Consider the following 43,328-nt stretch of genomic DNA (forward strand, 5'->3'; position numbering starts at 1 on the left):
TCCAGCGAGGCACCGCCGATCAGGCCGCCGTCGATGTCGGGCTTGGCCATCAGGCCGGCCGCGCTCGACGACTTGACCGAACCGCCGTACAACACGCGGACCTTGCCGGCCAGCTCGGCGTCGTACAGCTCGGCGATCCGCTTGCGGATGGCGGCGCAGACCTCCTGCGCGTCCTCCGGGGTGGCCACCTCGCCGGTGCCGATCGCCCAGACCGGCTCGTACGCGACCACGACGGTCTCGGCCTGGTGGGCCGGGACGTCCGCCAGGCCGCCGTCCAGCTGGGCCAGGGTGTACTCGACGTGGGTACCGGCCTTGCGGATGTCCAGGGGCTCGCCGATGCACAGGATCGGGGTGATCCCGGCGCGGTAGGCGGCCTTCACCTTGGCGTTGACGATCTCCTCGTTCTCGCCGTGGTACTGGCGGCGCTCCGAGTGGCCGATCACCGCGTAGGTGCACTGGAGCTTGGCCAGCATCGGCCCGGAGACCTCGCCGGTGTAGGCGCCGCCGTCGTGCTGCGAGATGTCCTGCGAGCCGTACTTGATCTTCAGCTTGTCGCCGAAGACCAGGGTCTGCACCGAGCGCAGGTCGGTGAACGGCACCAGGACGGCGACCTCGACGGCCTCGTAGTCCTTGTCGGCCAGCGCGAACGCCAGCTTCTGGGTGTGCTGGATGGCCTCAAGGTGGTTGAGGTTCATCTTCCAGTTGCCCGCCATGAGCGGGAGACGGTCGGTCATGTGCTTTCAGTCCTCCAGAGCGGCGAGGCCGGGGAGGGTCTTGCCCTCCAGGTATTCGAGGCTGGCGCCGCCGCCGGTCGAGATGTGTCCGAAGGCGTTCTCGTCGAAGCCCAGGATGCGGACGGCCGCGGCGGAGTCGCCGCCGCCGACGACGGTGAACGCGTCGCTGTCCAGCAGGCCCTGCGCGACGGCCTTGGTGCCGTTCGCGTAGTCCGGGTGCTCGAAGACGCCCATCGGGCCGTTCCAGAACACCGTGCCGGCGTCGGCCAGCTTGGCCGCGTACAGCTCGCGGGTCTTCGGGCCGATGTCCAGGCCCTCCTTGTCGGCCGGGATCGCGTCCGCGGCGACGAGGTCCGGGTTCGCCGGGGTCTTGCCCTTGAGGTCCGGGAACTCGGCGGAGACCAGGACGTCGACCGGCAGGACGAACTCGACGCCCCGCTTCTCGGCCTCGGCCAGGTACTCCAGGCAGACCGGGATCTGGTCCGCCTGCAGCAGCGAGATGCCGACCTCGTGGCCCTTGGCCTTGAGGAAGGTGTACGCCATGCCGCCGCCGATCAGGATCCGGTCGGCCTTCTTCAGCAGGTTGTCGATCACGCCGAGCTTGTCGGAGACCTTGGCGCCGCCGAGCACCACCACGTACGGGCGCCGCACCTCGTCGGTGAGCTTCTTCAGCACGCCGACCTCGGTGGCGATCAGGTCGCCGGCGGCGTGCGGCAGGAGCTTCGGCAGGTCGAACACCGAGGCGTGCTTGCGGTGCACGGCGCCGAAGCCGTCACCGACGTACAGGTCGGCCAGGGCGGCCAGCTGCTCGGCGAAGGCGCCGCGCTCGGCGTCGTCCTTGCTGGTCTCGCCGGCGTTGAAGCGCAGGTTCTCCAGCAGCGCGACCTCGCCGTCCGCCAGCGCGGCGACGGTGGCCGCGGCGCTGTCGCCGACGGTGTCGGTGGCGAAGGCGACGTCCTTGCCGAGGATCTCGCCGAGCCGCTTGGCCGCGGGCGCGAGCGAGAACTTCGGGTCCGGCTCGCCCTTGGGACGGCCGAGGTGCGAGGCCACGACGACCTTCGCGCCGGCGGCGGCCAGCTTGGCGATGGTCGGGGCGACGGCGCGGATCCGGCCGTCGTCGGTGATCGTCTCGCCGTCCAGCGGGACGTTCAGGTCGGCGCGCACGAACACGCGCTTTCCTGCGACACCGGCTTCGATGAGCTCTTCGATGGTCTTCACGGGGATTCGGTTGCTCCTGGGGAGATGGTCGATGCGCAGAGGCGGCACGGCGCAGGGGCCGCCTGAGAAGTCCTTGAGCGCGGAGCGAGGGCCCGGTCGGCACGGTGCGCCGTCCGGGCCCTCGCCCCTACATCACGTCAGCTCCCACGCGTCAGAGCCGGCCACCGACGAGGGTGACCAGGTCGACGACGCGGTTCGAGTAGCCCCACTCGTTGTCGTACCAGCCGAGCACCTTGACCTGGTTGCCCTGGACCATGGTGAGCTGGCTGTCGAAGATGCAGGAGGCCGGGTCGTTGACGATGTCCGAGGAGACGATCGGGTCCTCGGTGTAGGCCAGGATGCCCTTGAGCGGGCCCTCCTGCGCGGCCTTCTGGAAGGCCGCGTTGACCTCGTCCTTGGTGACCTCGCGCTCCAGGGTGACGACCAGGTCCGTGATGGAACCGGTCGGGACCGGGACGCGCAGCGAGGTGCCGTCCAGCTTGCCCTTCAGCTCCGGCAGGACCAGGGCGGTCGCCTTGGCGGCACCGGTCGAGGTCGGGATGATGTTCTGGCTCGCCGCACGAGCACGGCGCAGGTCCTTGTGCGGGAAGTCCAGGGTGACCTGGTCGTTGGTGAACGCGTGGACGGTGGTCATCAGACCCTTGACGATGCCGAAGGCCTCGTTCAGCACCTTGGCCATCGGCGCCACGCAGTTGGTGGTGCAGGAGGCGTTGGAGATGACGTGGTGGTTGGCCGCGTCGTACTTGTCGTCGTTGACGCCCAGGACGATGGTGACGTCCTCGTCGGTCGCGGGCGCCGAGATGATGACCTTCTTCGCGCCGGCGGCGAGGTGCTTCTTCGCAGCCTCGGCCTTGGTGAAGATGCCGGTGGACTCGACGACGATGTCGGCGCCCAGGGCGGCCCACGGCAGGTTGGCCGGGTCACGCTCGGCGGTCACCTTGAAGGTGTGGCCGTCGACGGTGATGCTGTCCTCGGTGTGCGAGACCTCGGCCTGGAGGGTCCCCAGGGTGGTGTCGTACTTGAGCAGGTGAGCCAGGGTCTTCGTGTCGGTGAGGTCGTTGACACCGACGATCTCGATGTCCGCGCCCTGGGCCTTGACCGCACGGAAGAAGTTGCGGCCGATGCGGCCGAAGCCGTTGATGCCTACCCGGATCGTCACGAACCGATCTCCTCGTTAGGTACGCCGGGCCGGAGCCCGACGGGGGTGAGATTTGGGAAGTCCCCGACCGCCTATGACCCTACCCCTCCGGGGCCTTTTGGGGCACATCGCGCCACCTCGTGAGACGTGGCGTGGCGTGCCCCGAAGGCGGTTCCGGGCCGTCCGGCCTTGGTCCGGCGGGCAGTTGGTCCCGGGGCCAGTGGTCTCTACCAATTCGGGGGTTCGGCGGGCACCCGGAAACGACCCGGAAACGACGAAGGCCGGCACCCGGGGAGCCGGGCGCCGGCCGTGTCGTGATCACGGACCGCGGGCGTCAGTTCATCGCCATCTCGTCGGTCAGGCTGGCCTCGGTGCTCGGCAGGCCGAGCTCGGAGGCGCGCTTGTCCGCCATCGCCAGCAGGCGGCGGATCCGGCCGGCCACCGCGTCCTTGGTCAGCGGCGGGTCGGCGAGCGCGCCCAGCTCCTCCAGCGAGGCCTGCTTGTGCTGCATCCTCAGCTGGCCGGCCGCGGCCAGGTGCTCGGGCACCTCCTCGCCGAGGATCTCCAGCGCGCGGGCGACCCGCGCGCCGGCCGCCACCGCGGCGCGGGCCGAGCGGCGCAGGTTGGCGTCGTCGAAGTTGGCGAGCCGGTTCGCGGTGGCCCGCACCTCGCGCCGCATCCGCCGCTCCTCCCAGGCGAGCACCGACTCGTGCGCGCCGAGGCGGGTCAGCAGCGCGCCGATCGCGTCGCCGTCGCGGATCACCACCCGGTCCACGCCGCGGACCTCGCGGGCCTTGGCCGGGATGCCGAGCCGGCGGGCGGCGCCGACCAGCGCCAGCGCCGCCTCGGAGCCGGGGCAGGTGATCTCCAGCGAGGAGGAGCGGCCTGGCTCGGTGAGCGAGCCGTGCGCCAGGAAGGCCCCGCGCCAGGCCGCCTCGGCGTCGCAGGTGGCACCGGAGACGACCGCCGGCGGCAGGCCGCGGATCGGACGCCCGCGCCCGTCGACCAGCCCGGTCTGGCGCGCGAGCAGCTCGCCGTCCTTGACCACGCGGACCACGAAGCGGCTGCCGCGGCGCAGCCCGCCGGGGGCCATCACGACGAGGTCGGAGGAGTGCCCGAAGATCTCCAGGAGGTCCTTGCGCAGCCGCCGTGCCGCCGCCCCGGTGTCCAGCTCCGCCTCGATCACGATGCGGCCGCTCACGATGTGCAGCCCGCCCGCGAACCGCAGGATCGCCGACACCTCCGCCTTGCGACAGCAGGCCCGGGTGACCGGGAGCCGGCTGATCTCGTCCTTCACCGCTGGAGTCATCGCCATGGCCCGATCCTTCCATGTGTCCGGAAAATCCGGTCGTACGCTGCCGCCAACAGCTCGGGGTCGTGTCGCGGCGTGCCGTCGGTGCGGGCCACCGAACCGAGCACCAGGGCGGCGCCCATCCGCTCGGCCGCCTTCTCCAGTCCGTCGAGGTCCGCCTGGCCGAAGGCGCCGCCGGTGACGGCGCGCTCGTCCACCAGGATCGCATCCACCGCGAGCTCCGGGGCGTGGTCGGCGATGACCTCCAGGTGGCGCTGCGGGGTGAAGCCCTCGGTCTCGCCGGGCTGGGGAGCGAGGTTCAGGGTGAGCAGGCGGCGGGCGCGGGTCTCGGTGAGCGCCTTCGCCAGCTCGGGCACCAGCAGGTGCGGCAGCACGCTGGTGAACCAGGAGCCGGGGCCGAGCACCACCCAGTCCGCCTCGCGGACGGCGGTGACCGCCTCCGGGACGGCGGGCGGCCCGTCCGGGAGCAGCCGGATCGACTGCACGGTGCCCGGGGTGACCGCGACGTTCGCCTGGCCCCGGACCGCCGACACCTTGCCGGGCAGCGCCGGGTCGTGGCCGCGCACGGTCGCCTCGATGTCCAGCGGCACCGCCGACATCGGCAGCACCCGGCCCTGGACGTTGAGCAGCCGGCCGACCCAGTCCAGGGCCTCCACCGGGTCGCCCAGCTTCTCCCAGAGCGCGACGATCAGCAGGTTGCCGACGGCGTGGCCGCCGAGCTCGCCGTTGCCGGTGAAGCGCTGCTGGATCACCTCGGACCAGGTGCGGCCCCAGTCGTCGTCCCCGCACAGCGCGGCCAGTGCCTTGCGCAGGTCGCCCGGGGGCAGCACGCCCAGCTCGCTGCGCAGCCGTCCGCTGGAGCCGCCGTCGTCGGCGACGGTGACCACGGCGGTGAGGTCGCTGGTCAGGCGGCGCAGCGCGGACAGCGAGGCGGACAGGCCCTGGCCGCCGCCCAGCGCGGTGATCCGGGGGGCCGGATTGGCCCTGGCGGGACTGCTGCGCGGACGGCTCGGCGCCGGGGGCCGGGCCGGGCTGCCCGCCCGGTCACCGGTCCTGCTCTGCGTCTGTCGCCCGGGCACGTATCCCGCCACACATCACCTCGCGTTCCTCGGCCCCGCCACCGGCTCCGCCGGGGGCCCGGCAGGGAAGGCGGCGGTTACTCCCGTCCCATGTCACGGTGGACGAGCACCGTCTCGACTCCGTCGGCGATGAGACGCTTGGTCAGACGCTCGGACATGGCGACGCTGCGGTGCTTGCCACCGGTGCAGCCTACGGCAAGCGTCATGTAGCGCTTCCCCTCGCGTCGGTAGCCCTCGGTCACGATCCGCAACAGCTCGGTGTAGCCGTCCAGGAACTCGTTGGCTCCGGGCTGCCGGAACACGTAGTCGGCGACGTCCGTATCGGTGCCGGTGCGGGCCCGCAGCTCGGGCACCCAGTGCGGGTTCGGCAGGAAGCGGCAGTCCACCACGAGGTCGGCGTCGACCGGCAGGCCGTACTTGAAGCCGAAGGACATCACGGTGGCGCGCAGCTCGGGTTCGTCGTGGTCGGCGAACTGGGCGTCCAGCTTGGCGCGCAGCTGGTGCACGTTGAGGTTGGAGGTGTCGATCACCAGGTCGGCCTCGCCGCGCAGGTCGCGCAGCAGGTCGCGCTCCTGGGCGATGCCGTCCACGATCCGGCCGTCGCCCTGCAGCGGGTGCGGGCGGCGGACGTTCTCGAAGCGGCGCACCAGCGCGTCGTCGGAGGAGTCCAGGAAGACGACCCGCAGCCGGACGCCGCGCTTCTCCAGCTCGTCCAGCGAGGTGAGCAGGTCGTCGAAGAACTGGCGGCCGCGGACGTCCACGACGACGCCGATCCGGGCGACGTTGCCCTGGGACCGGGCGCCCAGGTCGACCATGGTCGGGATCAGGGCCGGCGGCAGGTTGTCCACCACGAACCAGCCGAGGTCCTCCAGGCACTTGGCGGCGGTGGAGCGGCCGGCTCCGGACATGCCGGAGATGATCACCAGCTCCGGCGCGTTCTCGGCCACGTCTGACACGGTCACTTCGGTTCCCCGCTCTCGGTCTTTCTGCTGGGGAGAACGCGCACGGCACGGCCGCCCTTCCCCGGCCCGGGCAGGCGGGCGGGGTCGGGGCACACCGGCTGACGGGCGGCGTCGGCCGTCATGGCGTCTCCTGGGATGGTGCGGTCTGGGGTGCTGCTGCCGCCGGCTCGGCGGCCTGATCGGCCCCGTCCTCGATGATCTCGCCGGTCGCGGTGTTGACCGCGGGTGCGGCGGGTGTACGGGACGACAACGCCGCCGCAACAGTCTCCGCGGTGCGGCGTCCGATGCCGGGTACCGCGCAGAGTTCGTCCACGGTGGCGGCCCGGAGCTTCTTCAGCGAGCCGAAGTGCTTGAGCAGCGCCTGGCGGCGAGTCTCGCCGAGGCCCGGGACGGAGTCCAGCTCCCCGGCGGTGAGTCGCTTGGAACGCTTGTTGCGCTGGTAGCCGATCGCGAAGCGGTGGGCCTCGTCGCGGACTCGCTGGAGCAGGTAGAGGCCCTCGCTGGAGCGGGGCAGCACCACCGGGTCGTCCTCGCCGGGCAGCCACACCTCCTCCAGGCGCTTGGCCAGGCCGCACAGCGCGACGTCGTCGATGCCGAGTTCGTCCAGGGCGCGCTTGGCGGCGGCGACCTGCGGCTGGCCGCCGTCGACCACCAGCAGCTGGGGCGGGTAGGCGAAGCGCCTGGGGCGGCCCTCCTCGGTGCGCGGGCCGTCCTCGGGCTGCTCGTCCTCCTCGGGGACGGCCCACTCGCCGGTCTGCTCGCGCTCCTGGAGGTAGCGGCGGAAGCGGCGGCCGATCACCTCGTGCATGGAGCGGACGTCGTCCTGGCCCTCGAAGCCCTTGATCTGGAAGCGCCGGTACTCGCTCTTGCGGGCCAGGCCGTCCTCGAAGACGACCATGGAGGCGACCACGTCCTCGCCTTGGAGGTGGGAGATGTCGTAGCACTCGATGCGCAGCGGGACGGAGTCCAGCTCCAGCGCGTCGGCGATCTCCTGCAGGGCACGGCTGCGGGTGGTGAGGTCGGAGGCGCGCTTGGTCTTGTGCAGCGCGAGCGCCTGCTGGGCGTTGCGCTGCACGGTGGCCATCAGGTCCTTCTTGTCGCCGCGCTGCGGGATGCGCAGGTCGACCTGGCTGCCGCGCAGGCCGGCCAGCCACTCCCGCACCGGTTCGACCGGCTCGGGCAGGGCGGGGACGAGCACCTCGCGCGGGACGGACTCGCCGCCGCCGTAGAGCTGCTGGAGGGCGTGCTCGACCAGGCCGGCGGTGTCGACGTCCTCGACCTTGTCGGTGACCCAGCCGCGCTGGCCGCGCACCCGGCCGCCGCGGACGTGGAAGATCTGCACGGCGGCTTCGAGTTCGTCCTCGGCGAGGGCCAGCAGGTCGGCGTCGGTGGCGTCGGCGAGCACGATGGCGTTCTTCTCCATCGCGCGCTTGAGGGCGCCGATGTCGTCGCGCAGCCGGGCCGCCTTCTCGTACTCCAGCTCGGCCGCGGCCTCCTGCATCTGCTCTTCCAGCCGGTGCAGGTAGTTGCCGGTGCGCCCGGCCATGAAGTCGCAGAAGTCCTCGGCCAGCTCCCGGTGTTCGTCCGCCGAGACCTTGCCGACGCAGGGCGCGGCGCACTTGCCGATGTAGCCGAGCAGGCAGGGCCGGCCGACCTGGCGGGCGCGCTTGAAGACGCCGTTGGAGCAGGTGCGGACGGGGAAGACGCGCAGCAGCAGGTCGACCGTCTCGCGGATGGCCCAGGCGTGCCCGTAGGGGCCGAAGTAGCGCACGCCCTTCTTGTGCGCCCCACGCATCACCTGGACCCGCGGGTACTCCTCGTTGAGGGTGACGGCGAGTTCCGGATAGCTCTTGTCGTCGCGGTACTTGACGTTGAACCGCGGGTCGAACTCCTTGATCCAGGAGTACTCCAGCTGGAGCGCCTCGACCTCGGTGCCGACCACGGTCCACTCCACCGAGGCGGCGGTGGTGACCATGGTCGCGGTGCGCGGGTGCAGGCCGGCCAGGTCCTGGAAGTAGGACGACAGGCGCGGCCGCAGGCTCTTGGCCTTGCCGACGTAGATGACCCGGCCGTGGGCGTCACGGAACTTGTAGACGCCCGGGGAGGTCGGGATCGCGCCGGGCGCCGGGCGGTAGGTGCTCGGGTCAGCCATGGGTCCACCGTACCGAGTGGGGACGGGGCCGCGGGGAGGAGATCAACTCGACGGGGGTCAACTGCTTCAGCTCGGGGTCACCTTGAGGTTCCCGCCCTCGACCGTGACGGTGTAGGCGGGCAGCGGGGAAGGGGCCGGGCCGTCCTGCACGGCGCCGTCGGCGATGCCGAAGCGGCTGCCGTGGCAGGGGCACTGGATCTGCTGGTTCTTCACCTGGTCCACGATGCAGCCGGCGTGGGTGCACTTGGCGCTGAAGGCCTTGTACTGGCCGGCGGTCGGCTGGGTCACCACGATCTTCTGCTCGCGGTACACCTTGCCGCCGCCCTCCGGTACGGCCGAGGCCGCGCCGAGGTCCACCGGGCCCTTGGCGGTGCCGCCGGAGCCGGAGGAGCCCGAGGAGGACGAGCTGCAGCCGGTGACGGCCACGGTGCCGCCGGCCGCCAGGACGGCCGCGGCCCCGCAGAGCAGGGTGCGGCGGGAGGCGGTGGGGCTGGTCTCGGGGGCCTCGGACATCGGTGCGCTCCTACGGTTGCTGCTGCTGCGAGGGACCACGGAAGTCTATGCCGCACGCGCCCCGCCGCTCCCGGGCCTCCCGCTGTTCGGGCGGTCCGGGAGCGGCGGTGCGGGCGCGGTTACTTCTTCGCCGCTGCGCGCTTGCGCGGTGCCGCCTTCTTCGCCGCCGCGGCGACCGGGGCGTCCGCGAAGTCGCTCGGCAGGATGTCCCGCAGGAACTTGCCGGTGTGGCTCTCCGGGACGGCGGCGATCTGCTCGGGAGTGCCCTCGGCGACGACCGTGCCGCCGCCGGAGCCGCCCTCGGGACCCATGTCGACGACCCAGTCGGCGGTCTTGATCACATCGAGGTTGTGCTCGATGACGATCACCGTGTTGCCCTTGTCGACCAGCCCGCTGAGCACCTTGATCAGCTTGCTGATGTCCTCGAAGTGCAGACCGGTGGTCGGCTCGTCCAGCACGTACACCGTCCGCCCGGTGGAGCGCTTCTGCAGCTCCGAGGCGAGCTTGACGCGCTGCGCCTCGCCGCCGGACAGGGTGGGCGCGGACTGGCCGAGCCGGACGTAGCCGAGGCCGACGTCGTTGAGCGTCCTGAGGTGCCGGGCGATCGCCGGGACGGCCTCGAAGAAGGCCAGCGCCTCCTCGATCGGCATGTCCAGCACCTCGGCGATGGACTTGCCCTTGTAGTGCACCTCCAGCGTCTCCCGGTTGTACCGGGCGCCGTGGCAGACCTCGCACGGGACGTAGACGTCCGGCAGGAAGTTCATCTCGATCTTGATCGTGCCGTCGCCCGAGCAGTTCTCGCAGCGACCGCCCTTGACGTTGAACGAGAACCGGCCCGGCAGGTAGCCGCGGACCTTGGCCTCCTGGGTCTCCGCGAAGAGCCGGCGGACGTGGTCGAACACCCCGGTGTAGGTGGCCGGGTTGGAGCGCGGCGTGCGGCCGATCGGCGACTGGTCGACGTGCACCACCTTGTCCACCTGGTCGGTGCCGGTGATCCGGGTGTGCCGGCCGGGCACGCTGCGGGCGCCGTTCAGCTCCCGGGCGAGGTGGGTGTAGAGGATGTCGTTGACCAGCGTCGACTTGCCGGAGCCGGAGACCCCGGTGATCGCGGTGAAGGTGCCGAGCGGGAAGCCGACCGTGACGTCCTTGAGGTTGTGCTCGCGCGCACCGTGGACGGTCAACTGCCGCTTCTTGTCCCGCTCGCGGCGGGAGGCCGGGATCGGGATGGACCGCTTGCCCGAGAGGTACTGGCCGGTCAGCGACTCCTTGTTGCCGAGCAGCTGCTTCAGCGAACCGGAGTGCACCACCTTGCCGCCGTGCTCGCCCGCGCCCGGGCCGATGTCGACCACCCAGTCCGCGGTCTTGATGGTGTCCTCGTCGTGCTCGACCACGATCAGGGTGTTGCCGATGTCGCGCAGCCGCACCAGCGTCTCGATCAGCCGGTGGTTGTCCCGCTGGTGCAGGCCGATGGACGGCTCGTCCAGCACGTAGAGCACGCCGACCAGGCCGGAACCGATCTGGGTGGCCAGCCGGATGCGCTGGGCCTCGCCGCCGGACAGGGTGCCGGCCGCGCGGTCGAGCGAGAGGTAGTCCAGGCCGACGTCGACCAGGAAGCGCAGCCGCTCGTTGACCTCCTTGAGGACCCGCTCGGCGATCTGCTTGTCCCGGGCGTTGAGCTTCATCGCGCCCAGGAACTCGGCGCAGTCGCTGATCGACATCGAGGAGACGTCGGCGATCGACCTGTCCTCGACGGTGACCGCGAGCACCACCGGCTTGAGCCGGGTGCCCCGGCACGTCGGGCAGGGCACCTCGCGCATGTAGCCCTCGAAGCGCTCGCGGCTGCTGTCGCTCTCCGCCTCGGTGTGCCGGCGCTGGATGAACGGGACGGCGCCCTCGAAGCCGGTGCTGTACGAGCGCTCGCGGCCGAAGCGGTTGCGGTAGCGGACCTGCACCTGGTGCTTGTGCCCGTGCAGCAGCGCCTTCTTGGCGCGGGCGGGCAGCCCGGCCCACGGGATGTCGGTGCGGAAGCCGAGCTCCTCGGCGAGCGCGTCGATCAGGCGCTGGAAGTACTCCTTGGCGTGCCCGGCCGACCACGGGTGGATCGCGCCCTCGTCCAGCGAGCGCTCCGGGTCCGGTACGACCAGCTCCGGGTCGACCTCCATCCGGTTGCCCAGGCCCGAGCAGTCCGGGCAGGCGCCGAACGGCGAGTTGAAGGAGAACGAGCGCGGCTCCAGCTCCTCGAACGACACGTCGTCGTACGGGCAGTAGAGGTGCTCGGAGTACATCCGCTCGCGCTCCGGGTCGTCCTCGGGGAGGTCGACGAAGTCGAGCACGACCATGCCGCCGGACAGCCGCAGGGCCGTCTCCACCGAGTCGGTGAGCCGCCGCTTGGCGCTCTCCTTGACGGTGAGGCGGTCGATGACCACCTCGACGGTGTGCTTCTCCTGCTTCTTCAGCTTCGGCGGCTCGGCGAGCTGGATCGTCTCGCCGTCGACGCGGGCGCGGGAGTAGCCCTTGGACTGGAGGTCGGCGAAGAGGTCGACGAACTCGCCCTTGCGCTCGCGCACCACGGGGCTGAGCACCTGGAACCGGGTGCCCTCGGCGAGCTCCAGCACCTTGTCCACGATCGCCTGCGGCGACTGCTTGGCGATCGGGCGGCCGCAGTGCGGACAGTGGGGCTTGCCGATCCGGGCGAACAGCAGGCGCAGGTAGTCGTAGACCTCGGTGATGGTGCCGACGGTCGAACGGGGGTTGCGGTTGGTGGACTTCTGGTCGATCGAGACGGCCGGGGAGAGGCCTTCGATGAAGTCCACGTCGGGCTTGTCCATCTGCCCGAGGAACTGACGGGCGTAGGACGACAGCGACTCGACGTACCGGCGCTGGCCCTCGGCGAAGATCGTGTCGAAGGCGAGCGAGGACTTGCCGGAGCCGGAGAGGCCCGTGAAGACGATGAGGGAGTCGCGGGGCAGGTCGAGCGAGACGTTCTTGAGGTTGTGCTCGCGAGCACCGCGGACGATGAGGCGGTCGGCCACTGCTTCTGGCGCCTTTCTCCGGGGCGAGACGGCTTGCGGTGAGATTCGGTACTTCTTCCAGGATGCGGCAGCCAGCCTATAGCTCAGACGTTCGAATCTCGACTCTGTCCAGTGGAGACCACCCGAACGAGTGAGGGCGGGGCCGGGACGGTCCGTACCCACACCGTGCGCGTACCGAAAAACTCCCTGCTCAGGGCCCGGATCCGGCGGTAGCGTCGACTGGTCAACGAGCGAAGCCCCCTGCGGGCAACGCGCAGTCTCCCGACAGAAGGCAGATTCGATGACCGACCCGCAGTCCGCCGCCGCCTCCGCCGCCGCCTGGCTCGGCCAGGTCGAGGAGAGCACCCAGCGCCTGCTGCAGACCGTCTCCGGGCTGGAGCCCGGCGCCGTCGCCGAACCCTCCGCGCTTCCCGGCTGGACCCGTGGCCACGTGCTGGCCCACCTCGCCCGCAACGCCGACTCCCTGGTCAACCTGCTGACCGGCGCCCGCACCGGCGCCGACATCCCGCAGTACCTCAGCAACGAGGCCCGCGACGCGGACATCGAGCGCGACGCGCCCCGCCCGCTGGAGGTCCACCTCGCCGACCTGCGCGAGTCGCACGCCCGCTTCACCGAGGCCGCCGCGCTGCTGACCCCGCAGGCCTGGACGGCGGAGGTGAAGCACCGCTCCGGCTACGTCTTCCCGGCCTCCGACATCCCGCACAAGCGCCTGCTGGAGGTCGAGTACCACCACGTCGACCTGGCCGCCGGCCACGGCCCGGGAGACTGGCCGGAGGCGTTCGCCGTCGAGGAGTTCCACCGGCTCGTGGAGAAGCTCCACGGCCCCGGCCTGCCGCTCGTCGAGGTGCACGCCGAGGACACCGGGAGGTTCGGCCTGATCGGCACCGGCACCCCCGCGCTGACCGTCGAGGGCCCGCAGCGCGCTCTGACCGCCTGGCTCTCCGGCCGCTCCGACGGCGCCGGCCTGCGCCGCACCCCCGACACCGCCCTCCCCCCGCTTCCCCCGATGGGCTGACAGCGCGAGGATGGCCTCCTCCCCTCTCCTAGCCGAGAGGGGAGTCCCCTCAGCCTCTCAGCTGAGCCGCCGCGCGTGCGCGCGGCGATGGGACGACTTCCTGCTTCACTGACGGCCGCCCGCTCGGAGTGCTCCGTTGAGGTCTTACACCGTCTCCACAGGCTGCAACCGCCAGCCCGGCGGCCAGGATGTTCTTCGCCGCGTTCACGTCCCGGTCGTGGACCGCTCCGCAGTCACACGCCCACTCGCGGACGTTCAACGGCATCGTGGCGGCGATGGCGCCGCAGGCCGAGCACAGCCTGGAGCTGGGGAACCACCGGTCGATGGCCACCAGGTTCCGGCCGTACCAGGCGCACTTGTACTCCAGCATGGCCCGCAGCGCGCTCCAGCTCGCGTCGCTGATCGCGCGCGCGAGCTTCTTGTTCTTGAGCATGTTGCGGACCGCGAGGTCCTCGATCACGACCGTTTGGTTTTCGCGGACGAGTCGAGTCGTGAGCTTGTGCAGGAGATCCCTGCGCCGGTCGGCGATCCTCGCGTGGATCTTCGCGACCTTTCTGCGGGCCTTCTCCCAATTGGCGGAGCCCTTGTCCTTACGGCACAGGTCCCGCTGGGCCCTGGCCAAGCGCTCCCGGTCCCGGCGCTCATGCCGGGGGTTGGCAATCTTCTCCCCGGTGGAGAGTGCCACCAGCGACGTGACGCCCGCGTCGATCCCGATCGCCGTGTCCAGGGCGGGTAGAGGCCTGGTACCAGGGTCCTCGCACACCACGGTGACGAACCAGCGGTCGGCCGCGTCGCGGCTGACGGTCACCGTGGACGGCGAAGCACCCTCGGGAAGGGGACGGGACCAGACGATGTCCAGCGGCTCCGCCATCTTGGCCAGCGTCAGCTTCCCGTCGCGGAAGCGGAACGCCGAGGCGGTGTACTCCGCCGAGTCGCGGGACTTCTTCTTTGACTTGAACCGCGGGTGCTTCGCCCGCTTCGCGAAGAAGTTCGTGAAGGCCCCCTGCAGATGCCTCAGCGCCTGCTGCAACGGCACGCAGGAGACCTCGGACAGATAGGCCAGATCCTCGGTCTTCTTCCACCCCGTCAGCATTGCCGACGTGGCGTTGTAGTTGACCCGCTCCCCCCGAAGCAGCCACGCCTCGGTTCGGGCAGCCAGCGCCAGGTTGTAGACCTTCCGCACGCAACCGAACGTGCGCGACAGCTCGGCCGCCTGCACAGCGGTCGGATAGAAGCGGAACTTGAACGCCCGCTTCACCGGAGAGTCCTGCACAACTCGCACGATATACCGTCGGATTGTGACCACACGCGGGTCATCACCCGCTCAGACGCCGAACCGCCTTGACGGCGGTCCGGCTCTCCCTGTCCCGCCACGCGGGAGTTCGTTTCTCTCCGGCTGAAGCCGGGAGTATCCACCAAGGAGTCCTGATGACGTACCACGGAGCGGTCAAGGTCGGCGGGCCGCCGGACGTACGGGAACTGGCCCACCTGATCATCACCAAGGTGGCCGTCGGCCCGTACGACAACAACGCCTACCTGCTGCGCTGCCGGGCCACCGACGAGCAGCTGCTGATCGACGCCGCCGCGGACGCCCCGGTGCTCCTGGAGACCGTCGGCGACGAGCTGGAGACCGTGGTCACCACCCACCGGCACCACGACCACTGGGGCGCGCTGGCCGAGGTGGTCGCCACCACCGGCGCCCGCACCGCCGCCGGCGAGCACGACGCCGAGGGCATCGACGTCCCCACCGAGCTGCGGCTCGCGGACGGCGACAAGCTCCGGGTCGGGGACGTCGAGCTCACCGTCCGGCACCTGGTCGGGCACACCCCCGGCGCGATCGTGCTGATCTACGACGACCCGCAGGGCCACCCGCACGTCTTCACCGGCGACTGCCTCTTCCCCGGCGGCGTCGGCAACACCTGGGGCGACCCGGAGGCCTTCAAGACCCTGTTCCGGGACGTCAACGAGAAGATCTTCGACGCCCTGCCCGACGAGGCCTGGGTCTACCCCGGCCACGGCAACGACACCACCCTCGGCGCCGAGCGCCCGCACCTGGAGGAGTGGCGCGAGCGCGGCTGGTAGCGGCTCCGGGCCGGTCGGCTCCACCCGGAGCCGACCGGCCCGGCTCAGCGCTCGCTTCCCGAGAGGTGCCGGGCGCACGCACACGACGGTTCCATGCAGAGACACACCAGGGCGACGGCCCTGGACACCTCCCGGATACCGCCGGGACAGGCCCAATGCGCATCGAGCTGGCACTCGGCGCTGACGTAGCGCCCGGCCTTGCGCACATCGAAACGGATCACGATGCCGGTCGGCGAGGCCGAGCGGCGGGCGGCAGCGGTCATGACCAGGCCCTCATGTCGATCATGTTGAAGTCCTCCAGCTCCACCCAGACGATGACTTCGCCCGTGGCATCGGTGGAGCCCCAGGCACAGCCCGACCGAAGGATGTCGAGCACCTCGGTCCACTGCGTGGACGAGGTGTCGCCCGGTGCGGTAGTGGAGAGCCGGACGCGACCGGCCTTCCCTTTGGTGATTCGCACGGGAGCCCCGGCCGCCTGACCGAGCGAGGCCTTGAGCAGACTCGTGCGCATGCTGATCTGCACCGACGTTCCCCTTATCGGCACGGTGGAATCGTATCGATAGAGTAGCCGCCTGAGCGTTACGGTGTCAGCCGCAACGCACCATTCGGAGCGAGGAGGCCGAGGCGTGAGCGACACACCCTCTTACCTGCACGTCGCGGACACCTTGCGCGGCCACATCACCGCCCGGCGGCTTCAGCCGGGCGATCGGATGCCGTCCATCAGTGCGCTTCAGCGCGAGCACAACGTCTCGACCGGCGTGGTCCAGCGGGCGTACGCCGTACTGATCGACGAAGGACTCGTTCTCGCGCGGCCAGGTGCCGGTTACTACGTGAAGTCCCAGGAACCACCGGCCGTCCTGGTGCGTCGCCAGCGCGTCGCACCCGGCGACGGATCTCCGACGGAGGCCGCTCTCGCCCGACAAGGCGTGGTCGGAACCTGGCGACACGAGTCACAGCCTCGTGCCGCCGACACCCGAATCGCCGCCCGATTGGAGATCCAGCCCGGCGATCCGGTGATGCACACCAGCTACGTCTACCTGGCGGACGGCGATCCGGCTCAACTGGCCGAGAGCTGGGAGTCCATGGCGATCACCGGCGGCAGCCTGATCGTCCTGCCGGAGGCCGGTCCGCACGCCGGCATCGGCGTCGCCGACCGCATGGCCTTCATCGGCATCGAGGTCGGCGTCCCGGTCGAACGGGTCAGCGCCCGCCAGGCCACCCGCTCCGAGGCCCAGACCCTCGGCGTCGCGCCCGCCGTCCCCGTGATGGCGATCGAGCGCACCTACTACGACCAGGCCACCGGCCGCCCAGTCGAGACCGCCGACATCGTGCTGCTCGGCTCGCGCTGGGTGGCCGAGTACGGCCGACGCCCATAGGACGGGGCCCCGCCGCCGGATGACGCATCCGGCGGCGGGGCCCCGACTCATTCGCTGTCGGTCAGGCGTCGAGCTTCGCGGGCTCGGCCTGCTCGGCGCGCTCGGCCGGTTCGGCCTTCTTCGAGGCCCGCAGGCTGGTGAAGGTGGTGACGGCCAGCACCACCACGATGAAGCCCAGCGAGAACGGGATGCCGATCTCCGGGGCCCACGTCGCGCCCGCCTCGTGCGCGGCGTGAAGCACCAGCTTCACGCCGATGAAGCCCAGGATCACCGACAGGCCGTAGCTCAGGTGCACCAGCTTCTTCAGCAGGCCGCCGATCAGGAAGTACAGCTGGCGCAGACCCATCAGGGCGAAGGCGTTGGCGGTGAAGACGATGTACGGGTCCTGGGTGAGGCCGAAGATGGCCGGGATCGAGTCCAGCGCGAACAGGACGTCCGTCGTGCCGATCGCCAGCATGACGATCAGCATCGGGGTGATCAGGCGGCGGCCGTGCTCCCGGACCAGGAGCTTGGTGCCGCGGTAGCCGTCGGTCGACGGGAAGCGCCGGGTGATCGACTTGAGCAGGCGGTTCTCCTCGAACTCCTCGTCCTCCTCCTCGGCCCGCGCCTCCTTGATCAGCTTCCAGGCGGTCCAGATCAGGAAGGCACCGAAGACGAAGAACACCCAGGAGAACTGGGCGACCAGTGCGGCGCCGCCGGCGATGAATGCCGCGCGGAGCACCAGCGCGATGATCACACCGAACATCAGCACGCGCTGCTGGTAGATCCTCGGCACCGCGAACTTGCCCATGATCAGGATGAACACGAAGAGGTTGTCGACGCTGAGCGACTTCTCGGTGATGTAACCGGCGAAGAACTCACCCGCCGGCTGCCCGCCGGAGTGCCACCACAGGAACCCGCCGAACAGCAGCGCCAGCACGACCCAGACGGCCGTCCAGATCCCGGCCTCCTTGATCGAGACCTCGTGCGGCTTGCGGCCGCCGATGAAGAAATCGGCCACGACGAGTGCGATCAGCACACCGATCGTGGTGGCCCACATGGTTACGGAAACGTCCATTACTGCTCCTCCGGCAGCTAGGCGAGACAGGTCGTCACTGCCGGAGGTCTCTTCCGCCCATCGGGCCAGCGCCCCGGGATGCCGCGACGGGCACCCGTGATGACGGGGTCGGCTGTCGAGGAATACTCCCCTCCGCTGCCATCGAGAGTAACAGGACGGGCAAAGAAAGGTAAAGAAGGTAAAGATCCGTCAGGGGAGCGGCGTCAGAGGAACGGCTCGATCGCCGGCAGCAGGTCCTGGAACGTGCGCCCCTTCGCCGGGGCGCCGATCGCCTGCATCTCCCAGCCGCCGTTGCCGTCCCGGACCACCTTGGCCATGATCTGCCCGGTGTGCGGCCCGCCGCCCGCCAGCTCGTACCGGGCCAGCTCCAGCCCGGTGGTCTCGTCCACCAGCCGGCAGTGCGCCCGCTGCACCTCGGCGAAGGTCTGCCCGGTGTACGAGCTCACCGTGAACACCACCTGGGTGATGTGCGCGGGCACGTGCATCAGGTCGACCAGGATCGCTTCGTCGTCCTCGTGGCCCGAGCCGCCCTGCAGGTTGTCCCCGGTGTGCCGGACGGAGCCGTCGTTGCTCTCCAGGTGCTGGAAGAACACCACGTCGGACGGGGTCCGCTCGGCGTACAGCAGCGCCGAGGCGTCCAGGTCGATCGTCCTGGTACGGCTGCCGAACAACCCCCGCTTGGGGGCGGCCTGCCAGCCGAGGCCCATCCGGACCACGGTCAGGGCGCCGCCCTGCCCCTTCTGGAGGCTGACCCGCTGCCCCTTGGCAAGGTTCACCGACACGACGTTGTCCTCTCTGCCGGCCACGCGGTCGCTGCCGCCCGGCTCCCCTGGAACACCCCGTCGCCGTCCCCCGGCTGAGGCCCCCTCTGCATACGGCCCGCGCCCGTCCGATGAGCGCGATGCCGCAGGCCAGCCTAGGCCCTGCGACACCCCCGCCTCCTCAGGGTTTCCCCGTTTGTGGCAAGGCTGAGACACCGCCGGGCTTGACCGGTGCCATTCCGGCCAAGCCCGGGCGCCCCGGTCGGGCGGCTACGCCACGCCGGCCTCGCGCATCTGCCGCAGCTCCTTCTTCAGCTCCTTGACCTCGTCGCGCAGCCGGGCCGCGACCTCGAACTGCAGGTCGGCGGCGGCCCTGTGCATCCGGTCGGTCATCTCCTGGATGAGGTCCGCCAGCTCGGCGGCCGGCAGGGACTTGGCGGGCTTGCGCTCCGCGCCCAGCGCCGGCACCGGGGCCTTGCCCTTCCCCGGGCTGCGGTAGCCGGTGGACAGCAGCTCGTCGGTGTCCACGTCCTCCCGGGCGAGGGTGTCCAGGATGTCGCCGATCTTCTTCCGCAGCGGCTGCGGATCGATGCCGTGCTTCTTGTTGTAGGCCTGCTGCACGGCCCGGCGGCGGTTGGTCTCGTCGATGGCCTTCTCCATCGCCGCGGTGATCCTGTCCGCGTACATGTGGACCTGGCCGGAGACGTTGCGGGCCGCGCGGCCGATCGTCTGGATCAGGGAGGTGCCGGAGCGCAGGAAGCCCTCCTTGTCCGCGTCCAGGATCGCCACCAGCGAGACCTCGGGCAGGTCCAGGCCCTCGCGCAGCAGGTTGATGCCGACCAGCACGTCGAAGCGGCCCGCCCGCAGCTCGCGCAGCAGCTCCACCCGGCGCAGGGTGTCCACGTCGCTGTGCAGGTACCGGACCCGGATGTCCAGGCCGAGCATGTAGTCGGTGAGGTCCTCGGCCATCTTCTTGGTCAGCGTGGTGACCAGCACGCGCTCGTCCCGCTCGACCCGCGTGCGGACCTCGTGCACCAGGTCATCGATCTGGCCCTCGGTCGGCTTGACGATCACCTCGGGGTCGATCAGGCCGGTCGGGCGGATGATCTGCTCGACCTGGCCGTCGCCCCGCGACAGCTCGTACTGGCCGGGCGTCGCCGACAGGTAGACCGTCTGGCCGACCCGCCCCAGGAACTCCTCCCACTTCAGCGGGCGGTTGTCCATCGCGGACGGCAGCCGGAAGCCGTGCTCGACCAGCGTGCGCTTGCGCGAGGCGTCGCCCTCGTACATCGCGCCGATCTGCGGGACGGTCACGTGCGACTCGTCGATGACCAGGAGGAAGTCCTCCGGGAAGTAGTCGAGCAGGGTGTTCGGCGGGGAGCCGGGCTCGCGGCCGTCGAAGTGCATCGAGTAGTTCTCGACGCCCGAGCAGGTGCCGATCTGGCGCAGCATCTCGATGTCGTAGGTGGTGCGCATCCGCAGCCGCTGGGCCTCCAGCAGCTTGCCCTGCTTCTCCATCCGGGCGAGCGTCTGCTCCAGCTCCTGCTCGATGCCGGTGATCGCGCGCTCCATGCGCTCGGGGCCGGCCACGTAGTGCGAGGCGGGGAAGACGTAGACCGAGTCGTCCTGGCTGATGATCTCGCCGGTGAGCGGGTGCAGCGTGTAGAGCGCCTCGATCTCGTCGCCGAACATCTCGATCCGGACGGCGAGCTCCTCGTAGACCGGGAAGATCTCGATGGTGTCGCCGCGCACCCGGAAGGTGCCACGGGTGAAGGCGACGTCGTTGCGGGCGTACTGGATGTCCACGAAGCGGCGCAGCAGGTCGTCCCGGTCGATCTCCTGGCCGACCTTGAGCGGCACCATCCGGTCCACGTACTCCTGCGGGGTGCCGAGGCCGTAGATGCAGGAGACGGACGCGACCACGACCACGTCCCGGCGGGTGAGCAGCGAGTTGGTCGCCGAGTGGCGCAGCCGCTCGACCTCCTCGTTGATCGAGGAGTCCTTCTCGATGTAGGTGTCCGTCTGCGGGACGTACGCCTCGGGCTGGTAGTAGTCGTAGTACGAGACGAAGTACTCGACCGCGTTGTTCGGCAGCAGCTCGCGGAACTCGTTCGCCAGCTGCGCGGCCAGCGTCTTGTTCGGCGCCATCACCAGGGTGGGCCGCTGCAGCTTCTCGATCATCCAGGCCGTGGTGGCCGACTTGCCGGTGCCGGTGGCACCGAGCAGCACGACGTCCTTCTCCCCTCCCCTGATCCGCCGCTCCAGCTCGGCGATCGCCGCCGGCTGGTCACCGTTCGGTTGGAAGGGACTGACGACCTCGAAGGGCGCCACGGACCGCTCAATACTCGTGATGGGACGCACGACTCCACCGTACGACCCACCACTGACAGCCGGGGGTGCTTCGGTCAGGCCGCGTGCGCCTCGAACCTTATGGCGGGCTCGCGGGCGGGGTCGATGCGGACGACCGAGTCGAAGGCGGCGGCGAGGCGCTCGATCAGCGGCAGCGTCGGATCGATGCCGCTCTCCTCGATGCTCTCGACCGTCTCCTCGTCCAGCCCGGCCCGCTGGGCGAGCTGGGCCGGGCTCCAGCCCAGGGCGGACCGGCGGACGTACACGGCCTCGGCCAGCGCCATCCGCCGCCCGGCCGCCCGGTACTCCTCGCTCTCACGGTGCTCCGGGGGCACGACCCACCGCGTGTGATAGCCGCTGCTCACCGCTGCTCCTCCCGGTCGTACACCTCGTGGTCGGCTGCGGGCCGGTGCTCGGCCTCGCACACCTTCTGGGCTCGCCGTGCCCGCTCGACCTGGTCCGTTTCGCGGTTCCTAGTCTTGCGGAAGACCGTCAGCAGCACAGCCCTCCGCCCGGGTGCGAGCCAGTACGTGATCCGCACCGGGCCGACCCGCAGTTCCCGCAGACCACCGCCGAGGTGGCTGGAGAGCGGGAACGGCAGGAGCTCGCCGTCCTCCGCCAGTCGGTCCGCGGCGCGCTCGGCCGCACGGTATTCGGGGAGCGGGCACTGGCGCAGCCACTCGCGCGCCTCGGGCTCGATCTCGACCGAGTAGCCCGCTCCGGGCCCGCCACCGGTCATGCGCCCCCCTTCGCTCCGCAAGGAGCAACGCGTGACCGGGGCCGGGGTTACGGCCGGGGCCTACTTGGCGCTGTCGCGGGCCAGGGCGACGAGGCGGGAGATCGCGCGCAGGTACTTCTTGCGGTAGCCGCCGCGGAGCATGTCCTCGGGGAAGACCCGGTCGAAGGGCATCCCGGAGGCGGTGATGGGCAGTTCGCGGTCGTACATGCGGTCGGCCAGGACGACCAGGCGCAGGGCGGTCGACTGGTCGTCGACCTGGTGCACGCCGCGCAGGCAGACCGCGGTGACGTCGTCCAGCAGCGCGCCGTAGCGGCTGGGGTGGACGGCGGAGAGGTGGGCGAGCAGGGCGTCGAAGTCGTCCAGCGAGGCACCGGGGGTGCGGGCGGCGGCGGCCTCGACGGCCTCGTCGGAGTACGGCGGCGGGGCGTCGGGCAGGCCGCGGTGGCGGTAGTCCTGGCCGTCGATCCGCAGCGGGCGGAAGTGCGCGGACAGGCCCTGGATCTCGCGCAGGAAGTCGGCGGCGGCGAAGCGGCCCTCGCCCAGCTTCTCGGGCAGGGTGTTCGAGGTGGCGCACAGCTTGACGCCGTTGTCGACCAGGCGGCCGAGCAGGGTGGAGACCAGCACGGTGTCGCCCGGGTCGTCCAGCTCGAACTCGTCGATGCAGAGCAGCGTGTGCCGGGAGAGGGTCTGCACGGCCTGCTGGAAGCCGAGCGCGCCGACCAGGTTGGTCAGCTCGACGAAGGTGCCGAAGGCCTTCGGCCCCGGGGCGGAGTGCCACAGCGAGGCGAGCAGGTGGGTCTTGCCGACGCCGTAGCCGCCGTCGAGGTAGACGCCGGCCGGGCCGGTGGGCGCGGGGGCGGAGCGGCGGAACCAGCTGCGCTTGGGTGCGGAACCGTTTCCTCCCGCGAGGGTGGCCGCGAACTGCTCCAGGACCTGGACGGCCTCGTACTGGCTGGGCTGGCTCTGGTCCGGGATGTACGACCCGAAGCTCACCTCGGCGAACCGGGGCGGCGGGACCATCTCGGCGACCAGCCGCTCGGCGGGCACGACGGGACGGCGGTCGGTGAGCGCGATCGGGGAGCCGGCCGCGCTCGCGGTGGCTATGGACTCGGTCGCGGTGTCGGGGCGGGAGGCTGCGGGCACATCAGTAGAGGGTACGCCTGGTCCCGGTGGCCTCCGAACCGCCTCCGGACGACCTGCGGTGGAACACTGAGGGCATGCAACAGTTGATCAGCCCGCTGGGTGAGCCGGTCGCCGATCCGGCCGCACTGGAGTCGCTCGCCGCCGTGTACGCGTACCCCGAACAGGTGAATCGGGGCCGCCCCTGGCTGCGCGCCAACATGGTGGCCGGCCTGGACGGCGGGGCACGGCTCGACGGCCTGTCCGAGGGGCTCTCCGGCGACGCCGACAAGCGGATCTTCGGGGTGCTGCGGGCGCTGTCGGACGTGGTGCTGGTGGGCGCGGAGACGGTCCGCGCGGAGGGCTACCGGCCGGCCCGGGCCCGCAGGGAGTTCGCGGCGGCCCGGGCCGCGGCCGGACAGGCCCCGGCGCCGGTGATCGCGATCGTGTCGCGCTCGCTGGATTTGGACCTGACCGCGCCGCTGTTCACGGAACCGCTGGTCAGGACGGTGGTGATCACCACCGAGGACGCCCCCGAGGAGCGCCGCCGGGCGGCCGCCGAGGTGGCCGACGTGGTACTCGCCGGCACCGGCTCGGTGGACCTGCGGGCGGGCGTGGCCGCGCTGGCCGAGCGGGGCTGGACCCGGCTGCTCACCGAGGGCGGCCCGCGCCTGCTGGGGCAGCTCGCGGCGGCGGACCTGCTGGACGAGCTGTGCCTGTCGCTCGCCCCGCTGCTCACCGGCGGCGACGCGCCGCGCATCCTCCGCGATGCGGAAATGCCTGACGTGCAGCGGATGCGGCTGGTCTCATTGATCGAGCAGAAAGGATTCCTCTTCACCCGCTACCTGCGTCACCTGGGTTCGGAATGACCCCGTGACCCCCCGCTCGTGATCCCGTTATGCGATGCCGGGGCCCGGGGGCCGGCCACTGGAAGGGACTCACGTGTTCAAGACGGTACTGATGATCGAAAAGGCTCTCTCGGACGCGGACGTGGAACTCGTCACCACGCTCCACAGCGACGAGAAGGTCTCCTTCGTCGTCCTGATGCAGCCGCGCGGCAAGCAGGACGAACTGCTGCGGGCGCTCGACGACGTGGCCCTCGGCCACCTCGACAAGGTGAGGCACGAGCACGACGAGTCCGAGAGCGGGCCGACCGTGGCCACCGAGTCGCTGGAGCACAGCCTGCGCCACCTGCGCGCGGCCGGGGCCGAGGCGGTGGGCGAGCTGGTCGAGGACAAGCCCCTGGAACGGCTGCGCGCGGTCGTCGAGGAGCACCGGGCGGACGAGGTGGTGGTGCTCACCTCACCGCACTTCGTGGAGGAGTTCTTCCACCGCGACTGGGCCTCGCAGGCCCGGCACAAGGTGGGGGTCCCGGTGCTGAGGCTGTTCGCCAGCGACTCCTAGCTGCGGGCGCCGGTGGTGCAGAATCGTCCTTGCGGTCCGCCCGCGAGGACGGTTCCCACGTCGGCTCCCACGCCGACGGGCGCCGAGCCGTCCGCCCGACCTGTCTGCCCCCGCCCGTACGGAGCCACGCCTTGAACGACGCCGCGCACGACCTGCACGCCCCGCACTTCATCGGCATCGGCGGCGCCGGGATGTCCGGCCTGGCGAAGATCCTCGCAGTGCGCGGTGCCAGCGTCTCCGGCAGCGACTCCAAGGAGTCCGAGACCGTCCTCGCGCTGCGCGCCCTCGGCGCCACCGTGCACGTCGGCCACGCCGCCGAGCACGTGCCGGACGGCACCAGCAGCGTGGTCGTCTCCAGCGCGATCCGCGCCGACAACCCGGAGCTGGCCGCCGCCCGCGAGCGCGGCATCCCGGTGGTGCACCGCTCCGACGCGCTGGCCGCGCTGATGGGCGGCCGCCGCGCGCTCGCGGTGGCCGGCACCCACGGCAAGACCACCACCACCAGCATGCTCGCCGTCGCCCTCGGCGAACTGGGCCTCGACCCGTCCTACGCGATCGGCGGCGACCTCGACGCGCCCGGCTCCAACGCCCACCACGGCACCGGGGAGATCTTCGTCGCCGAGGCCGACGAGAGCGACCGCAGCTTCCACAAGTACGCGCCCGAGGTGGCGATCGTCCTCAACGTGGAACTGGACCACCACGCCAACTACGCCTCGATCGACGAGATCTACGAGTCCTTCGAGACCTTCGTCGGCCGGATCGTCCCCGGCGGCACCCTGGTGGTCTCCGCCGACCACGACGGCGCCCGCGAGCTGACCTCCCGGGTGGCCGGCCGCGAGGGCCTGAACGTGGTCACCGTCGGCTCCGCCGAGGACGCCGACGTCCGGGTGCTCTCGGTGGTCGCCCGCGGCATGACCAGCGAGGTCACCGTCCTGCTGGACGGCACCGAGCTGACCTTCACCGTGTCGGTGCCCGGCCGCCACTACGCCCACAACGCCGTCGCCGCGCTGGCCGCCGGCGTCGCGCTGGACGTCCCGGCCGCCGACCTGGCCAAGGCGCTCGGCGCCTACACCGGCGTGCGCCGCCGCCTGCAGCTCAAGGGCGAGGCCGCCGGCGTCCAGGTGATCGACTCCTACGCCCACCACCCGACCGAGATGACCGCCGACCTGGAGGCGATCCGCGAGGGCCTGGACGGCGAGGGCCGGGTGCTGGTGGTCTTCCAGCCGCACCTGTTCAGCCGCACCCAGCAGCTCGCCGAGGAGATGGGCCAGGCCCTGGCGCTGGCCGACGCCTCCGTGGTGCTGGACATCTACCCGGCCCGCGAGGACCCGATCCCCGGCGTGACCAGCGAGCTGATCATCGACGCCGCCCGCCGGGCCGGCGCCGAGGTCACCGCCGAGCGCTCCTTCGCGGCCGCCCCCGCCGTGCTGGCCGGCCTCGCCCGCCCGGGCGACCTGCTGCTCACCATGGGCGCGGGCGACGTCACCAACCTCGGGCCGGCCGTCCTCGACTATCTTGAGAGGGGCCTGGAGCACCTCGCGAACGTTGCTTCCAACGTCTGACGTACGTCCGTCCGACATCCACCGCGAACGGGAGCCGTGATGAGCTACGAGATCGAGAAGTCCGAGGCCGAGTGGCGTGCCGAGCTCAGCCCCGAGGAGTACCACGTGCTCCGCGAGGCGGGCACCGAGCGGCCGTTCACCGGTGAGTACACCGACACCAAGACGGTCGGCGTCTACGGCTGCCGGGCCTGCGGCGCGGAGCTGTTCAGCTCCGAGACCAAGTTCGACAGCCACTGCGGCTGGCCGTCGTACTACGCGCCGCTGGCCGAGGACCGGGTCCAGTACATCGAGGACACCACGCTCGGCATGCGCCGGGTCGAGGTGCGGTGCGCGCGCTGTGGCGGGCACCTCGGGCACGTCTTCGAGGGCGAGGGCTACGGCACGCCGACCGACCAGCGCTACTGCATCAACAGCGTCTCGCTGACGCTGCGGCCGGCCGAGTAGGCCGTGCGGCGAGGAGGCCCGGACACCGCTGTGCGCTGTCCGGGCCTCCGCGCTGTCCGCGGCCTCCGGGGCGTCCGGGGCCTCGTACCGTCGGGCCGTCGTACCCGGCGGGCCGCGCGGGCGTTACCCGGCGACCGGCTCGAAGCGGACCGGCAGGTGCACCAGGGCGCGGTGGAACGGGCCCGGACGCCAGAGCAACTCGTCGGCGGGGGTGGACAGTTCGAGGTCGCTGAGGCGGCTGCCCAGCTGCTCGATCGCGGTGATCGCGATCAGCAGGGCGGGGTCGCGGGCCGGGCAGGCGTGCGGGCCGGCCGCCCAGGCCAGGTGGGCGCTCTCGCCGCTGCGCAGCCCGCCGCCGTCGGTGGGCGGTGCGGCCTGGGAGTTGGCGGCCGCGTAGGAGACCAGCAGAAGGGTGCCGGCCTTGATCTCACGGCCGTGGAACACGATGTCGTAGCGCGGGTAGTGCGCGGAGAGGTTGGCCAGCGGCGGCTCGTGCCAGAGCACCTCGTCGATCGCCTGGTGGGCGGTCATCGCGCCGCCGAACAGCGAGCCGGCGTAGCGGGCGTCGGTGAGCAGGCGCAGCAGGGCGTTGCCGATCAGGTTGGTGGTCGGTTCGTGCCCGGCGATCATGGTCAGGCTGATCTGCCGGATCGCCTCGTCGTCGTCCAGCCCGCGCGGGTGGGTGACGAACCAGGAGGCGAGGTCGTGCCGGGGGCGCGCGCGGCGTTCGGCGACCATGGCGGTGACCACCGCGAGGAGCTTCCCGTACGCGGCGCCCGCCTGCGCGGTGCCCTCGATCAGCCCGGTGATCGCGGCGACCACCTCGGCGTGCTGCGCCTCCGGCACGCCGAACCAGGTGGTGAGCACGGAGGCGGGCACCTGGCGGGCGTACTCGGCGATCAGGTCGGCACGGCCGACCGCGGCGAAGCGGTCGATCAGCCGGTGGGCGGTCTCGGCGACCTGGCGCTGGAGCCGGTGCGGTTCGAACAGCGCGAGGGCGTCGGTGATCACCGCGCGGTAGCGCGCGTGCGTCTCGCCGTCGCTGAACAGGGCGGTCGGGCGGTAGCCGAGCACCGGCAGCAGCGGGGAGTCCGGCGGGACGGTCCGCTGCCAGGCCCGGGAGTCCTTGGAGAAGGTGTCGCTGTCGCGCAGCAGGTCCAGCGCGGCCTGGTAGTCGGTGACGAGCAGGGCCTCGACGCCGGGCGCGATCTCCACCGGGGCGACCGGGCCGTGCCGGCGCAGCCGCTCGTAGACGAGTTGCGGGTCGGCGGCGAAGACCGGGCCGTGGATCGGGATCGGGCGGGTCTCGACGGTCACGGGCACTCCTGGGTGACGGTGGAGGCGGTGGGCAGGGCGTCGAGGACGTGCTCGGCCAGCGCGATCAGCGCGTCCAGGCTGCCCTCGCGTTCGCGGGCGTCGCAGAGCAGGAGGGGGGTCGCGGGGTGCAGGTCCAGGTGGGCGCGGAGCACCTCGACCGGGTGGACCGGCGCGTCCGGGAAGCAGTTGACCGCGACGGCGTACGGCAGGCCCTGCTCCTCGACCATGTCCATGATCTCGAAGGAGTCGGCCAGCCGGCGGGTGTCGGCGAGCACCAGCGCGCCCAGGGCGCCGCGGGCGATGTCCTGCCAGAGCGGGAAGAAGCGGCGCTGGCCGGGGGTGCCGAACATGTAGAGCACGACGTTGCCGGGCAGGGTGAGCCGGCCGAAGTCCACGGCGACGGTGGTGGTGGTCTTCTCGGGCAGGCCGGCCAGGTCGTCCACCGGGCGTCCGGTCTCGGTCATCGCCTCCTCGGTGTGCAGGGTGGCGATCTCGGAGAGCGTGCGGATGAGCGTGGTCTTGCCGACGCCGAAGGGGCCGGCGACCACCAGCTTCATCAGCGTCTGGTCCCGGTCGGGCAGGTAGCCCACCCGTTCCGGCGGCCCCGGGGGGTGACCGTCGGGGTGGCCGTCGGGGTGGCCGTCGGGCGGGTCGACGGGTGGATCGACGGACCGGCCGACCGGGTCGGCGGCCCGGTCACCGGAGCGCACGGAGTCCAACGAGGAGCCTCTCGACGATGGAGCGGTCGGTCTGCTGGGCGCGCGGGATCGGTGCGCGGGCGTGCAGGCAGCCCGCCTCGACCAGATCGGCCGCGAGGAAGACGGTGGCGCTGACCGGCAGGCGCAGGTGCGCGGCGGCCTCCACCACGGTCAGCGCGCCGGGGCACAGCAGTTCCCAGAGCCGGCGGTGTTCGGGTTCGAGCCCGGTCGGCGGTTCGGCACGGTCGGCGAACAGGACGGTCAGTCGCTCGAAGCCCTCGGTGCCGGGGCGGCTGCGGCCGCCGGTGGCCAGGTAGGCGGGCACCATCCGCCTGCGGGGGACGGCGGTCATGACCGGCCGGTGTCGCCCTGCCGCCGGCACGGGCTCGCGAGCGCGCGGCCCAGGGCGGCGACCTGCACCTGCATCTGGTACGACACGTTGCCGAGCTGGGCGTCCGGGGTGGTGAACACGGCGAGCGAGGTGTTCTCCCCGGCGGGGACGACGATGGCGTAGCCGAGGTCGGACTCCACCACGGTCTGGGCCAGTCGCGGCCGTTCGGCGTCGGTGAACGCGCCGGTGAAGGCGCGGGCGGCGGCGTGCACGGTGGCGGTCATCGCGGCGACCCGCTCGGCGGAGGCCCGGCCCAGGCTCTCCGAGGCCCCTTCGACCAGGCCGTCCCCGGTGGCGATGACCGCGTGCAGCACCCCCGGCAGCTCCAGCAGCGGGGTCAGCACCCACGAGATCTCGTCGGTGGCGGTCGGGCTGGGCGAGCTGCTCACTGCTCGGCTCCTTCTGAGGTCGTCGGGCCGGTGGTGTGGTCACCGGTGGGGCGGGCGGTGGTGGTGTCGCCGGGGGTGCCGGCGGTGGTGGTGCTGTCCTGGGTCGCGGCGCCTGCGCGGTCGGCGGCCTCGCGCTGGGCACTCGCGCGTTCGGCGGCTGCACGGTCGGCACTCGCGCGTTCGGCACTCTCGCGTTCGGCACTCTCGCGTTCGGCCTGCGCCACGGCGGCCCGGCCGGAGTCGGTGCCCTGCTGCAGCGCCTGCCAGCGGGCGGCGGCCCGCTCGGGGGACCGACCGGGGGCGTCGGATCCGCCGGCGGATCCCACAGCGGACCCGACGGACGAGCCCGCGGTGGCGGCGGGCGCACCGGCCTCCTCGGGGGCCGGCGGACGGCGGCGGCGCCGGGTGGGCAGGCCGGTGCCGTCGTCGGCCGGGGCGTCGCCGGAGGCCCGGGCGGCGGAGGCGCCGTCGGAAGCCGGGGAGGCCGGGGCGGCCTCGGACGCGGGGGAGGTCCGGCCGTCCGGGGCCGCCGCGTCCCCCGACGGGCCGCCCGTGCCCGGGTCGGGCACCACGCGGATGGCCGGTGCCGGGTGCGGTCCGGGCTGGTGGTGGCGGTCGGCGAGCTGCGGGCCGTCCTGCTCGTCGGCGTCGCGCATCGGCGGGACGGCGGCGACGGTGGGCGCGGGCGCGGGGCCGGACCCGGCCCGCAACGGCAGCGGGGTGAGCACCGACAGCGGCTGCTCGTCGTCGACGACGGTCACCAGCCCGGCCGGGATGCGCAGGATGGTCCGCATGCCGCCGTACGGCGAGGGCTCGATGTGGCAGGAGAAGCCGTACTGGCGGGCGAGCTTGCCGATCACCGCGAAGCCGGTCTTGGGCGGGTTCCCGAGCTCGGTGAGCAGGAGGTCCGGCGGGCCGGAGAGCAGTCGGCGGGCGCGGCGCAGCTGGTCCTCGTCCATGCCGATGCCGCTGTCGTCGATGATCACCAGCGCGCCGCGGCCGCCCTGCTGGACGGTGACCGGGACGTCGGTCTCCGGGTGGGAGTAGGCGGTGGCGTTGGCGAGCAGTTCGGCGATGGTGACGGCGATCGGCTCGGCGGCCCGGGCGACGACCGCGAGCCGGTGCTCCCGCAGGTGGTTGGCGACCTTGACCCGGGCGTAGCCGGGCACCCGGGAGAGGGCGCCGACGACGACCTCGGCGAGCGACGAGTCGGTGCGGGCCAGGCCCGGCCAGGCCTCGCAGAGCACGGCGACGGTCTGGATCCGGCGCAGCGCGACCTCGTTGCGGAAGTCGACCTCCAGCAGCCGGGGGTCGTCGTTGTCGTGCTGGAGCTGCTGGACCAGGCTCTGGATCTGGTACAGCAGGGTCTGGATCCGGGAGGTGGCACCGCGCATCGCGGCGCGGGCGGCGGCGTCCACCCGTTCGCGTTCGTCGGCGAGGGCGGCGGCGGTGGCGTCCAGCACGGACTGCAGCGCCCGGACGGCCTCCGGGCCGACGATCTGCGGGTCCAGCGGGCCGACCACCGGGGCGTTGGCGTGGCTGAGCCGTACGGCGGTGGCGGCGACCCGCTCCTGGGCGAGGTGGCCGATCTCGGCGAGCAGCGCGGCGGCGCGCGCCTCGGCGGCGGCCAGGCGGTGGTCGGCCTCCTCGGCACGGGTGGTCGCGGCGGCGCCCTGCCGCAGGGCGTCCCGGACGGCCTCCTGCGCCTCCCGGGCCGCGTCCTGCGCCTCGTGGACGGCGTCCTCGGCGACGCGGGTGCGGCCCTCCGCCCGCCGGGCCTCGTCGGTGGAGCGCCGGGCGGTCTCCTGGGCCTCGCGCAGTTGCTGCTCGGTGCGGGCGAGGCGGCCCTCGGCGACGCGGGCGCGCTCCTCGCCCCGGGTGAGCGCGGTCTCGGCGGCCGCCGCACGGGCGACGGCCCCGGCCCGGCCGCGGGCGAGCACGGCCGCGGCCACGGCGGCGACCAGCGCCAGGGCGATCAGCGCGATCTGCGTCATCGGAGTCCTCGGGAGTGCTTGCGGGGCGGGCCGGGCAGGCGGGCGGGCCCGGTTCCGGGCGGGGCATGGGGGGCGGCTTCCCGGCCGGCCCGGTTCCGGGCGGGGCGCGGAACCGGGGGCGCGGAGCCGCGGGGCGCGGAGCCGGGTGTCAGTTCCGGGCGGGGCGCGGGCGCGGGATCCGGGCGGCGGGGCCCTCGGCCAGCTCCCGGGCGACCAGGGCGACCTGCCCCATGGCTTCCAGCGCGCCCGGCGCCGCCGAGCCGTCCAGGTGCCGGTACTCGGCGGCGACGGTGAGCACCAGCCGCTCGGGCAGGCCGAGTTCGGGGTGGCGCTGTTCGGCGATCACCCGCCGGGCGGCGTCCAGCGCGGGTATGCCGGCGGCGTGCAGGGCGTGGGCGCGCTCGCGGACGTACGCGAGGTAGCCGATGTGCCCCCGGACGCCGTCGCGGTCGAGCACCGGGCCGTGGCCGGGGACGAAGATCTCCGCGCCGGTGGCCAGGGCCTGCTCGCAGGCGCCGATGACGTTCTCCAGCGGGCCCGCCCAGTGCGAGGGGTGGTCGCCGGGCTGCTCCGGCGTCGAGGAGAAGATGACGTCGCCGGTGAACACCGCGCGCTGGTGCGGGAGGTGGACGATCAGGTCGCCGCCGGTGTGGGCGGCGGGCAGGCTGGTGATCTGCACGGGGTGGCGTCCGACCCGCAGCTCCAGCTCGCCGGTGAAGACGGTGTCCGGGTGCACCGGGTCCGTGGCGGACCAGTCGAAGCGCCCGAAGTGCTCCCTGAGGTAGCCGCCGAGCAGCGAGTCCGGATCGCTGTCGGTGACCAGGGCGTGCTGCTGCTTCGGGGTGGGCTCCCAGTGGATGTGCTCCAGCGCCTCGCGGGTGGCGATCACCTCGGCGGCCGGCACCACGCCGGCGCCCCACAGGTGGTCGCCGTTGGCGTGGGTGACGACCACCCGGTCGATCTCGACCCCGGCCGGCAGCAGTCGGCGGCTCGCGGCGAGGAACTCCCCCGCCATCGAGGGGTCGTAGGGCGTGTCGATCCAGAGCGCGGTCGTGTCGGAGACCAGCAGTCCGCAGTTGGCCAGGCCCCAGCCCCGCTTCGGGGGGAGCCACACGTACAGGTCCTCGGCAATCGCGCTCACGTTCGCACGGTTGATCGTCATGTGCGCGATTATGCCCATGATGCGTCAAGGGCGGGGCAAAACCTGTACGAATAGCCGGAGTTCATGGCCTGCTCTCGCCCGTCTGTCCGGATTCGCACCGCAGGTCCGAGACCAATTGTCTCACTGGTCGGGACGACTGACGGACACCTCGCCCCGGAAGCCCGACGGGACGTCCGACCGGGGTGCGGGCAGGACCCGGCAGACCTCGACCGTGACGTCCACCGTGTCCAGCCCGATCACCCGGCCCTCCACCGCGGCGAATCCTTTCTCCCCCGAGCGGAAGAGCGCCGCCAGCGGGGAGTTCCGGCTCGCCGCCGTCAGCGCCTCCACCGCCATCGCGGAGCCGAAGGCGAACACCCCGCAGAGCACGACGCAGGGCGCGTGCCGGGGCGTGCGGGTGACGAAGACGAAGCCGTGGTCGCGGATCAGCTCCCCGGCCGGGTTGTACAGCGCCTCGAAGGTCATCCCGCCCCAGCGGGCGCGGGCCGCCTCCGGGTACTCGATCGCGAAGTCCGGGAACACCGCGTCCAGCACGCCGCCGGAGTAGGCGTTGACGCTCGGGCCGCCGATCGAGAAGGTCGGCATCCGCGGGTCCTGCGCGCCCGCCACCACCAGCTCGATCGTCGCCTTCCGGTTGACCTTGCGCAGCAGGTCGGTGAGTTCCGCTATCGCCCTCGCCTCGGCCATCGGCATGAACAGCACGTTCTTCGGCCCGCGGCTGGTCAGCTGGCAGCCGTCCGAGGTGAGGGCGAACTCCGCGACCTCGATGCTCGGCGTGATGATCTGCACCCGGCTGTACGGCGCGAGCAGCGCCCTCAGGAAGCCGTAGCGCAGGAACAGTCTCGTCCGGGCGAGGGAGCGGGCCGCGAGGAAGCCGATCACGGCCGGCACCGATGCGATCAGTGCCTGGAGCAGGATGTCCATATCATCCCCCCGGAGGAAGACTCGACCACGAACCGTACGCCCTGGTTAAGTCCCCGCCCGTGGCCGGAAATACCCCCTGACGGCGATTCCGGGTGTCAGAATCACCGCTCCGAGGGTCACTTCAGGCGCTTGATCCCCTTGCGCTCCCCCGCGCAGCGCTCGTACCCCAGCCACGCGTTGACCGCGAGCATCGGCGCGTTGGTCTCGTCGTTGGAGGTGTACGCGCGCCGGTAGCCCGCCGCGGCCGCCAGGCGCAGGGACTCCAGCTTGGCCAGCTTGCTCAGACCGCGCCCGCGGAAGTCCCGGCGGCAGGCGGTGAACGCGGACCAGTAACGGTCCACCCCGTCGGTCTGCGCCAGGGTGAACGCGGCGGGCTCGCCGTCCACCACGGCGACCACGGTCAGCGTCAGGTCCAGGTCCGGCCGGGCCCAGTCGCCCCGCAGCCACTCCTCGTACTCCAGGGCGTCCATCGGCACCTCGCCGGGCTCGTCCCGGATGGCGTCCGCCTCGACCAGGAACAGCGGGCGGGGGTCGTCCGCCCAGTCGGTGGCCGGGCGCAGCTCGACGCCGGCCGGCCGGACCGGTGCCTGCGGCAGCGGCAGCGTCAGGTCCCGTCCGCCGAACTGCGCGGGGCGCCCCGGCTCGTAGCCCCGGGCGGCGGCGAAGGCCAGCGAGGCGGGCTCGTCGTCCAGCCAGGTGTGCAGCTCCGTCACCCCGTGCTCGACCAGGTGCCGTTCGGCCGCGGCCAGCAGCGCGGTCGCGGCGCCGCGGCGCCGGAACTCCGGCAGCACGCTGCCGTTGGCGTACCCGACGCCGGCGGTCGTCGTCCCGCGCACCAGCCCGCAGCGCACCGCGCCGACCACCCGGCCGTCGCACTCGGCGACGAAGGTGCGGAAGTGCTCCTGGGGATTCGGCCGGTCGTTCAGCCAGAGCAGGGCCTCGGCGCTCAGCACCAGGTGCTCGCGCCCGGCCCGGTGGGCGGCCGCCACGGCGGCGGCGTCGTCGGGGTGGAATTCACGGATCGTCAAAGAAGTCATGGATTCCCACGCTAGCCGCGCCGCCCGCGCACCGCCTTCGAATTTTCGCCGCGAAAGGGCGCCCCAGCTGCGGGAACGGCCGCGGCGGAGGGCTGGAGCCGGGCCTTCCGGGGCGGCAAGCTCAAATAATGCTCTGAGAAGACCGGGTGAGGCTTGGCAGCCACCCCGCCCGGGGACATCCTCAGCAACACGGCCGTGGAAAGCCCGGCGACGACGCCCGCACCACCCGACGGCCCTCCCACCCCAGCCCTCCGAAGGGGGCGAACCCATGACTTCCGCTGCCCTGGACCGGCCCGCACCGGCCACCGGCCCCGCCGTCCCCGCCCGCCTGGGTGTCGGCCTCGGCTGGCGCCCGGAGATCGACACCGTGGTCGAGCGCCAACCCGGCCTGGACTGGGTCGAGGTCGTCGCCGAGAACGTCTGCGCCGGCCACCTGCCCGACTCGCTGACGGCGCTGCGCGAGCGCGGCGTCACCGTCGTCCCGCACGGCGTCGGTCTCGGTCTCGGCGGCGCCGAGCTGCCCGACCCCGGCCGTCTCGCCCGACTCGCCGACACCGCGCTGGCGCTCGGATCCCCGCTGGTCACCGAGCACCTGGCCTTCGTCCGGGCCGGCGGCCTGGAGGCCGGTCACCTGCTGCCCGTCCCCCGCACCCGGGACTCGCTGCGGGTGATCGCCGAGAACGTCCGGATCGCCCAGGACCAGCTCCCGGTGCCACTCGCCCTGGAGAACATCGCCGCCCAACTCGCTTGGCCGGAAGACGAGTTCACCGAAGGGCAGTTCCTCGCCGAGCTGGTCGGCCGCACCGGCGTCCGGCTGCTGATCGACGTCGCCAACCTGCACACCAACCGGGTCAACCTCGGCGTCGACCCGGCCGCCGAACTCGACCGCCTCCCGCTGGAGGCGCTCGCCTACGTCCACGTCGCCGGCGGCACCCTGGTCGACGGGACCTGGCACGACACGCACGCCCACCCCGTCACCGAGCCGGTGCTGGAGGTGCTGGCCGAGCTCTGCGCGCGGGTGGCACCGCCCGGCGTCCTGCTGGAGCGGGACGCGAACTTCCCGCCGCCCAGTGAGCTGGCCGGTGAACTGGACGCCATCCGCCGGGTGCTGGAGGGGAGCACCCGGTGACGAGCGACCCGACCACGGCGACCGGCCCGACCGCGGCCCCGGAGGCCCCCGGCACCGCCGGTGCCCGGGAGCGGCTGGCCCGGCGCCAGGAGGAGCTGCTGGCCGCCCTGGTGGCCGGCGGGCCCGTCCCGCCCGGCTTCGACCCGGTCCAGGTCCGCGTCCAGTCCACCGGCCTCGCCGCCAAGCGGCGCGACACCACCGCGAAGGTGGCCCCGGACCTGCCCCGCCTGCTCGGCGACCGGTACGGGCCGCTCTTCCTCGACTACGCCCGCACCCACTCGCAGACCGGCGGCTACCGCGCCGACGCCCGGGCCTTCGCCCAGTGGGTGCTCACCGACGGCGGCCCGACCGCCGCCCACCACCGCCGGGCCCTGGAGCAGTGGCTCCACCCGGCACCCGTACGGCCGCCCGGCCCGCTCGCCCGCCTTCGCCGGGCCCTGCGCGGCTAGCGACCCATCGTCATCCCGGGGGAACCGCCCATGTGGCACAACAGCTACTTCGCCGTCCCGGCCGTCCTGCTGGCGGCCGCCGCCCTGTACGCCTCCCGGACCCGGCAGCACATCGGCCGCGTCCGGTACGCCAAGGGCCTGCCCGGCCGCGGTCTGCCGCTGCTGGACACCGCGTTCCTGTCCGGCGGGCCGGGCCGGGTGTTCGACACCGCGCTGGTCCGGATGCACCTGGCCGAGCAGGTCGTGATCAGCCGCTCCGGCCTGGTCACGCTCACCGGCGGCAAGCCGTACGACGCCGTCGACCAGGCGGTCCACGAGGCCGTCGGCCCCACCGGCAGCCGGGAGATCGGCCCGCTGCGCCGGATGGTGATGCGCTCGGACGCCGTCCAGGAGATCGGTGGCCGGCTCGCCGACCGCGGCCTGCTGCGCCGCCCCGAGCGACTGCGGCGGGCCCGCACCGCCCGCCGGCTGCTCTGGCTCGCGATGCTCGTCGTCGTGGCCTTCGCCGTCGCCGCCGCGCTGCTCGACGACGGCGCTCCCGGCCACGACCGCCCCGACCTCTGGATCCCGGGCCTCCTGCTGTTCGTGGGCGCCGTCACGCTGCTGGCCACCTGGCCGGTCAGGGGCCGGATCACCCCGGCCGGGGCGCGCCAGCTGACCCTGATGGGCGGCTCGCCGTGGACGCCCGGCTCAGGGGTGCCGCCCATGCTGGCGGGCGGCGCGCTGCTGGGCGCGCTCGCACTCGGCGGGCTGGCCGCCGCCGGGCTGGAGAACCAGGAGCTGGAGGCCGCGATGCTCGGCGCGACGGCCGAGGAGGAGGAAATGATGCGACAGGCTTCCACGGGCTCGTCCTGGTTCACGAACTCCTCGTCCTCGTCCTCCTCGTGCTCGTCCTCCTCGTGCTCGTCCGGCAGCCCCGCCTCCTGGTGCGGCTCCTCCGACTCCGGGTCCTCCGGCGGGGGCAGCGGCTGCGGCTCGTCCAGCTGCGGCTCCTCCTCCGGCAGTTGCGGCTCGTCCTCCTCCAGCTGCGGCTCGTCCTCCAGCTGCGGTTCCTCGTCCTCCAGCTGCGGATCGAGCTGCGGCGGGGGCGGCTGCGGCTCCTGACCGGCCCCGGTTCGTCCCACGACCGACGTCACAGTTCGGTATCGCGGACCGGGAAGGCGTTCCCCGCGCCATCGGGCCAGGCATACAACAAGCCCATGTGGTTGCTCTTCCTCATACCGGCCTGTGTCGCGGCGGTCCTCTCCTGCCTCCGGCTGGTCCGGATGACCGCCACCGCCGATGCCCTGGCCGAACAGGACGGGCTGCGCCCACCGGAAGCCGTCGGCATCGGGCTGTACGAGACCGCCTACCTGGCCGGCGGCCCGGACCGGGTGGTCGAACTGGCCCTCGTCCTGATGGCCGGCCGGGGCCGGCTGCACCTGGCGCACACCGGCTGGACCACCGTGGTCGACCCCAGGGGCCGCAGCCGCCTGGAGCGGGCGATCATCGCCACCGTCGGCCCGGAAGGCCAGTGCCGCACGGACGAGCTGCGCCGGGCGATGGCCGAGCACCCCACCGTGCTGGAGATCGGCGCCCGGCTCGCACTGGCCGGCCTGGCCACCCCGGCCCTGGTGCAGCGCAGCACCGTCGTGGTCGTCCGGCAGGTCCGGCACGCGCTGCTGCTCTCGCTGGTCCTGCTGGCCGCCTCGCTGGCGGTCAGGGGCTTCACCGGCGGTGACACCCTCACCCCGCTCGCCTGGTTCTCCCTGCCGCTGGTGCTCACCTCGGGCACCCTGCTGATGGCCCGGGTGGACGTCTACCCCTACACCCGCTGGGCCTCCCCGATCGGCCAGGAGGTGCTGCGGGAGGTCCGCCCGGCCCGCCAGCGCGGCCTCGCCGACGACGAGGAGCGCGAACTGCTCACCGCCGTCGCCATGAACGGCCCGGCCGTCCTCCCCGACGCCCGCCTCCGCGCCGCCCTGCGCCCGCACCGCACCTGACCCGGATCCGGCTGCGGGGCGACGCCCGGGGGCCCGGGAACGCCGGAGGCCGGCTCCCCTCGTGCGGGGAGCCGGCCTCCGGACGGAGTGCGGGTGGCTCAGGCCAGGCCGCCCAGCAGCTCGCTGACCGGCTTGCGGCGGCCGGTGAAGAACGGCACCTCCTCGCGGACGTGCAGCCGGGCCCGCGAGGGGCGCAGGTCGCGCATCAGGTCCACGATCCGGTGCAGCTCGTCCGCCTCGAAGGCGAGCAGCCACTCGTAGTCGCCGAGCGCGAACGAGGCCACCGTGTTGGCCCGCACGTCCGGGTAGCCGCGCGCCATCTTGCCGTGCTCGGCGAGCATCGCGCGCCGCTCCTCGTCCGGCAGCAGGTACCACTCGTAGGAGCGCACGAACGGGTACACGCAGACGTAGTCGCGTGCGCGCTCGTCGGCGAGGAAGGCCGGGATGTGCGACTTGTTGAACTCGGCCGGGCGGTGCAGCGCCATGTTCGACCAGACCGGCTCCAGCCGGCGGCCCAGGCCGGTGCGGCGGAAGCGGTTGTACGCCTCCTGCAGGTCGTCCGAGTCGGCGGCGTGCCACCAGACCATGATGTCGGCGTCCGCGCGCAGACCGGAGACGTCGTACGTGCCGCGGACGGTCACGTCCTTCGCGGCCAGCTGCTCGAACAGCTCGTCCACCTCGGCGGCCAGGGCGGCACGGTCCTCGGGCAGGGCGTCCTTGAGCTTGAACACCGACCACATGGTGTAGCGGATGACCTGGTTCAGGTCGCGCGCCTTCTTCTTCTCGGGTCGCTGCTCCGGCTCCCGCTCAACGCTCTCAGTCATGCGCCCATTGTCCTCTCCGTGGAACGTTCCCCGGTCTCCGGGGTCAACAGTCTGTCGACGGCGGCCACCGCGGCGGCCGCCGAGCCGATGCACGCCGGAATGCCCACGCCGTCGTACGCGGCGCCGCACAGCGCCAGCCCGCCCACCCGCTCGGCCGCCGCCCGGACCCTGGCCACCTTCTCCGGGTGGCCCACCGGGTACTGCGGCAGGCCGGCCTCGAAGCGCGAGACGAAGGTGTCGTACGGCCGGGCGGTCAGCCCGATCGCCTCCCCCAGGTCCGCCAGCGAGCGGGCCACCAGCTCCTCGTCCGGCAGGCCCAGCGCCTCGTCCTCGCGGTGCCGGCCCAGCGAGGTGCGCAGCAGGAACGCGTCCGGCGCGGAACGCTCCAGCCAGCCCCACTTGTTGGACGAGAAGGTGGACGCCTTGATCCGCCGGCCGTCCACCGGCGGCACCAGGAAACCGCTGCCGCTCGGCGGCTCGGCCAGGTCGGAACGGCGGAATGCCAGGGTCACCAGTGCCATGCCCGCGTACTCGACGGAGTCCAGTTCGGCGGCGGCCGCCGGGGCGTCCGTGCGCAGCAGCCGGGCCGCGGCCGGGGCCGGGACGGCCAGCACCACGGCGTGCGCGTGCAGCACCTCGCCGCCGGTCCGCACCCGCCAGCCGTCGGGGGTGCGGCGGAGCTCGTCCACCCGGGCGTCCGTGCGCAGGTCCACGCCCGCCTCGGCGCAGGCCGCGGCGACCGCCTCCGGCAGGGTGCCGAGGCCGCCGCGCAGACCGTTGAACACCGGGGTGCCGACCACCTGCGGCCGGGAGGCCAGCTCGTGCACCCCCTCGACCAGCGAACCGCCGCCCCGGGCGATCCCCAGCAGCTGCGGCACCGCGGCGCGCAGCGAGATCTCGTCCGCACGCCCGGCGTAGACCCCGCCCAGCAGCGGCTCGACCAGCCGGTCCACCACCTCCCGGCCCAGCCGGTCGGCGACGTAGCGGCCGATCGCGACGTCCTCCCCCACGTCGGTGGGCTGCTCGTGCCGGGCCCGCTCCAGCCCCTCGGCGGTGAGCACGCCGGAGGCCGCCAGTGCCTCCAGGTCGCCCGGCACCCCCATCACCTGCCTGCCCGGCAGCGGCCGCAGCGCCCCGCGGGTCCAGATCGCCGCCTTCGCGGTGGTCGGCGGCTCCAGCTGCTCCGCCAGCCCGACCGCCCGCGCCAGCTCCACCGCCTCCGGCCGCCGGGCCAGCACCGACTCGGCCCCGAGGTCCACCCGGACCCCGCCGACCTCACCACCCCACAGCTTCCCGCCGACCCGCCCGGACGCCTCCAGCAGCGTCACCCGAGCCCGCGCGGGCCCCCCGGCCGCGCCACTCAGGAAAGCGGCCGCAGCCAGCCCCGCGATCCCACCACCGACGACGACGACCTGTGCATCCGACATGCTCCGCAGTCTCGCAGGTCTTTACACGGACTCCTCAATCCGCTGCACGCCCGCCGCTCGGCACCAGCGCGTCCAGGTCGATCGCGATCGGGAACGGCACCGGGCGTTCGATCTTGCCGCGGAAGATTCCGGCCGGGACGTACGAGGAGGTCACCGCCTCCAGCTCGAAGACGTGCACGACCGGCAGGCCCGCCTCCTCCTCCACGATCCAGTAGTGCGGGATGCCCGCCTCGGCGTACTTGCGGACCTTGACGGTGCGGTCCCGGTGCGCGGATTCCGGCGAGACGACCTCGACGACGAGCGCCACGTCGGCTGCGGCGAACCAGGTGCGGGCGGTGTCGTACTCCGCCACGGCGACCACCACATCCGGCTCCGGCCGGTTCCACCGGTCGAGCTTGACCGTCATCTGATCCTCGGCCAGCACCCCGTCCGGCACCAACGCCTCCAGCGCAGCGGTCAGGTTTCGCACGACCCTGCCGTGAAACGAACGCTGGGGAGACACCCTGAAGACCAGTGCTCCATCGATCAGTTCGGTGTGCCGCGGCGCCTGCGGCAGGTGGTCGAGGTCATCGGCGAACCAACCCTCGGCTCTGGGCGCGTACATCCAGTCCGGCAGCTCACTCATGCCCCCAAGATAGCGAGATCGGCGTCCCGGTATCCGGCTGCACGGGCGGTGTGCTATCGGAATGCCATGACGTTTCTGAGGGGTGAGGCGGTCCGGTGGGTGGACGACGGGTTCCCGGGGTGGGTGGAGGTTTGCTTCGCGGATGCGGACGGGCCGCGGTGGTCCGTGATCGACAAGACCGCGATGTTCGGGACGGAGCAGGCGCTCGGGCCGGACGCCTGGCTCGACGTCGACTCGCCGTACCCGGTGCCGGTCGAGATCGACTGCACGGTGCCGGCAACCGGCCCGGACGGGGTGGCCACGGTGTCCGTCCACCGGCCGCACCGCCTCGAAACCGTGTGCGGGCAGCGGGAGTTCAGGGTCCGCCGGGACCGGCTCGTCGAGGACTGACCGCAGTTCCGTAGGCTCGACCGCATGGAACCGATCGTGGTGAGCGCGTGCCTGGCCGGGATCCCCTGCCGGTACGACGGGCGGGCGAAGACCTCGGCGGACGCCGTGCGGCTGGTCGAGGAGGGGCGGGCCGTGGTGGTGTGCCCGGAGGGGGCGGGCGGGTTGCCGACGCCGCGGCCGCCGGCGGAGATCGTAGGCGGGGACGGCGCGGACGTGCTGGACGGGCGGGCGCGGGTGGTGGACGCGACCGGGGCGGACTGCACCGGGGAGTTCCTGGCCGGCGCCCGGGCGGCGCTCGCCGCCGCCGAGTCGGCGGGGGCGCGGCGGGCGGTGCTGATGGCGCGCAGCCCGTCCTGCGGCTGCGGGCAGGTGTACGACGGGACGTTCTCCGGGGAGCTGCGCCCCGGAGACGGGGTGACGGCCGCGCTGCTGCGGCGCGCGGGGATCGAGGTCGCCGCCGGGTAGCGGGCCCCGGGACGGGGCCCGCCACCGCGGGTGGGTCAGCGCGCGCTGGCCTCGTGGACGAAGGCGACGAGGCGGCTGAGCGCGTCCGGGTCCATGGACGGCAGCACGCCGTGGCCGAGGTTGAAGATGTGGCCGCTGGTGCCGAGCGCCTGGGCGGCGTGCAGCACCTCGCGGGCCTTGGTCTCGACGACCTTGGTGGGCGCGAAGAGCACCGCCGGGTCGAGGTTGCCCTGCAGGCCCTTGCCGGGGCCGACCCGCTCGGCGGCGACGTTCAGCGGTACCCGCCAGTCGACGCCGACGATGTCCGCACCGGCCTGGCCCATCAGGCCGAGCAGCTCGCCGGTGCCGACGCCGAAGTGGATCTTCGGCACGCCGTACTCGGCGACGGCGTCGAAGACCTTGGTGCTGGCCGGCAGCACCGAACGGCGGTAGTCGTCCGGCGCGAGCGAGCCGACCCAGGAGTCGAACAGCTGGATCGCCGAGGCGCCCGCCTCGATCTGCACCTTCAGGAAGGCCGAGGTGATGTCGGCGAGCCGGTCCACCAGGGCGGCCCACAGCTCGGGCTGCCCGTACATCATGGCCTTGGTGTTCTCGTGGTTCTTGGACGGCCCGCCCTCGACCAGGTAGCTGGCCAGCGTGTACGGCGCGCCGGCGAAGCCGATCAGCGGGGTCTCGCCGAGCTCGTCCACCAGCAGGCCGATGGCCTCGGTGATGTAGGGGACGTCGTCCGGCTCCAGGGGGCGCAGCCGCTGCAGGTCCTCGAAGGTGCGGATCGGGTCGGCGATGACCGGGCCGACGCCGGCCTTGATGTCGACGTCGATGCCGACCGCCTTGAGCGGCACCACGATGTCGCTGAAGAAGATCGCCGCGTCCACCTTGTGCCGGCGCACCGGCTGCAGGGTGATCTCCTTGACCAGCTCGGGCCGCATGCAGGACTCCAGCATGGGGATGCCCTCGCGGACCTTCAGGTACTCGGGCAGCGAGCGGCCGGCCTGGCGCATGAACCAGACGGGCGTGTGCGGCACCGGCTCGTGCCGGCAGGCGCGCAGGAACGCGGAGTCGTACGCGGCGCCGCGGCGCGCGGGGGTGGTCCGGCCGTCGTTGCTGGCCGCCGTCGTGTCTGCCGTAGTCTCGCTCACGCGTCAAATCTTCGCACGCGTCCCGGGGGCCTCTTCCCGGCCGGTCTCGTCGGTTCCTCCAAGATCTGCCGGGGTTTGCCGTTCCGGCACGCCGCTGGGAGAGAAGTTGCGGCGATAACCCGTGCTTTCGACCTAGTCTTCGGGTCATGGCAGCGGTCGGAGGGCACCCCGCGCAGGGTGGCGGAGCAGGTGGCGGAACGGGTCGCGAGGGGGCGCCGAGCGAGTTCCGGGCTGCCGTGGCGGCCCTGGACGGGGCCCGGCTGCGGCCCGAGGTGCAGCTCTCCCCCGCGCCGGCGCCGCGCCGGCTCGCCCCGCACTCCTTCGCGGTGACCGCCGCGGTCGAGGTGGACGGCGAGGAGCTTGCGGACGGCCGGCTGGTGCTGCTGTACGACCCGGCGGGGCAGGAGTCCTGGAACGGGGAGTTCCGGGTGGTCACGATGACCCGGGCCGAGCTGGAGCCGGAGATGGCCGGCGACCCGATGCTGTGCGAGGTCGGCTGGGCCTGGCTGCTCGACGCGCTGCAGGCGCACGGCGCCGGGTACGCGGAGCCGTCCGGCACGGTGACCAGGTGCGCGTCCCAGTACTTCGGCGGTCTGGCGGACCGCCCGTCGTCGACCGAGATCGAGATCCGGGCCTCCTGGACGCCGGCCGACGGCCGTTTCGAGCGGCACCTGGCGGCCTGGGCGGACCTGCTCTGCATCAGCGCCGGCCTGCCGCCGGCCGCGCCGACGCCGCAGGGGCCGCCAGAGGTGCCGTCACTCGGTGGAGTGGTCCCGATGCCCGCCCGGCGACGCCCCAGGTCGCACTGACGGGTGGTGTCGGGGCCCGGCGGCACCGGACGGCCGGACGCCACCCCCAGGGCTGACGGAGTGTGAACTCGGACCCGCTCTGCGTCAATAACGCGGTCGATACCGACTGGCTTGCATCGAATCTGATCG

General features: G+C 72.5%; 42 protein-coding genes and 1 pseudogene (1 of these 43 only partly in view). 13 read left to right on the plus strand and 30 right to left on the minus strand.

Annotation, left to right across the window (positions count from 1 at the left end):
• The 9 genes from tpiA to uvrA all read right to left on the minus strand — a co-directional run.
• Positions 1 to 734, minus strand: partial view of a triose-phosphate isomerase gene (gene tpiA / locus ACIGG8_RS10530; protein WP_350521389.1) — the 5' portion only. Its footprint begins 52 nt before the window's first position; only the first 734 of its 786 coding nucleotides appear in the window; it begins with the start codon at positions 732 to 734; its stop codon lies beyond the left edge, outside the window.
• A gap of 6 nt (positions 735 to 740) precedes the next feature.
• Positions 741 to 1,952 carry a phosphoglycerate kinase gene (locus ACIGG8_RS10535; protein WP_396546956.1) on the minus strand — a complete coding sequence of 404 codons (1,212 nt, stop codon included), beginning with the start codon at positions 1,950 to 1,952 and terminating at the stop codon, positions 741 to 743.
• 151 nt (positions 1,953 to 2,103) lie between these two features.
• Entirely contained in the window at positions 2,104 to 3,111 is a 1,008-nt protein-coding gene (gene gap, locus ACIGG8_RS10540; protein WP_396546958.1) for a type I glyceraldehyde-3-phosphate dehydrogenase, read from the minus strand.
• 313 nt (positions 3,112 to 3,424) lie between these two features.
• On the minus strand, positions 3,425 to 4,405 hold the full coding sequence (gene whiA / locus ACIGG8_RS10545; RefSeq protein ID WP_350521392.1) for a DNA-binding protein WhiA: 981 nt from the start codon (positions 4,403 to 4,405) through the stop codon (positions 3,425 to 3,427).
• Positions 4,396 to 5,493 carry a uridine diphosphate-N-acetylglucosamine-binding protein YvcK gene (gene yvcK / locus ACIGG8_RS10550; RefSeq protein ID WP_396546960.1) on the minus strand — a complete coding sequence of 366 codons (1,098 nt, stop codon included), beginning with the start codon at positions 5,491 to 5,493 and terminating at the stop codon, positions 4,396 to 4,398. The genes whiA and yvcK overlap by 10 nt, the downstream gene beginning before the upstream one ends.
• Positions 5,494 to 5,558: 65 nt before the next feature.
• Complete coding sequence (gene rapZ / locus ACIGG8_RS10555) at positions 5,559 to 6,443, minus strand: RNase adapter RapZ (RefSeq protein ID WP_350521394.1); 885 nt, start codon at positions 6,441 to 6,443, stop codon at positions 5,559 to 5,561.
• 118 nt (positions 6,444 to 6,561) lie between these two features.
• On the minus strand, positions 6,562 to 8,595 hold the full coding sequence (uvrC, locus tag ACIGG8_RS10560) for an excinuclease ABC subunit UvrC (RefSeq protein WP_350521395.1): 2,034 nt from the start codon (positions 8,593 to 8,595) through the stop codon (positions 6,562 to 6,564).
• A 66-nt stretch (positions 8,596 to 8,661) separates the two neighbouring features.
• A complete protein-coding gene (locus ACIGG8_RS10565) occupies positions 8,662 to 9,108 on the minus strand; it encodes a Rieske (2Fe-2S) protein (protein ID WP_350521396.1) in 447 nt (148 codons plus the stop codon).
• 119 nt (positions 9,109 to 9,227) lie between these two features.
• A complete protein-coding gene (uvrA, locus tag ACIGG8_RS10570) occupies positions 9,228 to 12,140 on the minus strand; it encodes an excinuclease ABC subunit UvrA (RefSeq protein ID WP_396546962.1) in 2,913 nt (970 codons plus the stop codon).
• A gap of 280 nt (positions 12,141 to 12,420) precedes the next feature.
• Between uvrA and ACIGG8_RS10575 the strand changes: the two genes are divergently transcribed.
• The gene (locus ACIGG8_RS10575) at positions 12,421 to 13,155 is read left to right on the plus strand and encodes a maleylpyruvate isomerase family mycothiol-dependent enzyme (protein WP_396546963.1); all 735 of its coding nucleotides are present in this window, start codon (positions 12,421 to 12,423) and stop codon (positions 13,153 to 13,155) included.
• A gap of 49 nt (positions 13,156 to 13,204) precedes the next feature.
• Here ACIGG8_RS10575 and ACIGG8_RS10580 read toward each other — a convergent pair whose 3' ends face one another.
• On the minus strand, positions 13,205 to 14,428 hold the full coding sequence (locus ACIGG8_RS10580) for an RNA-guided endonuclease InsQ/TnpB family protein (RefSeq protein ID WP_396546965.1): 1,224 nt from the start codon (positions 14,426 to 14,428) through the stop codon (positions 13,205 to 13,207).
• A 155-nt stretch (positions 14,429 to 14,583) separates the two neighbouring features.
• Between ACIGG8_RS10580 and ACIGG8_RS10585 the strand changes: the two genes are divergently transcribed.
• Positions 14,584 to 15,237, plus strand: a complete 654-nt coding sequence (locus tag ACIGG8_RS10585; RefSeq protein WP_396546966.1) for an MBL fold metallo-hydrolase — start codon at positions 14,584 to 14,586, stop codon at positions 15,235 to 15,237.
• Between the two features lie 44 nt (positions 15,238 to 15,281).
• Here ACIGG8_RS10585 and ACIGG8_RS10590 read toward each other — a convergent pair whose 3' ends face one another.
• Both ACIGG8_RS10590 and ACIGG8_RS10595 read right to left on the minus strand, forming a co-directional pair.
• Positions 15,282 to 15,500, minus strand: coding sequence for a hypothetical protein (locus ACIGG8_RS10590; protein ID WP_396546968.1), 219 nt, complete (start codon positions 15,498 to 15,500; stop codon positions 15,282 to 15,284).
• Positions 15,497 to 15,760, minus strand: coding sequence for a hypothetical protein (locus ACIGG8_RS10595; RefSeq protein ID WP_350521401.1), 264 nt, complete (start codon positions 15,758 to 15,760; stop codon positions 15,497 to 15,499). Before ACIGG8_RS10595 ends, ACIGG8_RS10590 begins: the two co-directional genes overlap by 4 nt.
• A gap of 103 nt (positions 15,761 to 15,863) precedes the next feature.
• On the opposite strand from ACIGG8_RS10595, the gene ACIGG8_RS10600 reads away from it, so the two are divergent.
• On the plus strand, positions 15,864 to 16,613 hold the full coding sequence (locus tag ACIGG8_RS10600) for a GntR family transcriptional regulator (protein WP_396546970.1): 750 nt from the start codon (positions 15,864 to 15,866) through the stop codon (positions 16,611 to 16,613).
• Positions 16,614 to 16,674: 61 nt separating this feature from the next.
• On the opposite strand, the gene ACIGG8_RS10605 is transcribed toward ACIGG8_RS10600, so the two are convergent.
• From ACIGG8_RS10605 to zapE, 6 genes are all read right to left on the minus strand, one after another.
• The gene (locus ACIGG8_RS10605; protein ID WP_396546972.1) at positions 16,675 to 17,670 is read right to left on the minus strand and encodes a TerC family protein; all 996 of its coding nucleotides are present in this window, start codon (positions 17,668 to 17,670) and stop codon (positions 16,675 to 16,677) included.
• 203 nt (positions 17,671 to 17,873) lie between these two features.
• The gene (locus ACIGG8_RS10610) at positions 17,874 to 18,452 is read right to left on the minus strand and encodes a TerD family protein (RefSeq protein ID WP_350521404.1); all 579 of its coding nucleotides are present in this window, start codon (positions 18,450 to 18,452) and stop codon (positions 17,874 to 17,876) included.
• A gap of 249 nt (positions 18,453 to 18,701) precedes the next feature.
• Complete coding sequence (uvrB, locus tag ACIGG8_RS10615; protein ID WP_350521405.1) at positions 18,702 to 20,792, minus strand: excinuclease ABC subunit UvrB; 2,091 nt, start codon at positions 20,790 to 20,792, stop codon at positions 18,702 to 18,704.
• A gap of 44 nt (positions 20,793 to 20,836) precedes the next feature.
• On the minus strand, positions 20,837 to 21,145 hold the full coding sequence (locus ACIGG8_RS10620) for a helix-turn-helix domain-containing protein (RefSeq protein ID WP_396546974.1): 309 nt from the start codon (positions 21,143 to 21,145) through the stop codon (positions 20,837 to 20,839).
• Positions 21,142 to 21,519 carry a type II toxin-antitoxin system RelE/ParE family toxin gene (locus ACIGG8_RS10625; protein ID WP_396546976.1) on the minus strand — a complete coding sequence of 126 codons (378 nt, stop codon included), beginning with the start codon at positions 21,517 to 21,519 and terminating at the stop codon, positions 21,142 to 21,144. The genes ACIGG8_RS10620 and ACIGG8_RS10625 overlap by 4 nt, the downstream gene beginning before the upstream one ends.
• 60 nt (positions 21,520 to 21,579) lie before the next feature.
• Positions 21,580 to 22,623: a cell division protein ZapE gene (zapE, locus tag ACIGG8_RS10630; RefSeq protein ID WP_396547024.1), complete on the minus strand. Its 1,044-nt coding sequence runs from the start codon at positions 22,621 to 22,623 to the stop codon at positions 21,580 to 21,582.
• Positions 22,624 to 22,736: 113 nt separating this feature from the next.
• Between zapE and ACIGG8_RS10635 the strand changes: the two genes are divergently transcribed.
• The 4 genes from ACIGG8_RS10635 to msrB all read left to right on the plus strand — a co-directional run bounded on the left by ACIGG8_RS10635 (position 22,737) and on the right by msrB (position 26,048).
• Positions 22,737 to 23,507 carry a pyrimidine reductase family protein gene (locus ACIGG8_RS10635; protein ID WP_396546978.1) on the plus strand — a complete coding sequence of 257 codons (771 nt, stop codon included), beginning with the start codon at positions 22,737 to 22,739 and terminating at the stop codon, positions 23,505 to 23,507.
• Positions 23,508 to 23,580: 73 nt separating this feature from the next.
• Positions 23,581 to 24,042, plus strand: a complete 462-nt coding sequence (locus ACIGG8_RS10640) for an indole-3-glycerol phosphate synthase (RefSeq protein WP_350521407.1) — start codon at positions 23,581 to 23,583, stop codon at positions 24,040 to 24,042.
• Between the two features lie 131 nt (positions 24,043 to 24,173).
• Complete coding sequence (murC, locus tag ACIGG8_RS10645) at positions 24,174 to 25,604, plus strand: UDP-N-acetylmuramate--L-alanine ligase (protein WP_396546980.1); 1,431 nt, start codon at positions 24,174 to 24,176, stop codon at positions 25,602 to 25,604.
• A gap of 39 nt (positions 25,605 to 25,643) precedes the next feature.
• Positions 25,644 to 26,048 (plus strand): peptide-methionine (R)-S-oxide reductase MsrB, encoded by a 405-nt coding sequence (gene msrB / locus ACIGG8_RS10650; RefSeq protein ID WP_350521408.1) that lies wholly within the window; start codon positions 25,644 to 25,646, stop codon positions 26,046 to 26,048.
• A gap of 123 nt (positions 26,049 to 26,171) precedes the next feature.
• Here msrB and ACIGG8_RS10655 read toward each other — a convergent pair whose 3' ends face one another.
• From ACIGG8_RS10655 to ACIGG8_RS10690, 8 genes are all read right to left on the minus strand, one after another.
• Entirely contained in the window at positions 26,172 to 27,365 is a 1,194-nt protein-coding gene (locus ACIGG8_RS10655) for a cytochrome P450 (protein ID WP_396546982.1), read from the minus strand.
• A complete protein-coding gene (locus ACIGG8_RS10660; protein WP_396547026.1) occupies positions 27,362 to 27,922 on the minus strand; it encodes a GTP-binding protein in 561 nt (186 codons plus the stop codon). The genes ACIGG8_RS10655 and ACIGG8_RS10660 overlap by 4 nt, the downstream gene beginning before the upstream one ends.
• A 139-nt stretch (positions 27,923 to 28,061) precedes the next feature.
• Positions 28,062 to 28,415 carry a DUF742 domain-containing protein gene (locus ACIGG8_RS10665; protein WP_350521410.1) on the minus strand — a complete coding sequence of 118 codons (354 nt, stop codon included), beginning with the start codon at positions 28,413 to 28,415 and terminating at the stop codon, positions 28,062 to 28,064.
• Entirely contained in the window at positions 28,412 to 28,843 is a 432-nt protein-coding gene (locus tag ACIGG8_RS10670) for a roadblock/LC7 domain-containing protein (RefSeq protein ID WP_350521411.1), read from the minus strand. Before ACIGG8_RS10670 ends, ACIGG8_RS10665 begins: the two co-directional genes overlap by 4 nt.
• On the minus strand, positions 28,840 to 30,837 hold the full coding sequence (locus tag ACIGG8_RS10675; protein WP_396546984.1) for an ATP-binding protein: 1,998 nt from the start codon (positions 30,835 to 30,837) through the stop codon (positions 28,840 to 28,842). Before ACIGG8_RS10675 ends, ACIGG8_RS10670 begins: the two co-directional genes overlap by 4 nt.
• A gap of 148 nt (positions 30,838 to 30,985) precedes the next feature.
• On the minus strand, positions 30,986 to 31,999 hold the full coding sequence (locus tag ACIGG8_RS10680; protein ID WP_396546985.1) for an MBL fold metallo-hydrolase: 1,014 nt from the start codon (positions 31,997 to 31,999) through the stop codon (positions 30,986 to 30,988).
• Positions 32,000 to 32,119: 120 nt separating this feature from the next.
• Positions 32,120 to 32,923 (minus strand): hypothetical protein, encoded by an 804-nt coding sequence (locus ACIGG8_RS10685; RefSeq protein ID WP_396546987.1) that lies wholly within the window; start codon positions 32,921 to 32,923, stop codon positions 32,120 to 32,122.
• Positions 32,924 to 33,039: 116 nt separating this feature from the next.
• Positions 33,040 to 33,960 carry a GNAT family N-acetyltransferase gene (locus tag ACIGG8_RS10690; RefSeq protein ID WP_396546989.1) on the minus strand — a complete coding sequence of 307 codons (921 nt, stop codon included), beginning with the start codon at positions 33,958 to 33,960 and terminating at the stop codon, positions 33,040 to 33,042.
• 268 nt (positions 33,961 to 34,228) lie between these two features.
• Between ACIGG8_RS10690 and ACIGG8_RS10695 the strand changes: the two are divergent.
• From ACIGG8_RS10695 to ACIGG8_RS10705, 3 genes and pseudogenes are all read left to right on the plus strand, one after another.
• Positions 34,229 to 35,538 (plus strand): annotated as a pseudogene (locus ACIGG8_RS10695) (DUF692 domain-containing protein).
• A 30-nt stretch (positions 35,539 to 35,568) separates the two neighbouring features.
• Positions 35,569 to 36,642, plus strand: a complete 1,074-nt coding sequence (locus ACIGG8_RS10700) for a TIGR04222 domain-containing membrane protein (RefSeq protein ID WP_396546990.1) — start codon at positions 35,569 to 35,571, stop codon at positions 36,640 to 36,642.
• 95 nt (positions 36,643 to 36,737) lie between these two features.
• Positions 36,738 to 37,520, plus strand: coding sequence for a TIGR04222 domain-containing membrane protein (locus ACIGG8_RS10705; RefSeq protein WP_396546992.1), 783 nt, complete (start codon positions 36,738 to 36,740; stop codon positions 37,518 to 37,520).
• A 98-nt stretch (positions 37,521 to 37,618) separates the two neighbouring features.
• Here the strand turns inward: ACIGG8_RS10705 and hemQ are convergent, their stop codons facing one another.
• Genes hemQ through ACIGG8_RS10720 form a run of 3 tightly spaced genes read right to left on the minus strand, consistent with a single transcriptional unit; the run spans position 37,619 to position 40,396 of the window.
• Positions 37,619 to 38,344: a hydrogen peroxide-dependent heme synthase gene (hemQ, locus tag ACIGG8_RS10710; protein ID WP_396546994.1), complete on the minus strand. Its 726-nt coding sequence runs from the start codon at positions 38,342 to 38,344 to the stop codon at positions 37,619 to 37,621.
• The gene (gene hemG, locus ACIGG8_RS10715; RefSeq protein WP_396546996.1) at positions 38,341 to 39,771 is read right to left on the minus strand and encodes a protoporphyrinogen oxidase; all 1,431 of its coding nucleotides are present in this window, start codon (positions 39,769 to 39,771) and stop codon (positions 38,341 to 38,343) included. Before hemG ends, hemQ begins: the two co-directional genes overlap by 4 nt.
• 34 nt (positions 39,772 to 39,805) lie before the next feature.
• Positions 39,806 to 40,396 (minus strand): Uma2 family endonuclease, encoded by a 591-nt coding sequence (locus ACIGG8_RS10720; protein WP_396546998.1) that lies wholly within the window; start codon positions 40,394 to 40,396, stop codon positions 39,806 to 39,808.
• A gap of 165 nt (positions 40,397 to 40,561) precedes the next feature.
• On the opposite strand from ACIGG8_RS10720, the gene ACIGG8_RS10725 reads away from it, so the two are divergent.
• A complete protein-coding gene (locus ACIGG8_RS10725) occupies positions 40,562 to 40,786 on the plus strand; it encodes a hypothetical protein (RefSeq protein WP_396547000.1) in 225 nt (74 codons plus the stop codon).
• A gap of 24 nt (positions 40,787 to 40,810) precedes the next feature.
• Positions 40,811 to 41,251 (plus strand): DUF523 domain-containing protein, encoded by a 441-nt coding sequence (locus tag ACIGG8_RS10730; protein ID WP_350521422.1) that lies wholly within the window; start codon positions 40,811 to 40,813, stop codon positions 41,249 to 41,251.
• A gap of 35 nt (positions 41,252 to 41,286) precedes the next feature.
• On the opposite strand, the gene hemE is transcribed toward ACIGG8_RS10730, so the two are convergent.
• Positions 41,287 to 42,390, minus strand: coding sequence for a uroporphyrinogen decarboxylase (hemE, locus tag ACIGG8_RS10735; RefSeq protein WP_396547002.1), 1,104 nt, complete (start codon positions 42,388 to 42,390; stop codon positions 41,287 to 41,289).
• Positions 42,391 to 42,536: 146 nt separating this feature from the next.
• On the opposite strand from hemE, the gene ACIGG8_RS10740 reads away from it, so the two are divergent.
• On the plus strand, positions 42,537 to 43,199 hold the full coding sequence (locus ACIGG8_RS10740) for a DUF3000 domain-containing protein (protein WP_350521423.1): 663 nt from the start codon (positions 42,537 to 42,539) through the stop codon (positions 43,197 to 43,199).
• Positions 43,200 to 43,328: the final 129 nt, after the last annotated feature.

It is taken from the genome of Kitasatospora sp. NPDC085464 (assembly GCF_044541955.1).
Lineage (GTDB): Bacteria > Actinomycetota > Actinomycetes > Streptomycetales > Streptomycetaceae > Kitasatospora.

Coding starts and splice junctions, on each gene's coding strand:
- ACIGG8_RS10705 (WP_396546992.1), top strand. CDS start 36,738: ATGTGGTTGCTCTTCCTCATACCGGCCTGTGTCGCGGCGGTCCTCTCC.
- ACIGG8_RS10720 (WP_396546998.1), bottom strand. CDS start 40,396: ATGAGTGAGCTGCCGGACTGGATGTACGCGCCCAGAGCCGAGGGTTGG.
- hemQ (WP_396546994.1), bottom strand. CDS start 38,344: ATGACTGAGAGCGTTGAGCGGGAGCCGGAGCAGCGACCCGAGAAGAAG.
- ACIGG8_RS10585 (WP_396546966.1), top strand. CDS start 14,584: ATGACGTACCACGGAGCGGTCAAGGTCGGCGGGCCGCCGGACGTACGG.
- ACIGG8_RS10635 (WP_396546978.1), top strand. CDS start 22,737: ATGCAACAGTTGATCAGCCCGCTGGGTGAGCCGGTCGCCGATCCGGCC.
- ACIGG8_RS10730 (WP_350521422.1), top strand. CDS start 40,811: ATGGAACCGATCGTGGTGAGCGCGTGCCTGGCCGGGATCCCCTGCCGG.
- ACIGG8_RS10680 (WP_396546985.1), bottom strand. CDS start 31,999: ATGACGATCAACCGTGCGAACGTGAGCGCGATTGCCGAGGACCTGTAC.
- ACIGG8_RS10700 (WP_396546990.1), top strand. CDS start 35,569: ATGTGGCACAACAGCTACTTCGCCGTCCCGGCCGTCCTGCTGGCGGCC.
- ACIGG8_RS10740 (WP_350521423.1), top strand. CDS start 42,537: ATGGCAGCGGTCGGAGGGCACCCCGCGCAGGGTGGCGGAGCAGGTGGC.
- ACIGG8_RS10565 (WP_350521396.1), bottom strand. CDS start 9,108: ATGTCCGAGGCCCCCGAGACCAGCCCCACCGCCTCCCGCCGCACCCTG.
- ACIGG8_RS10675 (WP_396546984.1), bottom strand. CDS start 30,837: ATGACGCAGATCGCGCTGATCGCCCTGGCGCTGGTCGCCGCCGTGGCC.
- ACIGG8_RS10605 (WP_396546972.1), bottom strand. CDS start 17,670: ATGGACGTTTCCGTAACCATGTGGGCCACCACGATCGGTGTGCTGATC.
- ACIGG8_RS10590 (WP_396546968.1), bottom strand. CDS start 15,500: ATGACCGCTGCCGCCCGCCGCTCGGCCTCGCCGACCGGCATCGTGATC.
- ACIGG8_RS10665 (WP_350521410.1), bottom strand. CDS start 28,415: ATGACCGCCGTCCCCCGCAGGCGGATGGTGCCCGCCTACCTGGCCACC.
- hemG (WP_396546996.1), bottom strand. CDS start 39,771: ATGTCGGATGCACAGGTCGTCGTCGTCGGTGGTGGGATCGCGGGGCTG.
- ACIGG8_RS10625 (WP_396546976.1), bottom strand. CDS start 21,519: ATGACCGGTGGCGGGCCCGGAGCGGGCTACTCGGTCGAGATCGAGCCC.
- ACIGG8_RS10690 (WP_396546989.1), bottom strand. CDS start 33,960: ATGACTTCTTTGACGATCCGTGAATTCCACCCCGACGACGCCGCCGCC.
- msrB (WP_350521408.1), top strand. CDS start 25,644: ATGAGCTACGAGATCGAGAAGTCCGAGGCCGAGTGGCGTGCCGAGCTC.
- ACIGG8_RS10685 (WP_396546987.1), bottom strand. CDS start 32,923: ATGGACATCCTGCTCCAGGCACTGATCGCATCGGTGCCGGCCGTGATC.
- whiA (WP_350521392.1), bottom strand. CDS start 4,405: ATGGCGATGACTCCAGCGGTGAAGGACGAGATCAGCCGGCTCCCGGTC.
- uvrC (WP_350521395.1), bottom strand. CDS start 8,595: ATGGCTGACCCGAGCACCTACCGCCCGGCGCCCGGCGCGATCCCGACC.
- ACIGG8_RS10575 (WP_396546963.1), top strand. CDS start 12,421: ATGACCGACCCGCAGTCCGCCGCCGCCTCCGCCGCCGCCTGGCTCGGC.
- ACIGG8_RS10660 (WP_396547026.1), bottom strand. CDS start 27,922: ATGAAGCTGGTGGTCGCCGGCCCCTTCGGCGTCGGCAAGACCACGCTC.